Below are 52,584 nucleotides of genomic sequence, written 5' to 3'. Positions count from 1 at the left end.
ACCATGTGCAAACGATGTCAGAATAGAGTTAAATTTCCTATTGATTGACATATTCCGTCAAAGGTAATAGATTTCATCCTGACACTTTTGCCTTTGGAGGCATCTTGCAAGGTCAACGCATCGGCTATGTCCGCGTCAGCAGCTTCGACCAGAACCCGGAACGGCAATTGGAGGGTGTTCAGGTGGCGCGGGTGTTCACCGACAAGGCTTCTGGCAAGGACACCCAGCGTCCCGAGCTGGAAAGGCTGCTGGCCTTCGTCCGCGAGGGCGACACCGTGGTGGTGCATAGCATGGACAGGCTGGCACGCAACCTTGATGACCTGCGCCGCATCGTCCAAGGGCTGACACAACGGGGCGTGCGCATGGAGTTCGTCAAAGAAGGGCTGAAGTTCACCGGCGAGGACTCACCGATGGCCAATCTGATGCTGTCGGTCATGGGAGCCTTCGCTGAGTTCGAGCGCGCCCTGATCCGCGAACGTCAGCGCGAGGGAATCGTGCTGGCCAAGCAGCGCGGTGCCTACCGGGGACGAAAGAAATCGCTGAACAGCGAACAAATTGCCGAGTTGAAACGGCGAGTTGCGGCAGGCGACCAAAAAACCTTGGTGGCCCGTGACTTCGGCATCAGCCGCGAAACCTTGTACCAGTACCTGCGGGAAGACTGACCATGCCACGCCGCTCAATCCTGTCCGCCACCGAGCGCGAAAGCCTGCTGGCACTGCCAGATGCCAAAGACGAACTGATACGGCACTACACGTTCAACGAAACCGACCTGTCGGTGATCCGTCAGCGTCGCGGCGCCGCGAATCGATTGGGCTTCGCTGTGCAGCTTTGCTACTTGCGATTCCCTGGCACCTTTTTGGGCGTCGATGAGCCTCCGTTTCCGCCCCTGTTGCGCATGGTGGCCGCGCAACTCAAGATGCCAGTGGAAAGTTGGAGCGAGTACGGCCAGCGCGAACAGACACGGCGGGAGCACTTGGTCGAGCTGCAAACGGTTTTTGGGTTCAAGCCCTTCACCATGAGCCACTATCGGCAAGCCGTGCATACATTGACCGAGCTGGCCTTGCAGACCGACAAAGGCATCGTGCTGGCGAGCGCACTTGTCGAGAATCTGCGGCGGCAGAGCATTATCCTGCCCGCCATGAATGCCATCGAGCGCGCAAGCGCCGAGGCCATCACCCGTGCCAACCGACGCATTTACGCGGCGCTGACCGATTCTTTGTTATCACCCCACCGTCAGCGCCTGGACGAACTTCTCAAGCGCAAGGACGGCAGTAAAGTGACGTGGCTGGCATGGCTGCGCCAGTCGCCTGCCAAACCGAACTCTCGCCACATGCTCGAACATATTGAGCGCCTGAAATCCTGGCAAGCACTTGATCTGCCCGCAGGCATCGAGCGGCAGGTTCACCAGAACCGCCTGCTCAAAATCGCTCGTGAAGGTGGCCAGATGACGCCTGCTGATCTGGCAAAGTTCGAGGTGCAACGACGCTATGCCACGCTGGTAGCGCTGGCCATCGAAGGCATGGCCACCGTCACCGATGAAATCATCGACCTTCACGATCGCATCATCGGCAAGCTGTTCAACGCGGCCAAGAACAAGCATCAGCAGCAGTTCCAGGCTTCCGGCAAGGCGATCAACGACAAGGTGCGGATGTATGGGCGCATCGGTCAAGCGTTGATTGAGGCCAAGCAAAGCGGCAGCGATCCGTTCGCCGCCATCGAGGCCGTTATGCCCTGGGACACCTTCGCCGCCAGCGTCACCGAAGCGCAAACATTGGCGCGGCCTGCCGACTTTGATTTCCTGCACCACATCGGTGAAAGCTATGCCACGCTACGCCGCTACGCGCCGCAGTTCCTGGGCGTGCTCAAATTGCGGGCTGCGCCCGCCGCCAAGGGTGTGCTCGATGCCATCGACATGCTGCGCGGCATGAACAGCGACAGCGCGCGCAAGGTGCCCGCCGATGCGCCAACCGCATTCATCAAGCCGCGCTGGGCAAAGCTGGTTCTGACCGACGACGGCATCGACCGGCGTTACTACGAGTTATGCGCCCTGTCGGAGCTGAAGAACGCGCTGCGCTCCGGTGATGTCTGGGTGCAGGGTTCTCGCCAGTTCAAGGACTTCGACGAATACCTGGTGCCGGTCGAGAAGTTCGCCACTTTGAAGCTGGCCAGCGAATTGCCGCTGGCAGTGGCCACCGACTGCGACCAATACCTGCATGACCGGTTGGAATTGTTGGAGGCGCAACTCGCCACAGTCAACCGCATGGCTGCGGCCAACGACTTACCGGATGCCATCATCACCACCGCGTCAGGCCTGAAGATCACGCCGCTGGACGCGGCAGTACCAGACGCCGCGCAAGCCATGATCGACCAGACAGCTATGCTGCTGCCGCACCTCAAAATCACCGAGTTGCTGATGGAGGTCGATGAATGGACGGGCTTCACCCGCCACTTCACACACCTGAAGACCAGCGACACGGCCAAGGACAAAACCTTGCTGTTGACGACGATCCTGGCCGACGCGATCAACCTGGGTCTGACCAAAATGGCCGAGTCCTGCCCTGGCACCACCTACGCCAAGCTGTCTTGGCTGCAAGCCTGGCACATCCGCGATGAAACCTATTCGACGGCGCTGGCCGAGCTGGTGAATGCGCAGTTTCGGCAACCCTTCGCCGGCAACTGGGGTGACGGCACCACGTCATCGTCGGACGGCCAGAACTTCAGAACCGGCAGCAAAGCAGAAAGCACTGGTCATATCAACCCGAAGTATGGAAGCAGTCCAGGACGGACTTTCTACACCCATATCTCCGACCAGTACGCGCCCTTCAGTGCCAAGGTGGTCAACGTGGGCATTCGTGATTCAACTTACGTGCTTGATGGCCTGCTGTACCACGAGTCGGACTTGCGCATCGAGGAACACTACACCGACACGGCAGGCTTCACCGATCACGTGTTTGGCTTGATGCATTTGCTGGGATTTCGCTTCGCGCCGCGTATCCGTGACTTGGGCGAAACCAAGCTATTCATCCCCAAGGGCGATGCCGCCTATGACGCGCTCAAGCCGATGATTAGCAGCGACAGGCTGAACATCAAGCAAATACGCGCCCATTGGGATGAAATTCTGCGGCTGGCCACCTCCATCAAGCAAGGCACGGTAACGGCTTCGCTGATGCTGCGCAAACTCGGCAGCTACCCGCGCCAGAACGGCTTGGCCGTGGCGTTGCGCGAGCTGGGGCGCATCGAGCGCACGCTGTTCATTTTGGATTGGCTGCAAAGCGTGGAGCTGCGCCGCCGCGTCCATGCGGGGCTGAATAAGGGCGAGGCGCGCAACGCGCTGGCCAGGGCGGTCTTCTTCTACCGATTGGGTGAAATCCGCGACCGCAGTTTTGAGCAGCAGCGCTACCGGGCCAGCGGCCTCAATCTGGTGACGGCGGCCATCGTGTTGTGGAACACGGTATATCTGGAGCGTGCCACCAGTGCTTTGCGTGGCAACGGCACGGCGCTGGACGACACATTGTTGCAATATCTGTCGCCGCTGGGGTGGGAGCACATCAACCTGACCGGCGATTACCTATGGCGCAGCAGCGCCAAGGTCGGTGCGGGGAAGTTTAGGCCATTGCGACCGCTGCCACCGGCTTAGCGTGCTTTATTTTCCGTTTTCTGAGACGACCCCATAAAGGCGTGTTCAAAAATCTCATCAGAGATTCGAAAGAATGAAGTAGATGTTCAATATCCAGACTAAAAAGGCCGCATACGCGGCCTGTATGAGTTAGCCAATGTTGCGATGGTCAATGAGGTATTTCACTCTGTCATGGTGAGTGTTTCTCTGGAGTGAAGTCGTAACCCCTGTTCCTAGGCAATATCTGCAATCTTCTCAGCATCAGATCCGGTGCGCTCATTTTCTCCCTTGGATTGCCAGAGTTTCAAAATCGCAGTATTCACTTTCCTTTTCTGTTTCCTGTGTGTTTGGGAACACACAGCGTCGTGTTACGACGGTGGAACGCCAACATAATTTGGCGCGGACAACGAAATATCCGCACCCGCTGTTAACGTGAACTGAAGGTTTAACCTGTTCCCGTTTGATTAACACATTTTGATGTCAGCAATGTCCGCTCCTGGCACAGGGCTGATAAACAGCCCTGATAGATTTATACTTCAATTGACTCAGAAATCTCCAATGCATCATCGACTTCAATGCCAAGGTAACGAACCGTGCTTTCCAGTTTTTTATGTCCAAGTAATAGCTGAATTACACGGAGGTTCTTTGTTTTCTGGTAGATCAGATACGGCTTGGTTCTGCGCATTGAATGTGTGCTGTATAACGAATTATCAAGGCCTAGCTTTTCAATCCAACCATGAAAAATACGGTTGTATTGTCTGGTAGAGATATGTTGAGCAGAACCTACTCGGGATTGGAAAATATAGTCCGCACTATGCAAGTGAGCCATTCTTATCCATGCAGCAACTGAATCTCTAGTTCCTTTAGTCAGCTCAAATTGGACAGGACTACCAGTCTTTTGTTGTAACACTGTTGCTCTGCTGGAGACTGAACTGCCATATGCAACATCTGATACCTTCAACTTAACGAGATCACAGCCTCGAAGTTTACTATCCAAGGCTAAATTAAACAAAGCTAAGTCGCGAATTTTCCCTTCTAACTCTAGTCTAATGCGAATCCCCCAGATATGAGATATTTTAAGCGGTCGTTTTTGCCCAATGATACGATTTTTATTCCACGGTAACTTAGACATAATTAAATCTCCTATGATGTAGAGATTTAATTATGGTTGTTATCCCGAAAGGAGCGAATAGCAGAATTTCAATATCGAATTATAGTTAACATGTGATTGCCTGCTTTTACCAAAAAATCGGTCGTGTTGTTCGGTTTACTTAGTCTTAATGGAGTAGCTCATTTAAGTCCCTTGTGTAAATAATCAAGTGATTTACTGAGAAGTCTCAGTAATGTAGTAGATTAAAAGTATATTAAGTGCTTAGCTAACTTCTCAACTTATTATTTTTAAATAAAGTCATAGATATACATTGATTATGCCTTTCAGATGTTACTGAATGGTCTACATAATAGCTGTTATAGTTTATAATTTCGATTAAATAGCATCCGCAAAAAATTTGGAGAAAATATGCATATCTTAAAATTTGAAATTTTAGACCTAAAAAGTGGGGATAAAGTTGTTAAAGTTGAAGGTCAAGACATTCACATAAGTAGATCTTCTGGTGAATACGTAATTTATAAGCTGAAGATGGACAAGGATGGTGGGGTTATAGACTTCGATGTGTTGGCAATAACACAAGGTAGTGGTTCTTTCGATGTAATAACTGATGCTGATTTAAATGATCTTGCTGAGTTATGGGAAGAGTAAAATGAAAAACTCTCCGGAAGCTACTAGCTCAAGCAAGGAAATTGCTGAAAATGATAAGGTTACTGGCTCTGTAATTTATAGGCGTGTTGATCCAGAAAAGAAAACGGCACTAAAAAAACTTATAAAAGAAACAGCAAAAAAGCATGGTTTGGTTGTGAACATTTTTGAAAGGAAGTAGTCATGGAAGAAAAGGATTTAATAGTTAGATTTTCTGGTGACAATTCCAAAGTGAAGGAAGCTTTTCAGGAAATCATTGAGCAAGCAGCTGAACTTGGCTTGATTGGTAATGATCTTCGGATAAACAAAGTTCCTGATAAGGTAGAAAAAAGCAAGTTAAGGAATAAATCAGCTACTGACATTATGGTAAAAGTATCAGCAAGTGAAGAAAAAGCAGAAGCCTTTATGGAAGAGTTGATTTCTATTGTATCGGAAAACCTAGGCCTCGATTCGCCTTCTACAGGAATAAAACTATTGGGCGAGGCTAGTGATGACGAAGACAAGTAGCACTCGGAGCTATGCGCACTCACGGGCAATCGCATTAGCCAAAATCAGAGAAGATTATAACTGTGAATTAAGATGTGGTGCTAGTTTAGATATACATGGGCATCACATTTTAGACTTCAGCCTAGGAGGTGAAGCAACCCCAGAGAACATACTTGTTGTTTGTAAAAAATGTCACGACTTAGTCCATGCAGGTGAAATAGTAGTAGATACATTTGACTATCGCCCTGCAAAGCTGTAACAAGGCTCTGCTACGGAAAATCTACTCGCTGGCGCTCCTGAATTCCCGCAGAGCGCGGCGCTACATGATATCAAGGAATCAAGTTGAGTGCTAAATTCGAAGTTACAGGTCTCTTTTACGAGTCGAATGGTTTCAAGTTACGAAAGTATCTCAATATAAAGCGGGCCAACATTACTCTCGATAAGCCTGATCTCATGGTTGTAATGATGAACCCTGGTTCTTCTTATCCTTTGGATGGTATAGATAATAACTTCTTTCAATCAGAGGCACAGCCAGACACCACACAACAACAGATTATGAGAGTTATGGATGCAGTGGGGTTTGATTATGCAAGAATTCTGAATTTGTCTGATCTCCGCACTCCCGATTCAGGCCAACTGTATCGTTTTTTGAAGTCCGATGAATGTAGTTTAGTAGATCACTCCATTTTTTCACCCAATCGTCAATCTGAGCTAGAGCAGCTTTTTGTCAGAGGCGTACCGGTTATTTTTGGCTGGGGTGTAAACAAAGCTTTAGTTCCTCTAGCCAAGTTGGCAATAGAAGCTTTGTGTATTAGTAACCCTCTCGGAATTTTAAAGCCAAACACTAGTTACTCGTATTATCACCCACTGCCGAAAATCTACGCAAAGCAACTTGAGTGGGTTAAGCATGTAATACAAAGCACTCGGACATAGCAAAGCTACGCCGTTGTTTTAGGTGTTCTGCTAACACCTAACACCTAACACCTAACACCTAACACCTAACAGTAGACTTTAATACTGGCACAGTTAAATGTCTGTAATTGGCACAGAACTGCCACTTAATTAAGCATGATTCTGTGCGCGGAGAAAGTACAAACTAATCCAAAAAAAATTAATTTTAATTCACTACTAACAACCATGTTTCAACACAATCTCCAAATACTCATGCTGCCAATCACCATCAGACAACTCATGTAAACTAACAAATCCATCATGTTCTAGCGCACAAACACCGCTGTGCGAGCTCACATAATCATAGACTGCGCGGCTTTCTAGCCCTTGTATCATATGCGCGAGTAGCTTACGTCGCATCACATCACGACGCCACGCCTTCCACTCCTCGTTTTTTGTTTTTCGCTTTGTGGTATTGAATGGCTGCCCAGCCGCATTCACGACAGAAAGCCCATACTTATTTTTCTTTCCTATTTTTAGATACTCGTCAATGAGTTGATTTATGCTTTCGCGAAGCTCTGTTGTTTCTAATTTCCAATATTCCAGCATTTCTGACACAAAATCATCGGAATAATTCTTTTTCCGCTTCCTCAGCTTTTTCACCATATTCCAGCGAGATGATAGGCTGACCTGACCTGCACTAAAAATCGTGCCATAACGAATAATTTTGATGAAACTTTTACCTACATTAAATACTTTTTGGATATTAGAATCACTTAATACTGATAGCGAATCAGTGCTAATGCCATATTTCTTGAATTCTTGCTCTAAGATAGCTAACTGACAGCCTTTAATATCATAATTATACCCATTGGCTAAACATGCCCATTTCATCTTTCTGGGTAAATATTGAAAGCCTGTACCTATCTCAAAAGAACGGCTACCCACTTTGGCGGTTTTATACGCTTGTCGATATTCAATAATCAATGGTGTTTTGCTAATTATCTTGACGCCCACATCCATCAAATGAGTGATGAAATTAAAATAAAAGCTCTTATTCTTCGCTGTAGGATGGTCATTACAATATGCTTGTAGTTTATCAAGGTTGATAGGTAATGCTTCGAGTTGTTGATACGCACTGATAATACGCTGTCTAAAATTGTCATTTTCAATCGCTAGTTTATGCTTAGGCGGCTTTACGTTGTAAGAGCTTTTTAACATCAGTTTATACAGTGTTTCGGGTTTCTTACGTTTATCAAAAATATTCGTCAAATAGGTATAGCGATCTGTACGTTTAAGATAATCCTTTCGTTTACCGGGAAATAAAGCTTTAAGGACACTTTTAGATAAAGCAAATTCACGACATTTATGGATCCCAAAGCTATGTGGAATAATCTTAATAATTTTAGCTTGTTCTAAGCACTCTAAACCGCGTTCTAAGCCTAAATCACGACTTTGCTTAAAAATCATAGGGAATTTCTCTTTCCCCAGTTCAGCAGGAAATGGCACAGAGTAAGTCCATTTTTTATTTCCTTTAAACCTCGCTTTTTTCTTCGTATTTTTGCTAACTGTCGCACTGCAGATAATATGCTGTAAGAACAAAGCAATTGCACGGTGATATTTAGATTTTTGACGTTGATCGACCGTATTATCAAAGGGAACGCTCAGAACAATCGCTTTATAGGCTTCTACTGTAGCTTCTGTGACAAGAATGTTGTCTTTGGTGATATATGCTGTCATTTCAATTTACCATGTTGTTAATAGTAAATTGAATTACGCAAATGCATTTTTAATGGGGTTACCGCTAACCCCATTTTTTAGTAGGTGATTAGAAGAACCGTGAAAGCGTCAAATACCCGTACCAGCTACTCAAAGCGATCCGTTAAGACGAATAACTCGCGGTCTAGGCGAAAATAGCTAATCCCAATATCCCCAAACTATTGCCATATATATATAACGTTATTGTTCATAGCCATTATGCTTATGATGCTTGCTAAACTTGATGTTATGCTGGTAACCAGCATTGATATATATACATAATATTGTTATATGTTGAGTCGCCACACATACCGCCGCAGCGACCCAACACCATTACCGTGATACAGGCTACTAATAACCGTGTTTGCGAGCCCATTCTTCACGCAAACTCTTCTGCCAAAGAGCTGGAACTCCAAGAATACCGAGCTTCTCAACCAATAAATGAAAGTCGTACCAAATTTCATCTTTATCGAAAAGATCAACTTGATTGTTTTTCAATCTATTATCTAGACGTTTTAAGATCTTTTTAGCCTCCTTTGGGTTGGTTTTATTCACATAATCGCGTAACTCAGGTAATATCATGCCCGACAGTAACAACTCCCAATCTAAATCCCCTTCTTTGGTACACAGTGGCTTTTGATAGAACGCAATACGTTCCAGCAAATTGTGAAGATTGTGAATATCTCGTAATAAAAGCGCCTTACTTCTCGGTTTATAACGCGTTTCTATGCGTAGGAAGCGACGGTAATCCTGTATTTCGCGCCAATTAGTGATTATCAGTTGTAATTCTTCATCACTAAAAGAGTCTAAGTCATCACCAACATCTAGCTTCTCATAGCAAGAGGCGTGATACTCTGATTTATTGCTACCAAGCCGTTGTCCTTGAAACTCGCCTTCACTTGAATAACGTTCGCCACTACATGCCCCCTTAAAACCAATATGATAATCTGAGAGACGCATATCATATATGTCTAAAGCATAATCAATGCGAGTCACCCATGCGCTTTTCAATATTTTATACAGATACTTACCTAGGCGCTTCTTTTTCCCTAAATAAAGAACTAATTTATTAATATCATCGAAAGAAAAGTGTTGAGGACTAAATTCAAATCTAACAGCACCTCTTCCTTCATATTTATCTGTTTTCTTAAAATCCATTTCCGTTGGCATATAATAGATCATAAATGCTTGCTTCGGATTATATTTATTTTTCACCTTAACTTGATAGCGATAAAGTTTCTTAATATATTTACTTTTCGTTTCTCTTCTTCTAATTGAATAAAAACGACTGCCTTTCATCTTATTTAATCTATCGAACAATTCATCGATATCATCAATTTCAAGATCACCTACAATACTAAGTTTATCAATTCTATGCATCATTTCGTGATGACCTAATTCATGAGGAATAGCGATTGATTTATTCAAATTATCAATATTCTTTTTAGAGGTAGACATAGCTACCCCCATTACTCACTTGAACATTATTACTCTGTATATAATCATATAAAGGGGTCATAGCAGGCTTACAGAACAGCATAGTTATTGCCCCCCTTTTTTTACGCAATTTTCATACCACTGAACTATTTCGCTATTTTTCCATCTAGCGCTACGGCCAGATGCAGTCAATGAATATTGCGCAGGAAAATCCCCCGCCTTAATCCAACGGTATAAGGTCGCGCGTGAGACTTGTGTGATTTCTAAAACTTGCTTAATCGTTAAAAAGTGTTCGTGTTGCATGAGACATAACTCCTGTCAGTTTATGGAGTTACTCTTTACAACCATAAAAAATGATCGATTGTGATAGTCACAAAAGGCCAAAAGGCGGATTAAGTGACGGTCACAGTGATTTTCTGGACTAAACCTGCTAAAATTCTTTAAAATATTAGTGACGGTCACACATAAAAATCACCGTGATGTATGACCGTCACAATTATTGGGTGTTTTTACTAAACTCATGAGAACTACATGACTGTCACAAAATGGAGCATCTAATGTCTGGAAAAATAGGTCAGAGAAAGAAGATAGAACAAGAAAATAAAAAGGAAGATAATTGCAAAAGGGCAAAAACAAGCAGAGAGAATAGACTGAAAAAATTAGGCGCACCATTCACCATTAACATGCATGATAAAAATAAAACAAGATTGAGAGAAATCTGTGTTCATTTTGGTCATGATGACATGATGGAAAGAGAAAAAGCCACAGGACGAATTTTCAGCCAAACAATTATGAATGTTATCGATTATTATTATATTACCGCAGTTATTGAGTCTAAAAATGACAATGCAAAATTATTAATAAATACGTTTAAAACCATTTGGAAAGAATGTGTTTTAAACAAAAACATTTTCATTCTTAAAAACGAATTTGAAACACTTCCTGATAGTAAAGAAAAGAAAATAATCGAAGGAGAACTAAAGTCAATTGCCAAATCCATGACTAAAACAAAGTGTTTCATTCCTCCCTATATATTCAATAATAATTTTGATGAAAGAAATATTACAACATGGACACCGTTAGATATTTTATATTTGCTAGATACTCAATCGGTCATTAGTAAAATAAAAAAGTTAAACAAATTGAAAAAATAACTTATTTATATAGGTGATATTTCAACCCAATATAATGATTCACCATACAACCGCCGTACCTTGTTACCTCGTAAACCATAACAGGTGCGGCTCACTTTCTCTTGCTGGTGGCTATCAAAGAAATAGAGATATTCACTATCCATACGCTCCACCAGCGACCAATGCCACTGGTCTCCCAGTAAAATAAGCCGACGTGACGTTGTATGAGCGTCTAAGAACGCCTGACAAGCAGACAGTATTTTTTGTGTGGTAAGTCCATCTTTGTAACGAAATGGCGTGGTGACGTGTAGAGGGGCTTGTGATGGGTATTTTGAGGCTAGTCGCTTAATCAAGTAATCCATTTCAGGAATATCAATACCTTGGGTTAAACACTTGTACAGAGACCAGTATTCGCTGTATTCACGCAAAAGATAATTAAATAACGGGCGGGGCTTAATGCGGTCGCCATAGAACCATGTACTCATATTCACCAGACTGTAAATCCCACAGAGGCAATCTAAATCCCCTTGCTTGGACGGTATCAACATCAACTCAAACCTTCTATTGATTGTACTGTACTTAATGGAATCACCAGCGCTGGTATTATTTTTTACTTAATTAGTGGGTTTCCCACTGAATACTGACTTCATAACATTTCATTTTGTGGTATTGAATAAAATTGCGTTGCCACAGTTCAAACAGTGCTCCGCCCTCTTCTTCATCAATATCCCCCATCATAAAATGATAGATATAACCCTGTGACCAACAAATATCGAGTTCCTTTTCAAGCTCAGGATAATAGCTCCCCATGAATGAAAAATCTGTCACATAATCAAACTGCCATTGCTCATGCAGCCGAAACAAGCGTATTTCAACAGGATGGAAGCCGCCTGTTTCAGCACTATACAATGGGTCTCGAAAATTCATTGTAACCGCCCGAACAGTGGTTAAATCAATCGCAGAGTTAATCACTGAATTATCCAATTCATGTAATAATAATTGGCTAAAAGCTTGTGCGATAGGCAAGCGTAGCCCTGACTGATGAATAGTCATATAAAGTGGCCTTTAAATAAAAAAGTGGAAATAAAATGTTAAGCACAACCCAATCATATTTGGGTATAGTGCCATGCTAATATTTTACCATAACCACTAGCAAAGTAAAGTGCTTTATTGTTTTAAATCAGATAGTTATGGAATTTAGCCATCATTGCTATTTTGATATACGTACCGTGATTTTTATTTATGGCGGGGAATATTGATGTGGAAAGTGAATGAAATAATAGAAACGTCAAAGGGAAAAATGCCAACCTAATAATAGGTTGGCATAGCAATTAACCGTTGAGTAACGTAACTACAAAACTTTTTTTATCATCCGTGAGCTGCACGGAATAAATTACCGTAACGGAACCCGCTTTACCCGTTGCTTCCGCAGCACAGAGATAAACGCCTCGTTGTGTATTTTGACGTTGCGTTCGCACATTCACAAGCTGCTCATACATCGCCCAACCCACATGTTGATTGACCACTTGTAACGCTAATGCTTTTGCACCATCACTGTTACAATTAACAGTGCTCTCATTGCATCCCGTTAAACCAACCATCACCGTTAATATGCTTAATTTCATCCACTGGTTCAGTTTCATTTTCACATTGTCACCTTACAGCAGAAAATTTACGGTTATTCCTGCTAATATATCGAGTGCAATCACCACCAACGCCACGTAATACCACGCTCGACGATTCGGTATTTTCACGATAAAGTAAAAACAGCAAACATCCCAAATGAGAATCAATGCTTCCACTTTATTTAATGTCACCTTTTTAGTAATAAAAAATTCAACGATATTTAAGAATAAAATCGGTAAAAACCAAAATAGCCAAAAGGTTTTTGCTAATCCAAAGCCACCGCTTAACAAACGCTGTTTAAATAAAGCTGGATCATTTAATCCTTTCGCTTCGTTTTCTTCTCGAATTTTTTGCAATTTATTTTTGATAGACATAACTGTTCCTTCAATTAAATGAATTAAGGTTTTTTTCCATGGTGTTGACGCTAGAATGGGTGCAATGCCTTACTGATAGGCACGGGTAAATATTTAGACTATTTCAATTACCGTCCATGATTATTAGAGGGTGGCTTGTTGATGTAACGACTCGGCCATATTGTTTCGGGAGCCGTGCCAATCACATCCGCAATGATCTGTTCAGCTCTTGGGTACGCTCGCTCTAGCGCATTATTTAACGTCCGAGAAGAAAGACCATGCTCACGAGATAATTGCGCTAGTGTGACCCCTTTTTTATGCAAAGCCGCCACAATATCCGCACGGTGCCAATCCGCAGCGCTTCCTTTTCGGGGCTTTTTTTGAGATGCTACAGGGTTAGACATAGTAATAACTCCACTGTTTAATTCCTCGTCTATTAAAAACCAATTAAAGGGAATTATCAATAGATATCTTTATGATTTTAACATCTTTCTAGTGCGGTTATTTTATCCTTTTGATATATATGAGATTTATAGAAATCATGACTGATAAAAAACAACTAACTGAAATGGATAATGCGCCCAAGCTCTGGTTTACCAGTGGAGAGCTAGCTGCTATAGGAAAAGAAAAAGCTGACGATCCAACACGTTATCCTGAATATAAAGATATGGATATCCCGACGACAGCGAAAGGCGTTAGAGTCCGTCTAGAGTCAATTACAGCTCTTCATCCCCACTTTCGCAAGAAGAACCCTAATAAGCGTGGCGACCTCTATCATATTGATGCCTTTAAGGTGATCCTAAATACCGATGAAAAAGAGCTCATCAAGCAAAACACGCTATCTTCTGAAAGTGCAGATCTTAACCTTTTACTTGAAATCTACAAATCACTGTCAGTTGAGAAAAGAAAAGCGTTATTAAAAAATGCACTCACCATGAAACAGGAAGAATTAGATTAGTATCTTTTAATACCCTTTGTTATTCTAATAACTGTATTTTCGTCACTGACTCAGAGGCATTATGCAGTTATCTCACCACAACACGTTAGACAGCAGCTATGACCCATTGACAGCTAAAGCTATTGATTATGTCATTCTCATTAACAGAGCGTCACCGAGACGTTTACAGCGCTATTTTCGGATAGGATTTCACCGTGCTGAGCGTATTATTCATCAACTGGAGTATTTGGGTGTGATTACCCCCTTGAATCAGTATGATTATCGTGAAGTGCTCGGATACCCAACTCACTACCGCTCTTTTGATGCATCCGCCTTTGCAGAACATATTGAGACAGCACAAACCCCATTATTCACTGAATTACCACTGGATACTCAATTCCTAGAATACCGTTGCTTGATTCAGGCTATTGTCTGGCAGCGTATTGTGGTCTGGGTTGAAGAAATCGAGATCGAAGGTGGTACAACCAATATCTTGAAATCTGTCTCACCGTTTGAATACCTGATTGATACCCACAGCGATGACATTTATCAGGATATGCTCCGCAACAACGCCAGTTCTTATCGTTTTCTTGCTACTTTGCGCCCTGAAACCCCGTTGGACGTACTGCGGCAACATGGACGAATTAGTTATCAGCCCTGCTGGAAGCTACCTCGAATAGCACAAGAAGAATGGCAAGGTTTATGGGTGCCAAATGAAGCAGGATGGGAAAGCCTAAGTGAAGAAAATATTCATCAGCCAAGAGGGATTGGCGAATGGCCTGATTTACCCCATAAAAGCATGAAACCGTTGGTGCATGGGCTGCAAGAGGATGGTGGGGATTATTTGCGATATCTAATTTATTGGAAAAGCCAGTTTTAATAATTTTGAGTCTAATGTATTAATAATCGTAATCTGCAAGGCATAAATCACCTTGTATAACCGCATTAATATTTAGAGGAATAATATGAAATATTCATCACTAGTCATTGCCACTGTAATCACCTTCTTATCAACAGCACAGGCAGCAAACTCACCTTTCCAAAATCCTGCAGAATACAAAAGCAAACATGGAATACTAGAAATAACACCAAGCCAAAATGATGCGCCAAAGTTCGATTTCCAGATTAATGCCAATGTTGATATGTATGTCTGCGAAGCTGAAGGAACAGCCTATATTACAGAAAGAGACTTATCGTCAAATACTTGGAATGCTACAGCGCTAGTCAGCACAGATAGTGACTATGGAGACCAATATTGTAAAATGGAATTTTCTATCGATAAAGCGGGAAAGATAGCAATCAAAACAAATTTTGGTTGCTCGGCTCAATGCGGTATAGGGGCTGTCGGGGCAATGGATGGTACATACAAAAAATAGCCGTCTCAAGATAACGCTAAGTAAACAATGTATGAATACATTACGATAAATAAGCGATTTATGATGGGAGCATTTTGCTCCCTATATTCAACACTAGCAATGGTAAATCTATATTTTCTCTAAGCGATTAACTTGACTCTTACTGATAAAAATAGACTTCTTAACCTAAAAATTCTTATTGCTAAATTAATCAGATAAGACTGGTAAAAAAACTTTCTTCAATGGCACCAGTAACTTCGTTTCAATATCAACCTGTTCATAATGTTCAATCAAAGTGCGTACTAAATCATCTAATGTCCAAAGTGATAGCGGGATTTTTGATCGTTCAGCTTCATAGCGAGCATCCTTGGTAAAGCCGCCAGTACTGACGTATAAACCACGGTCATCATGATGGCGTCCACCAATAAAGCTTCTTAAATCTTGGCTGCCTATTTGCCCTTTACGATGCTTAACTTCAACCACAATTCTTGGGTTTTCAAATCCAAAACCGTCAGGTGATGCGATAATATCTTTACCTCTATCTGAGCCACTATTTGGCGAAACTTGGGTTTTATATCCCATCCCACGCAGAATACCGGCAACTAATAATTCCATTTCATCTGCATCAAGCGTAATGATTTTATCTTTAATACGTTCTAACGCTTGAATTTCCATATCCTTTAATGGATCAGATACTATCTCTTCATCGTCTATATTTGAAATATTAGCGTTTTTTTCGTTGTCAGATAATGGTTTATTACCCAATAATTCTTTCACTGCAAAATCAGGAAGTTTAAAAACGGTCAATGTAGAACCTAGGGTATTTTTGGTTTTAGTTGATAAGGTATCCCGATCAATTTCATCAGTATTCCATTTAATCTGACGCGCAATTCCCATCCCCATAGAACAAAGATCAGCACGGTATTGAAACTCAGAAACAACCTGCCCTAATAAATAGGTACGGTTAGCAGGTGAGTAAGTAATTACCCAATCGCTAACTTTAATTTCATTAACAAAACGCCATACTTGAGATGCGCCTGAACGCGCTGTACCGAGTTTCGTTGCTGGGTCTACTTGACGGTATAATTTCAGTATCTCTTTTCTTGATTGCCCAATTTTCAATAATGGAGCTAAGCCAGACCAGCCTAAACCAACCAGTTCTTTTTCTCGAAAATCATCATATAACTTCCCTGAATCACCACGAACCATCCACATCTTTTGACTCATCAATTTATTCCTGCGTTAAAGATAAATCGGTTAAAGTAAAACCCACTAATTTGATTTCAACAATTCATTCGATAGCAACTCCGCTTGTGCCAAGACGGTTTCTGTTGCTAATGCAGACATATCAGGCGGATAGCCATAACGGTTAAGTAACCGTTTAACGATAACGCGTATTTTTGCTCTTGCAGACTCTTTGATAGTCCAATCTAATGTGACGTTATTACGGATCATTTCAGTGAGTACAACCGCTAATTCCCTTAGTTTTGATTTTCCGATTAGTTCTTGAGCACTATCATTTTCAGCCACAGCCGTATAGAAAGCATATTCATAAGGTGATAAATTCAGGTCATTCGCTTCCCTATCAACCTTATTGATATCTTTTGCTAATTTAATTAGTTCATCAATGACTTCAGCTGCCGTCAAAATTTTATTTTGATAGCTTTTAATCGCCCCCGTTAGCATATCCATCAGTTTTTTACCTTGAATAACGCTCATTTTTGTTCGCACATTGATTTCATCTGCTAACAATTTTTTCAAGGTTTCCAACGCGATATTTTTATGTTGGTAATCCTGCATCTCCATTAAAAAGTCATCAGAAAGGATCGATATATCAGGCTTTTTAATCCCCGCAGCATCAAATACATCGACTACCGTATCAGTCACTAAGGCTTGATCAATAGTCTGTTTAACGCGAACTTCCATGCTGTCATCACCGATAATGCCACTTCCTCCATTTGAATCAAACTTGTTCAATCTGGCTTTTACTGCTTGAAAAAAAGCAATTTCAGGGGCTGCCTCCATCGCTTCAGGTTGTGGCGTTGCTAATGCAAAGGCTTGAGATAAAGCCGTGACCGCTGTTAAAAAACGCACTTTCCCCTGACCTTCATCAATCCCTAAAATAAAATCTTCTGCTTCTAAAATAATGGCTAATTTACGAGATGTGGATGCGGTAAAATATTCACGATAATCAAAACCAAAGAGCATTCCGTCAAGGATATCTAATTTTTCTTTCATGACCTCAACGGCTTTTTCTTGGGTAAGTGCAGGATCACCTTTACCACCCGCATCTGAGTAAAACGACAGAGCCGATTTTAAATCAGCCGCAATTCCCAAATAATCGACAACCAAGCCACCTGATTTATCTTTATAGACTCGGTTAACACGGGCGATAGCCTGCATTAGGTTGTGCCCTTTCATCGGTTTATCGATATATAACGTGTGCATACTCGGTGCATCAAACCCCGTTAACCACATATCACGCACAATGACTAATTTCAGCTTATCATCTTCATCTTTCATGCGATTAGCGAGTACTTGCCTGTCTTTCTTCGTCGTATGGTGTTTCGCTATATCAGGGCCATCAGATGCGGAAGACGTCATCACAACCTTAATCACACCATCATTAAGATCATCACTGTGCCACTCAGGTTTGAGTGCCACGATTTCCTCATACAATGCCGCAGCAATCCGACGAGACATAGCAACGATCATGCCTTTACCGTGATCCGCATTCGCCATTAACCGTTCTTCAAAGTGAGTGACTAAATCTTTAGCGATCGCTTTGATTCGCTCTTTACTGCCAATAATACTTTCAACTCGCGCCCACTTAGCCCGTTGTTGCTGAGTCTGTGTTAAGTCTTCATCCGTGAAGCTTTCATCGAACGCTTCAATCAATTCGCGGCCTTCATCGCTAATTTGGACTTTTGCTAAACGGCTTTCATAGTAGATAGGCACTGTCGCCCCATCTTCTACAGCCTGAGCGATATCATAGATATCAACATAGTTACCAAATACCGCAGGAGTATTGACATCTGTTTTTTCAATGGGTGTCCCCGTAAAACCTAAGTAAGTCGCATTTGGTAAAGCATCACGCATATATTTTGCAAAGCCATAAACGGTGCGCTTACCGACAACATTACCCTGCTCATCTTTCACATCCACTTCTTTTGCTGAAAAACCATATTGAGAACGATGCGCCTCGTCAGCAATGACAATGATATTGCTACGATCAGACAGTAGTTCATAAACGCTACTACCATCATCAGGTTGGAATTTTTGAATAGTGGTAAATATCACGCCACCCGAGCCAACTTTCAGTAATTCTTTTAATTCTTCTCTATTTTCAGCTTGTTTCGGGGTTTGACGTAATAGTTGTACCGCAGAAGAAAAAGTGCCAAAAAGTTGGTCGTCTAAGTCGTTACGGTCGGTGATCACCACAACCGTTGGGTTATCGAGGGCTAAAACAATCTTACCTGTATAAAACACCATTGAGAGGGATTTACCCGAACCTTGGGTATGCCATACCACCCCCGCTTTTCTATCTCCTGCTTTTTGTTCTAATACGAGGTGCTGTTGGTTCCTACCTTGTTGCCGTAACGCTACTTCCGCAGAGGGTGAATTCGCATTGACATTTGAAGCACGAATGGTCGAAAGTACCGCCGCATTCACCGCATAGTATTGGTGATAAGCTGCCATTTTTTTAACGGTTTTAATCGAAATAATACCGTTACTGTCTTCCTGTTTACTGGATTCAAACACAATAAAATAGCGGATCATATCCAATAGCGTAACAGGGTTAAGCAAGCCTTGAATTAACACTTCCAGTTGTGGCTGAGTATTTTTAGCCTCAGTCATGCCATTATGGGTTTTCCATGCCATAAAGCGGCTAAAATCGGCAGAAATAGTCCCTGATTTTGCCTCTAATCCATCAGAAATCACGCTAAAGGCATTGTAAGTAAATAATGAGGGGATTTGTTGCTGATAGGTTTTAATTTGATTATATGCCCCTTCAATGGTGGCATTTTCATCAATCGCATTTTTTAGTTCAATGACGACCAGTGGTAAACCATTAATATAGATAATCACATCAGGGCGACGTTCTTTGCGATCTTCCCGAATGGTGACCTGATTAACGACTAGAAATTCATTGTTATCCGGTTGATTAAAATCCACCAGCCATACATACTCCCCTTGGGTATTGCCATCTTTACTGACCTCAATGTTGATCCCTTCTGTCAGTAAACGATGAAAACTCAGGTTATTTGCCATTAAATCAGGCGAGTTAATCTGTGTGACTTGTTTTAAGGCTTCCTCACATTTATCTTGTGTTAAATGGGGGTTTAAGCGTTGTATCGCTTCGAATACTTTTTGCTGAAGAATGACTTGCTGATAAGTACGCAGGGGATTTATACCTGATGGCTCAATGTCTGGGCCATACACATATTCATAGCCTAGGCCTTGCAACTGCTCAATGGTCATGGTTTCAATATCGGATTCTGTCATTTTTGACATTATTTTGTCATCCTTTAGCAAAAGGGTATAAAAAAACAGCGCCAAAGATACGCTGCCTAATTCGATTATTGTTTTATTTCTTCTGGTGTATAATTAACGCGTACTTCTCCACTCATTAATTTAGGGAGTAAGGTATCACGAAGGTTTTCTAGAGTTTGGATTTGCAATGCATTACTAATTAATTTTGGTTCTATTGAAGCTAAGATTTCATTGAATTGCGTAATAACATCATCATGTGGCAAGGTAAGTGTATACATTGATAAATGAGATACATTGACTCGTTGTCTTCCACTTGAGCCTTCCATACAACTTTCTGCGTACTCTTTAAACTCATTATTACGACATAGGATATATGAAAATAATGGATGAAATTTAGGCTTTGGTCTTAAAACAATAAATTCAGTTGAGCCCCAGCCTACTTGTTCTGGGGATAAAAAATGAACATAACCTGCTTTACCATTCTCAAGGCAAGGCGTTATACGGGCTAATAATGTATCTTGTTTTATAAATTTTTGCCCCGATGTAAAATCTCTTTCATAATAACCAGAAGCAGCAAATGTGTTTGTATTCAGCCCAGCCATCTCTAAATACATAGCTTTAGAGCCTTTAGGTAAAACCCTCTTAGGATTAAATTCTATAATTTCGTGCAATTCAACTTCTTTACCACTACCATTTGAATCATCTGCAAACCACTGGCGAAAAAGCGTTTCAGCCATTGATTCTAAGGTTTTATTTTGACGATGGAGTAACTCAATTTTTTTACTAATTGATTGAATAACATGAACAATCTCTAATTGTTCACTCAAGTTAGGCACTGAAATTTTTATTTTTTTTAATCCAGCAATAGTCAATGCCGCCTGTGTAGACCCGATTGTTATTTCATCTAACTTATTTTTTCCTAATGGTGAATTTAAAAGACAATAGATAAAATCAGGTAATACAATGTTTTTATTTATCTTTCTTATCCAAGTTAGATTTCCATCTTTGAAGTAAAATTCATTAGAATTATTAACTAAGTATGGGATACCTAACGTTCCGACGCTTGTTAATAGAATATCGCCAATAACTGGTACTCCATATTTTTCTTTGATCTCTAAATATTTTTGCTCTGAAATATAGAGTGAGTTACTTATTTCACTACGATTATAAAGCTCAATAATCTCTTTTGAACGATAAAATGGTATTCCGTAGTCAACATAATCCGCATAAAAAATTCTCTTAGAAGATGTTATTTCAGCTACATCTTCCAAACTATACTCTACCCACTCACTCATACCATCACCTTTGCCAGATTCTCCGCAATCGCCTGATTAAGCTTTGCCTCTTCTTCTAATTGTGCTTCAAACTCGGCTTTTAGTAGGGTAAAACGCTCTTTAAAATCAAAATCATCCTCTTCATCAGCAAGACCTACATAACGACCTGGTGTGAGCACATAATCCAGTTCAGCCACTTTTTCGATAGCGACAGAGGCACAAAAACCCGCGACATCTTCATATTCGCCATTTTTATTACGCCAATTATGATAGGTATCTGAAATCAGTTTAATATCTTCATCCGATAACACTTTAGTGCGGCGGTTAATTAAATGACCCAGATTTCGTGCATCAATAAACAAAATTTCATCACTACGATCTTGATACACCGAAGAGTTATTACGATCACGGCGCATAAACCATAGCGCAGCAGGAATTTGCGTATTTAGGAACAACTTAGCGGGCAAGTTAACTATGCAATCAATCACATTCGCATCTTTCACTAATGCGGCTCGAATATCGCCTTCACCCGATGTTTTCGAAGTTAGCGCCCCTTTAGCCAGTACCACACCCGCTTGCCCTTTCGGTGACAAGTGATATAAAAAGTGCTGCATCCACGCAAAGTTTGCATTCCCTGCTGGTGGCGCACCGTATTGCCAGCGGGCATCTTTACGTAATTGTTCACCAGACCAATCAGAGACGTTGAACGGCGGGTTCGCAATAATAAAATCCGCACGTAAATCTTTATGGGCATCATTTAAAAACGAGCCTTCATTGTTCCATTTTACTTGCTCAGAGTTAATACCCCGAATAGCCAAGTTCATTTTCGCCAAACGCCATGTGGTTTGGTTAGACTCTTGACCATAAATGGAAATGTTATCAATATTCCCTTGGTGGGATTCAACAAATTTTTCTGATTGAACAAACATACCGCCAGAGCCACAGCACGGGTCAAAAATACGTCCTTCATAAGGCTCTAGCATGTTAACCAGTAAGGAAACAATTGATTTCGGTGTATAGAACTGACCGCCTTGTTTACCTTCTGCTAACGCAAACTCACCTAAGAAATATTCAAAAACATGACCTAGTACATCCGCAGAGCGTGATTTAGCATCACCTAAAGCGATATCACCCACAAGGTCAATTAACTCGCCAAGTACCGTTGCATCAAGGTTTTGACGTGCATAAACTTTTGGCAATACCCCTTTTAATTGTGGGTTATCTTCTTCGATGGCTTCCATAGCGTCATCGACTAATTTACCGATATTGGGCTGTTTTGCATTATTGAGTAAATTTGTCCAACGTGCTTTTTCAGGCACAAAGAACACATTGTAAGCAAGGTATTCATCGCTATCTTCGGGATCTGCCCCTGCAAACTCGCCTTGTCCCGCTTTAAGCTTTTCATAGTGAGACTCAAACGAATCAGAAATATACTTTAAGAATATTAATCCCAGCACAACATGCTTGTATTCTGCTGCATCAATATTCTTACGCAATTTATCAGCGGCTTTCCACAGGATAACTTCTAACGGTTCAGATTTGGTTTCTTTCGGTTTTTTAGCCATTATTCCATTACTTACATCAGTAAAAATAATGGAACTATTGTTACCTATTTATAGCCAAAAATCTAATAGAACAGGCTGATAACTTGTGATAATTATCAAAAGGATGGATTATCAGTAAATGTCATATTTAATACTTCAACACTGCTTTCAAATTATGAGTATTAGATATAATTGGAGCAGTCCTAGATAACTAAGATCATCTAGGATAGTTCCATGAGAAAAAGTAGACTCAGTCAATACAAACAAGAACGGTTACTTGAACTGTTTATTGCAGGCGCCACTGCTCGTATTGCCGCATAGTTGATTGGTGTCCACAGAAATACAGCCGCTTACTATTATTATTAATTCACAGTTTAATATATCATACCAAACTCCCCATATGATCCGCCCACTTCTGCAACCACACTTTGCATTCACTCTCATAACCATATAAATCATACGTTCCTTCGATACCACTACGTGAATGCCCAAGTATCGCCTCCCCCACTTCATTGGGGCAACCTAGTTTAGCTAGCCCAGTACGTACTGTTCGACGTAAATCATGAGGTGACCAATCAGGGATATCTAGCATCTTGCCTTCTTTGCGTAAACGCCACGCACATTCTGTTAGATATTTTTGTTGAATCGGCAACTTGGTTACTTGAGATGGGAAAAGATATTTATCGGAGTTCATGCGCATTGATTTCAAGTAGGTGACTGCTTGCTCGGGTAATTGCACGTATCGTTCAATTCCTGTCTTGGTTTCTTTCAAATGAATAGTTCCTTTTTCAAGATCCACATCATCCCAAGCCATTGCGCACACTTCACCAGTTCGGCAACCCGTCCAAAGCGTCAGACGGAAAACATTTTTCACAACATTGGTATAAGCAGAACTAGGTAACCATGCTAAAAATTTTTTGAGTTCATTATCATCTAGATAACGAGTACCTTTATTACTGGTTAGCTTAAACTTAGCTTGCTGCAAGCTCGATTTTGCCAATAAAGCGGGGTTAGCAAAATTATCATCAAAATACTCTAGACCGATTGCAAACTCATAGGCTGCTGACAATTCACGTAATACATTACCTGCTTGAACCTTAGCACCTCGCCCATTAATTTCACGTACAAGCTCTATCACATCTTTTCGGGTCACCTCATGCGCCATAAGCTCACCTAAAACACGTACAACATCGGCTTCAAGCATGCGACGAACTTCCTTTTGCCCTTTCTTCTTTCTTGAACCAGAAATAATTTTACCGTCTTTGCCTTTACGATCTTCGATATGATCAACTAAATAAAGCTCAACAAGTTCTTTTACTGTTAACTGTGTTTTTTGCGGCTGGAGTTGTTCTTGTTTTTTATATTGCTTTTCTTCTTTTAGCTCAGTGACAGGGCATCGACCTAATTGACGTAACTGTTTCAACTCTTGTAACTTAACTCTCGCTTCACTTAATGAAGTTTGAGGAAAATTACCGATCTTTAGCTGTACAAGTTTGTGTGTAACTGGGCTAGTATAACGGTAGAAAAATGTCTTAATGCCTGTTGCGCCACAAAATACACGTAAACCTGTATTTTCACCTGTATCAGACCTATCTTTACTGTTAGGTTTCATTGCCTCAATGGCTTTCGTTGATAAGGGTTTTGCTGGCTGCTTTTGGCTCATAAGTGTTACCTTGTTTAGCGCTGACTATAAGATAATTAAAGATTTTTAGTGAAAAGTGTAGGTTATCAGTTTTGTTATGCCCATTATACCATATCACCACTAACAACCTACACTTTAACCTACACTTATATATGGGATTCTGTGGTATTTTATAAGATATAATGAGATCTTATGAGACAATGAAAAAACATAGAATCAAGTTAATTCAATAAGTTAATATAGATAACCCCATGACTGACAGCCAAAATTTCGAATCCCACACACCAATGATGCAGCAGTATCTAAAACTAAAAGCACAACATTCAGACATACTGCTGTTTTATCGCATGGGTGACTTCTACGAACTGTTTTTTGATGATGCTAAAAAAGCGTCTCAATTGTTGGATATTTCCCTCACCAAACGGGGACAATCTGCGGGGCAGCCGATCCCTATGGCCGGCGTTCCCCACCATGCTGCCGAGGGCTACTTAGCCAAATTAGTACAAATGGGTGAATCCGTCGCCATTTGTGAACAAATTGGCGACCCTGCTACCAGTAAAGGGCCGGTTGAGCGCCAAGTAGTACGTATTGTCACGCCGGGTACTATCACCGATGAAGCGCTATTAAATGAAAGGCAAGACAACCTATTAGCTGCGGTATGGCAAGACCAACAAGGCTTCGGGTTTGCCACATTAGATATCACTTCTGGTCGTTTTATTATCAGTGAAATTGCCGACGAAGAAGCATTACAAGCTGAGCTTCAACGCACTCGCCCTGCCGAACTTCTATACCCTGAAGACTTCGCCAGTATGGCATTAATTGAACACAATAAAGGCTTACGTCGCCGCCCATTATGGGAATATGAGCTTGATACTGCAAAACAACAGCTCGGTTTACAGTTTGGTACGAAAGATTTAATCGGTTTTGGGGTTGAAGATGCCCATAAAGCGCTCAGAGCCGCGGGCTGCTTATTACAATATGTAAAAGACACACAACGTACTTCACTGCCCCATATTCGCAGTATTGTGATGGAAAAACAAAATGATAATGTCATTTTGGATGCAGCAACTCGTCGCAATTTAGAAATCACACAAAACCTTGCAGGTGGTACAGAAAACACACTTGCCGCCATTTTGGATATGAGTGTAACCCCAATGGGCAGCCGTATGCTAAAACGTTGGCTACATACCCCATTGCGTAATATTCAAGTATTAAATAACCGCCAACAAGCTATTAGTGCATTGCAAGAATGCGGCTTTGAATTACAACCATTTTTGCGTCAAATCGGCGATTTAGAACGGGTATTAGCACGCTTAGCGCTGCGTTCCGCTCGCCCACGCGACTTAACCCGTATGCGTTACGCATTCCAGCAATACCAAGATATTCATCAAATACTGAGCCAATCAAGTTGTTCGTATTTACAAGATCTTCAAAATCGTATTGGCCAATTTGATGAATTACAAGACTTACTTGAAAAAGCCATTATTGATGCGCCACCTGTGTTGGTACGTGATGGCGGTGTTATCGCCCCAGGTTATAATAGTGAACTCGATGAATGGCGCGCCCTTGCTGATGGGGCAACCGACTACCTCGATAGACTCGAAATTCGTGAAAGAGAAAAGCTGGGGATCGATACCCTAAAAGTCGGTTATAACGCGGTTCATGGCTACTATATTCAAGTTAGCCGCGGTCAAAGCCATTTAACGCCTATCCATTACGTCCGTCGCCAAACGTTAAAAAATGCAGAACGCTATATTATTCCTGAACTCAAAGAGTATGAAGATAAGGTATTGACATCAAAAGGAAAAGCATTAGCTATTGAAAAAGCGCTGTATGATGAGCTGTTTGATATGCTATTGCCTCATCTTGCTGCGCTGCAAACTAGTGCTGAAGCACTTGCTGAGTTAGATGTCCTAGCCAACCTTGCGGAGAGAGCACAAACTCTAGGCTATGCTTGCCCACAACTGACTGAAAAACCGGGTATTCAAATCACCGAGGGTCGCCACCCTGTTGTAGAACAAGTGCTTAGCGAGCCGTTTATTTCTAACCCATTATCACTATCACCACAACGTCGCCTATTAATTATTACTGGTCCAAATATGGGCGGTAAAAGTACCTATATGCGCCAAACTGCGTTGATTACCTTATTAGCGTATATCGGCAGTTTTGTTCCTGCCAGCAAGGCAGTAATAGGGCCAATCGACCGTATTTTTACTCGTGTTGGAGCCTCTGACGACCTAGCTTCTGGCCGTTCCACCTTTATGGTTGAAATGACAGAAACCGCCAATATCCTTCACAATGCGACAGAACATAGCTTAGTGCTAATGGATGAAATTGGTCGTGGGACTTCAACCTATGATGGCCTTTCTCTTGCTTGGGCTTGCGCTGAAAATTTAGTTAATAAAATCAAGGCAATGACCTTATTTGCTACGCATTATTTTGAATTAACAACACTACCTGAAAAACTCGAAGGTGCAGTCAATATTCACCTCGATGCTATTGAGCACGGTGATACCATTGCCTTTATGCACAACGTTCAAGACGGCGCCGCCAGCAAAAGCTATGGCCTTGCTGTCGCTTCTCTTGCAGGCGTGCCAAAAGATGTGATTAAACGAGCAAAACAAAAGCTTAAAGAACTCGAAGTGATCTCAAACAATGCCAATGCGAGCCATGTGGATAGCGCCCAGCTTAGCTTTTTAACCACAGAAGATGTCGAGCCATCACCAGTATTAACTGCTCTCGCTGAAATTGATCCCGATAAACTCACTCCGCGCCAAGCCCTAGATTGGATTTATCGGTTAAAGGATATGGATAACTAATATGGATGAGTATGCGCAATTACTCACACCAATCAGGCAGTTTCTGCAATGTGAAACGCCTGATGCGTGGGTAAAAAAAGCGAGTTTGCCTGAAAACTTGCCCATTATCTTAAAAGACCATTTGTTATGTGAATTAAAAGCCGCGCAAAGTGCGATGTTTTTAATTCGCAAGTATGCTGTCGATAAAGACAGTGCTGCAGTGCTACTTGAATGGTTTAAACCTTATGAATCATTTGCTTATGACAGAATTGGTGACATCCATACATTAAGAAACAAAAATCAGGTTTCTAAACAGATATTGGCAAAAAAACAATCACCTTATAGCCAAGATTTAATTGATAAAATGGTCCTGCTAATCAAAGAGGAACTTCATCATTTTTACCAAGTTCTAGAGATTATGCATGAACGTAATATTCCATACGATGGCATCACTGCAGGCCGTTATGCTAAAGGGTTGTTGAGCCATGTCGACCCCCATGATCCAAAAACCTTAGTTGATAAGCTAATTATTGGAGCTTATATCGAAGCACGTTCTTGTGAGCGTTTTGCTAAATTAGCCCCATTTCTTGATGAGCAGCTGGCAAATTTTTATATTTCATTATTACGCTCAGAAGCTCGCCACTATCAAGATTATTTGCACTTAGCGCAATTAATTAGCAAACAAGATATTACTGAGCGAGTTAATTATTTTGGTATTATTGAAGCTGAATTAATTTCGACACCTGATGATGATTTTAAATTTCATAGTGGAGTCCCCATTAACTAAGCTTGTTCTCTATTTTTTACATATAAAAAGTCCCTATAAACCTTAGTTTATAGGGACTTTAACTATCTAATCAACATCCTACATATTAAATAGCGACTCCAGAGTCAGCTCTTCTCCATGTAAAATATCTTTTAATCGCTTTAAACCTTCTACTTGGATCTGGCGAACACGTTCTCTTGTTAACCCTATTTCACGGCCAACTTCTTCCAGAGTTTCAGCTTCATAGCCTAAAAGCCCAAAACGTCGTGCTAAAACCTCCCTTTGTTTTGGGTTCAATTCATATAACCACTTAACAATATTCTCTTTTAAGTCATTATCTTGAATTGTATTTTCTGGACCTGAATCATTATCATCAGACAATACCTCAAGCAAAGATTTCTCTGAGTCCCCTGCAATTGGCGTATCAACAGATGTGATACGTTCATTTAAACGTAACATCCTACTGACATCTTCGACAGGTTTATCTAGCTGCTCAGCGATCTCTTCAGGACTTGGCTCATGGTCCAACTTCTGGGCTAATTCACGTGCAGTACGAAGGTAAATATTGAGTTCTTTAACGATATGAATAGGAAGACGAATGGTTCGAGTTTGGTTCATAATCGCGCGCTCGATCGTTTGACGGATCCACCACGTTGCATACGTCGAGAAGCGAAACCCTTTTTCAGGATCAAACTTTTCAACAGCACGAATCAACCCAAGATTTCCTTCTTCTATCAAATCGAGTAATGCGAGACCTCGATTATTATAACGACGTGATATTTTTACAACGAGACGAAGGTTGCTTTCTATCATGCGCTGTCGTGATGCAATATCTCCACGCAATGCGCGTCTTGCATAGAAAACTTCTTCTTCTGCTGTAAGGAGTGGTGAGAACCCAATCTCACTAAGATAAATTTGAGTGGCATCCAGAACACGTTGATTTGTGTTCTGGAGTAAATCCATTTCGTCATCTAGCTCAGTAACCAGATCCTCTTCTTTAAACTGACTCTCGTCAAAAGTGTCATTTAAATTACTTTCATCGAGGTCATTATATAACTCGTTAACTTTCAGCGAACTTTGGCTCATCAGTGACTCCTACCCTAGATAATGCGGACAGAATGTCAAAGCACTCTGCCCAGTTTATCGTTGCGGCAAATAGCGCAACGGGTTTACTGATTTTCCCTTGTAACGAATTTCAAAGTGTAGTCTAACCGAACTAGTTCCAGTACTACCCATAGTGGCTATTTTTTGACCCGCAGTGACATCCTGCTGATCACGCACAAGTAACGTATCATTGTGAGCATAAGCACTTAGATAGTCATCGTTATGTTTTATAATTATTAGATTTCCGTATCCACGCAAAGCATTACCTGCGTAAACGACTTTTCCTGGCGCAGCAGCAAGCACAGCTTGACCACGAGAACCGGCTATATCTACCCCTTTGTTCCCGCCTTGAGCATCAGAGAAACCTTCAATCATTTTCCCTTCAGCTGGCCAACGCCATTTTATTGACGAATTATTCGTACTGCTGACTGCGGTAGAAGCGGTTGCTGTCGAGGTTGTTGTTGTCGTTGAAACTTGCGTTGCAGGTTTCTTATTATTAGGCAACATCTTACCTGAAGTTTGACCACCACTGTTTGCAGGATACTCATTAGTTGTTCGAAGATCAACCGCTTGCTGATGACTATTTGATGAATTTGCCGCTAATTGAGTGTTCGAGTTCACATTTGTGTTACCAATATTAATAACCTGCCCTACATTTAGGCTGTAAGGTTCTGGAATATTGTTTCTCGATGCTAACTCCCGGAAATCATTACCGGTTAAGTATGCAATATAGAATAATGTGTCACCACGCTGCACCGTATAACTATTACCGCTATAACTGCCTTTTGGAATACTGCCATAGTCACGGTTGTATACAATGCGCCCTTCACCATTAGTTGTTACTGGCGCTGAACTACGGCTTACAGGCTGAGTGTTAGTATTACTTGATAAATTTGGACGAGACGACGGCATTGCCGTGCTCATACCCGTATTTGGTGACGAGGCCGGTGTCGTCCTTTGCACCGTCTGTTGGCTAGACTGGCTATCATTCACACTCGAAATAGGTGCCGCTGTATGATACGGTGTAGAACAACCTGCCAATAGCGCTCCGCTAAATGAAAAGATGACGGCCCATCGAATTCTGCTTATAGGGCTAACAATTTTCATGCTTCTTCTCCCGTGAAGAAAAATCTGACGCGACAATTCAAAACAATGTCAGCAATAGAGTTATCATAAAATATTTCACTTATTAAAGCAGAAATACAAAATAGTGAACAAGTTAAATATATTAAAAATATAACAATTTGAGAGTATGACCTAACGCTTTAAGCTATTCCCCCAAATTCAGCTGGGTAAAATATCATATTTGGAATAGTTTTACTGCTATTTGGGTTAATAGAACCTTTGCAATGATATTTTATTTAAATCGATTATAAAAATAATCAGACTTTGATTAAATACCATTACAAATAGGTTAAAGGAGGTCACCGGCAACCAATGGGACAAAACGGACTTTTTCAATAACATTAGTATGGTAATCATTACCACGTCGAGTAATTAGCTTCAATGCTTGTTCTTTATCACCGACAGGTAAAACCATTCGCCCGCCATCTTTTAATTGCCCTAATAATAGAGCCGGTATTTCTGTTGGTGCCGCAGTAACGATAATAGCATCAAAAGGCCCTTTAGATTGCCAACCTTCCCAGCCATCTCCATGACGCGTTGAAACATTATGTAAATCAAGCTGTTTCAAACGCCGTTTTGCAGCCCATTGCAAGCTCTTCACCCGCTCAACAGAAAAAACATGTTTAACTAAGTGTGCCAATACTGCTGTTTGATACCCTGAGCCTGTCCCTATCTCAAGAACGTGATCATTCGGAGCTAAAGCCAATAGCGCCGTCATTTTAGCAACAATATACGGCTGAGAAATAGTTTGCCCATGCCCAATAGGTAATGGGATATTGTCATAGGCTTTATGGGAGAGCGCTTCATCCACAAACCGTTCCCGAGGAACGAGTGAAATGGCATCTAATAGGCGCTCATCGTGAATTCCCTGTTGGCGTAATTGAGCCAAAAGTTCTTTCATGAGCCCTGTTTTCATTTTACTGACACTCCTGATTTTTCGAGCCACTCTTCTACTAATGAATGTGCTTTATAAGCGGTTAGATCAACTTGTAATGGGGTGATGGAAACATAGCCATTTTGCACAGCTTCAAAATCCGTTCCAGGGCTGGCATCACGAATTTCACCAACAGGCCCTAACCAATACAGTGTATTCCCTTTCGGATCTTCTAAACTATACACCTCAGAGGCGGCGTGACGGCTGCCACAACGAGTGACTTTGATTCCTTTAATCTCTTCGTACGGGATATCAGGGACATTTATATTTAAAATATTGCCGGCTCGCAATGGGTTCTTCTGTAAGAGCGCTAGAATATCGCATGTCACTTTAGCGGCACTTTCGTAATGCGTTTCGCCATCTAGCGATACTGCAATTGAAGGTAAACCTAAGTGGCGGCCTTCCGTTGCCGCTGCAACCGTGCCTGAGTAAATAACATCATCCCCTAAATTAGGGCCACAGTTGATACCAGATACAACAATATCAGGACGGGGGCGTACCACTTTATTCACACCAATATAGACGCAATCTGTTGGCGTGCCTTCTTGTACAGCAAGGTCACCATTACTTAGCGTCTGAATTTTAAGTGGTTTATCTAATGTTAATGCGTTCGAAGCCCCACTTCGATTGCGATCAGGCGCAATCACTTGAACATGATAATATTGGCGTAACGCAGCCGCAAGGGTTTGAATCCCCGGCGCATTTACCCCATCGTCATTACTCAATAAAATCTTTAGCATCGACATTATCCTGCCCATTTTGATTAATAATTTCTCTCACAACACTGGTTGCAAAACAACCCGAGTTTAAGAAAAAATTCAGTTTTACCGTCGAGTCATCCAACCATTCCCACTGTAAATTTTGTGGTTTAACAACTACCGCCCGTCTAGCTGAAGAAACTCGTTCGCGCTGCATTAAAGAGATAAAGGGTTGATAATCCTCTAAACACTGGGTTTCAAATGCCAGTGCTTCATCCTGAGTACCCAATTCCCCATCACCTGGTAATGGCGCAGTAATACTTAATTCATTGGACTCCAAGCGAGGTTGCAATGTAGCAAATTCATCTTGTGTCGCGACAAACCAACTCCCTCTGCCGGTTAATTGCAGCGCATCACCCAACATTACGTGTTGAGCGGTATTATTTGCAATACGTTCGCTTGCCACATGATTAAACATTGCACTACGTGCAGCAGAAAGATAAAAACTACGCTTGTTACGTTCACGTACGTTGATTTCTTGGTTTGCCCAACGCAACGCTTGCGTTAAATTTTGCCCATCGCGCCCAAAACGTTGTTCACCGAAGTAATTAGGCACCCCTGATAATGCAACTTTCTGTAAACGTTGCTCAACGTCTTTTGCATCTGAAATATCACGCAAGGTTATTTCGAACTGGTTTCCTTTTAAGGAACCAATACGTAATTTGCGTTTTTGCCGAGTAACAGCCAGTATTCGACAGCCTTCGAGTTGCCAAGTCGAAAAAACAGGCGTTTCTTTACCTGGCATTTGCAGGCAAAACCACTGCTCCGTTACTGCATGCCTATCTTTTAAACCTGCATAACTGACCGCTCTCGCTGAAATTTTAGCAAATTTTGCTAGTTGTTCAGCCACAAACACCGTATTGCAGCCTGTTTTTTCCACACGAACCATAACATGTTCGCCTTCGCCGTCTAGCTCAAAGCCTAAATCTTCTTTGACGATAAAATCTTCTGGGACACTTTTTAATGTGCCAAAAGACAATGGCTTACCATGCAGGTACTGAACATTCATTACTTTCATTACTATTATCTTTTATTAAAAGAACAACTGCAGCACAGGCAATGCCTTCTTTACGCCCCACAAAACCTAATTGCTCGGTTGTGGTCGCTTTCGCATTAACATCATCCATGTGGCACTCAAGGTCTTCGGCAATATTCACACGCATTTGCGCGATATGTGGCAACATTTTTGGTGCCTGTGCCATGATGGTAATATCAATGTTACCAATGCGATACCCTTTGGCACGCACATGGCAAAACGCGTCTCTCAATAAGACTCGGCTATCCGCCCCTTTATATGCTGGGTCAGTATCAGGGAACAATTTACCAATATCCCCTAATGCAGCAGCGCCGAGAATTGCATCAGTTAACGCATGCAATACCACATCACCGTCAGAGTGCGCGAGCAAACCTTGTTCATAAGGGATACGCACGCCACCAATGATAATAGGGCCTTCGCCACCAAATTTGTGTACGTCAAAACCGTGTCCGATTCTCATTTTTTTTCCTTAATTGTTCATTCTTGAAAGATAAAATTCCGCTAAAGTGAGGTCTTCTGGGCGCGTCACTTTTAAATTATCAGCGCGGCCAGCAACTAACACTGGTTGGTGGCCGCAATACTCTAGCGCAGAAGCTTCATCTGTGATCACAGCGTTTTCTTTCAAGGCCTTACTTAGACAGTCCCGTAATAATGTTAACGGAAAAAATTGTGGTGTGAGCGCATGCCATAACGCTTCACGTTCAACAGTGTGGTCAATTAATTGACTCGCTATTGAGCTGCGTTTCATGGTGTCGCGTACGGGGGCTGCGAGGATCCCACCACAACAATTTTTTTCCGCTGCTAATTGAATAATTTCATTTAAATCTGATTGATGGAGGCAGGGACGCGCCGCATCATGCACTAATACCCAGCAATCTGAAAAATTGGGGTTAGTGATTAAAAAATCCAGACCTGCTAATACTGAATCAGCACGTTCTTTGCCACCAATAACCGTCGTTACTCGTGGGTCATTAGAAATTGCAAGCTGCTGAAAATAATCGTCTTCTGCACTCAAAGCAACCACAATCTCTTGCACTTTATCATTTTCGAGCAATGCGCTTATGGTATGTTCAATGATCGTTTTACCTGCAACCTGCAAATATTGTTTTGGGCACTCGGCATTCATACGGCTACCTACCCCAGCAGCAGGAATCAGTGCAACAATTTGAGGGAGATTGTTTTCTGGGGCATGATTTGGATTTGTCATTGTTGAATTCTTACATCAGAAATTATCAGGCTAATGGGTATACTATTTTGACATCATTTTATTATGTCTATTTCTGGTTATTACTTTCTTTAACCATCCGATAAAATGATTCCCCTGGTTTGATCATCCCAAGCTCAGTTCGAGCTCGTTCTTCAATCGCATCTTGGCCATCATTTAAGTCGTTGATTTCAGCGAATAGCTGTTCATTACGCATTTTTAAACGCGAATTTACAATTTCCTGAGCGGCGACATCATCTTTGACTTGTACGTAGTCGTGTATGCCATTTTTGCCTAACCATAAGGAATACTGTAACCAAGCTAATATCGCAATTAATAGTAGCGTTAATTTACCCATCTTGCCCCCTGAAATGATTTGCTAATCATCCCATAACTCAACGATTGACGCTACTGTGATACTGAAATTGTGATAAAAAGTCAGATTAAGTCGGGTTTGAATACGCAAAATACCGCCTTATTTTACCATCGAATAAAATAAAGGAGGTATTTTAGCTGTATTAATAATCTAGCTGAATGACATGATTGCGCAATAAAAGCGCAATGATTTGGGAAAGAGAATCCGAAATAGGTTGTTGACCATCCAGATGTAGCTCAGGATGTTGTGGTACTTCATAAGGGGAATCAATCCCAGTAAATTGTTTTATTTTCCCTTCTCGTGCTTGTTGATATAACCCCTTAGGGTCTCTCTGTTCACAAACATTTACGGGGGTATCCACATACAACTCAAAAAATTGCTCGGGTTCAAACAAGTCACGAACTTTCTGTCTATCCGATTGGAAAGGTGAGATAAAGGCAGTCGCAACAATTAACCCCGCATCGACCATTAACTTCGCCACCTCTCCCACTCGACGGATATTTTCTTGTCTATCAGCCTCACTAAATCCTAAATCACGGCATAAACCATGGCGAATATTATCGCCATCCAACAAATAGGTTTTCATTCCCATGGACGTAAGTTGGTTCTCTATTGCCCCTGCTAATGTTGATTTCCCAGAACCCGATAACCCGGTGAACCACAACACAGCTCCTTTATGGCCATTATTACTTTCACGTAATTGGCGAGTTACCGCGTGTTGGTGCCAAATAATATGGTTTTCTTTTGTCATCCGTATTATTTCCCACCTAAAACATCACGTGCACCCCAATGTGGGAAATGGCGGCGGACTAATTTGTTTAGCTCTATTTCAAATTCGCTAAAATCACTGTTTTTTTCAAAGACAGGGGTTTGTGTTTCGCGGACTAAACCCGCTCCGACGGTCACATTTGTTAATCTATCAATAAAAATCATTCCGCCAGTGTCTGCATTGCGTTGATAGTTTTCCAGTAACAATGGTTCATCAAAGGAAAATTCGACTAAACCAATACCATTCAATGGCAGCTCTGTCGCCACTTTCTGCGTTAAATTATTGATATCTACTTGATATTGAATATTTTCTACTTTTGCCCGACTGCGTTTTCCCGCAATTTTAATATCAAGTTGTTGGCCTTGAACTAGCGGCTGTTCAGACATCCACACGACATCGACAGAGGCATGCTGTGTGCTTTGTAAGGTTTCATCTTGTGCAACAATTAAGTCGCCACGACTGATATCAATTTCATCCTCAAGCACTAATGTAATTGCTTCCCCCGGCACAGCGAAATCTTGTAACCCTGAAAATGTCACAATTTCTTTGATTGCTGAGATGGCGCCAGAGGGCAACACTTTAATCTTTTGCCCCACTTCCACGACACCTGATGATAATGTCCCGCTGTATCCGCGAAAGTCCAAATTTGGGCGGTTCACATATTGCACAGGGAAACGCAAAGCTTGCTCCGAGGCTTTTTGCTCCACTTGAACATTTTCCAATATCGATAATAGCGTATCGCCTTGATACCATTTAAAATTATCACTTGAATTTACAATGTTATCGCCATCTAGGGCAGAGATAGGTACAAACCATACCTTTAAATCCACAGGCAATTCCATCGCAAACTTTTGGTAATCTTGTTTTATTTTTTCAAAAATGGCTTCACTGTAATCCACCAGATCCATTTTATTGACGGCAACAATAAGATGGCGAATCCCAAGCAATGTACTAATAAAACTATGTCGACGTGTTTGCTCCTGTACCCCTTTTCGAGCATCGATCAACAAAATAGAAAGTGAGCAAGTTGATGCCCCTGTCGCCATATTGCGCGTATATTGTTCGTGACCGGGGGTGTCCGCAATAATAAATTTGCGTTTTTCTGTTGAAAAATAACGATAAGCCACATCGATTGTGATCCCCTGCTCACGTTCAGCAGCAAGGCCATCCACCAGCAAAGCAAGGTCAAGCTTTTCCCCTTGAGTCCCTATCCGCTTACTGTCACTTTGCAAGGTTGACAGCTGATCTTGGTATATTTGGCGGGTATCATGCAGTAAACGGCCGATTAAGGTACTTTTACCATCATCCACATTCCCACAGGTTAAAAAACGCAATAATCCTTTTTGTTGCTGCGCCAATAAGTAAGGCTCTACTCCACCTTGCTGTTCGATTTGATGAGCGATTGATTCATTATAAACGGCTTGTGCCATGATTTTTCTCCTGACTTTGCGTATTCACCTTGCCCACTAAAAATAACCTTGGCGCTTTTTCAACTCCATTGAAGCGGATTGGTCGCTATCAATCAGCCGCCCCTGCCGCTCACTCGTTGTGGAAATCAACATTTCTTCTATAATCTCGGGCAGCGTTTGTGCTTCTGATGGCACAGCTCCAGTCAGTGGCCAGCAACCTAATGTCCTAAAACGCACTTTTTGCTGACTAATGACTTCACCAGTTTGTAAGTCAATGCGGTTATCATCCACCATTAACAAAGTGCCGTCCCGCTGAATAACCGGTCGCTCTTTTGCAAAATACAGGGGAACAATATCGATATTTTCCAAATAGATATATTGCCAGATATCGAGCTCAGTCCAATTTGATAACGGGAAAACACGAATACTTTCCCCTTTATTGATCTGTCCATTATAGTTATGCCACAACTCAGGCCGTTGGTTTTTAGGATCCCAACGATGAGATCGGTCACGGAAAGAGTAGATCCGTTCTTTGGCACGTGATTTCTCTTCATCACGACGAGCACCACCAAATGCAGCATCAAAACCGTACTTATCTAAAGCCTGCTTTAAACCCTCAGTTTTCATAATATCTGTGTGCTTAGTGCTGCCGTGCACAAACGGGTTAATCCCTAATTTTTCCCCTTCAGGGTTACGATAAACAAGTAACTCAAAGCCGTATTTTTCTGCAGTTGCATCGCGAAACTCGTACATTTCACGAAATTTCCAGCCTGTATCAACATGTAAAAGAGGAAATGGTAGTTTTCCCGGATAAAATGCCTTGCGTGCTAAATGCAGCATCACGGAAGAATCTTTACCAATAGAGTACAGCATGACTGGGTTAGCAAATTCGGCGGCAACTTCACGAATGATATGAATACTTTCTGCCTCTAACTGCTGTAAATGAGTCAATTTTTTGTCGTTCACGATAGCCCCTTACTTAAGCCAGTTCCAATACGGCACTGCGCCATCTTATATCTTCAGTTTGAGAACCAAACCATGCGAGTTGTTGGTGTAATGCAGCGACTTCACCAACCACTATCAAAGCAGGAGCTGGTGCCTGCTGTGCTAACACTTCAAGTTCATCGAGTTTTCCGGTTACTACTTTTTGTTCACGCCTTGTACCACAGCCGATAACCGCTACAGGGGTATTTTCAGCACGACCAAATTGAATCAATTGTTCGCTGATTTTCGCAGCTTTCACGGTACCCATATAGATAGCTAAGGTTTGGTTTCCTCGAGCAAGTGCCTGCCAATCAAGTTCCATCCCATTTTCACGGCAATGACCCGTAATAAACGTAATGCTTTGTGAATGTTCACGGTGAGTCAGCGGAACTCCTGCGTAAGCGGCTGCACCAATTGCTGCAGTCACACCCGGAACCACTTGAAATGGGATCCCCGCTTGCGCCGCCACTTGTAGCTCTTCCCCTCCTCGCCCGAAAACAAAAGGATCACCACCTTTAAGGCGCACCACTTTTTTACCTTGTTGAGCAAATTTCACGATTAAAGCATTGGTTTCTTCTTGGGAAACACTGTGATTTCCTGCGCGTTTCCCAACACAAATCTTGTCAGCGTCGCGACGAACCAACTCGAGGATTTCCTCACTCACCAGATGGTCATACAAAACCACTTCTGCACTTTGTAAAACTCGCAACCCTTTTAATGTGAGCAACCCTGCATCACCCGGCCCAGCACCGACTAAGGTTAATTCGCCATGGTTATCAGGCTCATACAATTGACGTTCCAATTGTTGTTCCGCTTCACTGAACTGCCCTTTTTCTACTAAAGAGGCAAAACGACCACTGAAACTTTTTTCCCAAAAACGTTTTCTTTCACGCATATTAGTTAGCGTTTCTTTGACTTTATGACGCCAGCGGCCAGCTATTTCCGCCATTTCCCCCAAAGAAGTTGGCAACATCGTTTCCAATTTTTCTCTGAGTAAACGTGCTAATACAGGCGCAGTCCCCCCTGAAGAGATCGCCACAATCACTGGCGAGCGATCGATAATAGAAGGCACAATAAATGAACATAATGGTTGGTCATCAACCACGTTAACAAATATTTTTCGTTCATTGGCGTCATAGAAAACCGTTTCATTCAGTAATGCATCATCTGTTGCTGCGATAACTAAAAAAGCATCATCTAAATGAATGGATTGGTAATCTTCAGCTAACCAAACAAATTTATTTTGTTGGTGTTCAGCTTGTAACTGTGTACATAACGTCGGTGAGATGACCACTAAGTCAGCTTGTGCTTTTATTAGCAATTCTGCTTTTCGTGCTGCGACCACACCGCCGCCAATTAACACGACCTTTCGCGTGCGGACATCGACAAATAATGGTAAATAATCCATCTTGCTCACCCATCGTTATATAAACTTATTATAAGAAATAGACAGTTGACTATATGGCTTCACGTAATAGGTTTGAAATGACAAAAAGCTCTTTCTTGTAACTTAAAAGCATAAGCCTGAGCTCTTGCACAAAAACACTAAAAACCAGCCAATACCGAACAAAAATACAAGACTTAACGCAAACTTCTAATAATTATGAGAAAAACAAAAAATAATATAAAAATAAGAAATACTTATTTTTAACAAAAGGCATTCCTTTATAATTAAACAAATATTTTATTTATTCAGTTATTATTTACTTATATTTAATACCCTAAATAATTCGAGTTGCCATTTGAAGTATAACCAATCAATACTCTAAATAATTCAAGTTGCAGCTAGGCGGCAAGTAAATGAGTCGCTAGGAGCATACACCAGTATGCGACTAGTGCGAATGCGCGTAGCCAACAACGCTGCAGATTGAAGTATGACGAGTATAAAGCTAGGAGCATACACCAGTATGTGACTAGTGCGAGTGCGCGTAGCCAACAACGCTGCAGATTGAATTATGACCTAATCAATATTCTAAATAATTCAAGTTGCAGCTAGGCGGCAAGTAAATGAGTCGCTAGGAGCATACACCAGTATGTGACTAGTGCGAGTGCACGTAGCCAACAACGCTGCAGATTGAATTATGACGAATATTTAGTTTTCATGAAGCCCGCACTCACGCTTTAAACCAAAAAAACGCGTATCTTCTTCATTCATACCCTCTTCCCATTTGCGAGTTGTATGGGTATCGCCAACCGATAAATACCCTTGTTCCCACAACGGATGGTAGGGTAAATCATATTTTGTTAGATATTCATAAACTTGCTTATTATTCCAATCAATCACTGGTAAAACTTTAAAAATCCCTTTCCCGATACCTAGTACAGACAAATTTGCACGGCTTGCTGATTGTTCTCGCCGTAAACCAGAAAACCAGGTTTGTGCTTGTAATTCATGTAACGCGCGCTCCATCGGCTCAACTTTATTCAATTGGTTATAACGCTCAATACCATCAAGCCCTTGTGTCCAAAGTTGACCATACAGCGCTTCTTGCCAAGCTGGTGACTGTTTGGCTCGATACACCTGCAAATTTAAATTCAGCTTATCTGTTAATACTTCAATAAACTGATAGGTTTCTGGGAACAAATAACCGGTATCCGTTAAAATAACTGGGATATTAGGCACAATTTGCGTCACCATATGCAATGTCAGTGCCGCTTGAATACCAAAGCTGGAAGACAACACAAACTCAGTCGGTAAGTATTCAACCGCCCACTCAACCCGCTGCAATGCATTCATTGCTTCTAACTGGGAATTAAACTCAGCGAGATAAGCGACTTGTTGGGGCTTATCGAGTTCGATGAGTGTTGCTAGTTCAAGTCGGCTCATACTGCCTCCTTAACCTCATAAAAATCAACAGCAGAATTCAATACGGGCTTAACAACATTGGTGCGAATAACAAAATCGCCAAATCCTTCATTAGGTAGACGGTTTTTCGCCCAATCACCGATTAACTCATCCAAAATAGCTAAAATCTCTGTACTAGTGATGTTTTCGCGGTACATACGTGGAATACGAGTACCAATGCGGTTCCCGCCTAAATGTAAGTTATATCTATCCATCGCTTTACCGACCAACCCAACCTCTGCCAGCATGGCTCGCCCACAGCCATTAGGACAACCCGTTACCCGCAAAACGATATGTTCATTGGCAACTTGATGGGCGGCCATGATACTTTCCACTTGACTAATAAATTCAGGTAAAAAACGTTCTGCTTCGGCCATCGCGAGCGGGCAAGTTGGAAATGATACACAAGCCATGGAATTTTCACGTTGTGCCGTAATGTCATCACTCATTAACCCATGAGATCTAGCAATCGCTTCAATTGCCGCTTTTTCACTTTCGGGCACACCCGCAACAATTAAGTTTTGGTTTGCCGTTAAACGAAAGTCCCCTTGGTGAATACGTGCAATTTCAGCCACGCCGGTTTTTAATGGTTTATTTTCTAAATCAATTAATCGACCATTTTCAATAAACAATGTTAGGTGCCAACGGTTATCAATGCCTTTAAGCCAGCCAATCTTGTCACCGCGTTCAGTAAATTCATATGGGCGAATAGGTTCGAAAACTACGCCTGAGCGCCTTTCGACTTCAGCTTTGAAAGTATCAACTCCCACTCGCTCAAGGGTATATTTGGTTTTCGCATTTTTACGTTCAGTACGATTTCCCCAATCCCGTTGGGTAGTCACTATCGCTTCTGCAATGGCTAACGTTTTCTCTAATGGAATAAACCCAAACTCACTGGCTAAGCGAGGAAATGTCGCCGTATCACCATGAGTCATAGCAAGGCCACCGCCCACCAGCACGTTAAAACCGATCAACTCACCATTTTGGGCTATCGCAACAAAGTTCATATCATTTGCATGCAAATCCACATCGTTTAATGGCGGGATCACGACAGAGGTTTTAAATTTTCTTGGCAAATAAGTTTGCCCTAAAATTGGCTCTTCATCCGTTGTCACTATTTTTTCTTTATCTAACCAAATTTCCGCGTAAGCACTAGTGCGCGGTAATAAATGTTCAGATATTTTCTTTGCCCATTCATAAGCTTGTTGGTGCAATTCAGATTGCACGGGGTTAGAGGTACATAACACGTTACGGTTAACGTCATTCGCCGTTGCAAGGGCATCTAAACCAACGTGACTTAACATTTGATGGGCAGGCTTTACATCCCCTTTTAAAATGCCATGGAACTGAAATGTTTGCCGATTCGTAATGCGCACACTGCCATACAGCGTGTGCTCTGTGGCAAACTTATCAATATCAAGCCATTGCTTGGGTGTAATAATGCCGCCCGGCAAACGACAACGTAGCATCATTGCATGGCGAGGCTCGAGTTTTTGTTCCGCTCGCTCGGCACGAATATCACGGTCATCTTGTTGGTACATACCGTGAAAGCGAATCAACAGGAAATTATCACCCTCAAATCCCCCCGTTAACCCATTTTTTAAGTCATCCTTAATGGTTCCACGCAAGTAATTACTGTCTTGCTTCATGCGTTCACTGTCTGCGAGTTTACCTTCGACAATTAAGGGCTTTTGTTGTTGTTCATTGCTCATTAATAAACATCCCTCTGATAACGGCGCATTACGCGCAGCTCACTTAAAAATTCATCAGCTTCTTCACTGTCCATGTTCCCATATTGACTGACGATATCTAATAATGCCTGTTCAACATCTTTGGCCATGCGGTTTGCATCACCACACACATAGATGTGCGCACCTTCTTGTAACCATTGCCAAACTTCTTCACCTTGTTCGCGAAGTTTATCTTGTACGTAAATTTTTTCTTGCTGGTCGCGAGACCACGCTAATGAAATATGGGTTAGTAAACCGTCTTTGACATAACGCTGCCATTCCACTTGGTAGAGAAAGTCATCAACAAAATGTGGATTACCAAAAAATAACCAATTTTTTCCTGTCGCACCGTCATTGTCACGCTGCTGTAAGAAAGCACGAAATGGCGCTATCCCTGTACCTGGGCCAATCATGATCACAGGCGTATTTGGGTCTTGTGGCAGTCGAAAATTATCATTGTGCTCAATGAATATACGAAGTTCATCATCCTCATTTAAGCGATCGGCTAAGAAACCTGACGCACCACCAGTACGCGCCTTACCATCAATCTCATAGCGGACAACGCCAACCGTTGCATGAACTTCATTTTCTACTTCAGATTGGGAAGAAGAAATCGAGTACAAACGAGGGGTTAGCGGACGCAGTAGGTCAACAAATTCTTGGGCAGTAGGCTGAGATGCCGCTTGGCGTACCATATCGACGATTGGCGTATTTTGTGCGTAGTGCAAAATAGCGGCTTTATCGCTAATTAATGACAATAGTGTATCGTCTTTTGATAACTGAGCATATTTTTCGACAATCACTGGAGTATTTTGTGTCAGTTCTAATTGATAAATCAGCGCATCACGTAATGAGTGGCGCTGCGAACCAATAAAGACTTCTTCATCACCTTGCAGCCACAACAGAGCCACCAACTCATCAACTAAAGCAGGGTCATTATCGAACCAAACACCTAGTGCATCACCAGGTTGATAACGTAAACCAGAGTCACCGAGATCAATTTCAATATGGCGAACATCTTTTTGTGAGTCCCGACTGGTGATCTTTTGATTGCTCAGGAGTGACGCAGTTAATGGCGCAGTTTTACTATAAGGTGATGAATGAATTTCATTCACACTTCCTGCTTGAGTCACCAATAATTGGCTATCACTTTGAGCAGGAACGCGAGCTTTTAAAATCTGAGTGAGGCTTTCAACCCACTCATCCGCAATCCCTTGGTATTCAACATCCGCATCAATTCGCTCGGTTAATGACGTCGCCCCTAATGATGCAAGCTGTGAATCGAAATCTTTACCTGCTTGACAGAATTTTTCGTAAGATGAATCCCCCAGCGCAAAAACCGCATAACTGGTTTGTGATAAATTTGGCGCTTTTTTAGAATGAAGATATTTGTATAATGCAACCGCTTCTTCAGCTGGCTCCCCTTCACCCTGCGTTGAGGCTACAACAACTAACACTTTCTCTTGGTTAATTTGTTTGAATTTATAATCCCCTGCATTCACTAAATTCACACTAATTTTTTCACCGACTAAACGCTCTCTAAGCTGCTCTGATAGGCGGCGTGCATTTCCTGTCTGTGATGCAGAGATGATTGTGACCGTATCTTGGGTAACCACAGGCGCACTGACAGATGCATCAACTTGCGTATTCTGATTTACTATTCCCCACAAATAACCAGAAAGCCATGCGAGTTGATGGGATGAAAAATCATCAACGGCCGTCTGTAAACGTGCTAATTGCTCAACAGATATTGGCAGCGCCGCTAATGGCGGCTGTTTTTTTGTCATTATCTTGTAACCCCAGTGTTATTCATCTTTGATTTTAAAAACGACGCCATGTCATTACCCCAGAAAAGACCGACAACCTAACACTTGCTCATTCCCCCCAAATAATTAAGGTAATAAAGCAAAAAATACCGCAGTACCTGAAACATATAGGGTATGCAGTTAGGTTATAACAACCCTAGATAATGGGATAAGAAACGATAGCCATAATTAATAACTAAAAAGCCTAAAGCAATTAACTGATGGATCATATTGATAAAAGCGGTTAACGCTATTTTAGTAATTAAAGATATTTTCACCTAAAAATGCAGTACAATACGCTGTTTATTCACAACAAGGAGCCACATATGAGCACAACAATCTATAAAGATTTCACTTTCGAAGCTGCCCACAAATTACCTCATGTCCCAGAGGGTCATAAGTGTGGCCGCCTCCATGGGCATTCTTTCATGGTGCGTTTAGAAATTACTGGTGAAGTCGACTCCCATAGTGGTTGGATTATTGATTTTTCCGACGTAAAAGCCGCGTTTAAACCTATTTGGGAACGCTTAGACCATCATTATTTAAATGATATCGAAGGGTTAGAAAACCCAACCAGTGAGGTATTAGCGCAGTGGATTTGGCAACAAACTAAGCCTTTACTACCCTTATTAAGTGCGGTTACCGTAAAAGAAACCTGCAATGCAGGTTGCGTCTATCGCGGAGAAGCTTAAAAGTACAAGTGCTACAAATATAATGTAATGTTATTTTACGCAGCCATTTTGATAGCTGGGCAAAATAACATTCATAAATATAGAAATATAATATAGGGACACAAGCACCTCAGGCGGCAAGCCTAATAGATTTTGAAAATAAATGAGGGGCAAAAAGCAATCAGTGGCTGACATTCCCCCCTTGAAATTAAGGATATAAAAACTTTAATTTGACATAGTGCATTAAATTATAACCTGATCTATTATTTACCATTATTTACTCTTAATAAGGCAGGGAAAATGCATTTATTTCAACAAACACCAAAATCCAGAAGGCGTTATGGACTGGCCGCATTTATTGGTCTAATCGCTGGTATCGTCTCTTCGTTTGTCAAATGGGGGGCTGAAGTCCCATTACCACCAAGAAGCCCAACGGATATGTTCAACGCAGCTTGTTCGCCAGAAACGCTGATCCGTGCAGCAGAACAAATTGACTGCTCACGTAACTTCCTCAACCCACCTTATATTTTCTTAAGGGATTGGTTAGGAATTGCCGACCCTAACTCTGCAGTTTACACCTTTGCTGGGCACGTTTTTAACTCTGTGGGTGTTACTCACATCATATTTTCTATCGTATTTGCTGTCGGATATTGTATTGTTGCTGAAGTATTCCCTAAAATTAAGCTATGGCAAGGGTTGTTAGCGGGTGCACTGGCGCAATTATTTGTCCATATGATTTCTTTCCCTCTTATGGGGCTCACCCCTCCACTCTTCGACCTACCATGGTATGAGAATGTTTCAGAAATATTTGGCCATTTAATTTGGTTTTGGTCTATTGAAATTATTCGCCGTGACTTGCGTAACCGTATTACTCATGAGCCAGATCCTGAAGTACCATTAAACCAACCATTTAGGTAATTTAAAGGCCCCCAATGAGTGTTTTCCAACTCTTGGGGGTTACTAAAAACCATCGCTATTTTTTATTATTGAATATCCAAATACTTATGTGTTTGAATTGATAAACGCCAGTTGCGTTGAATACAGGTTTCAATACACAATTTTGTTGCTGCCGCTTTTTGGCTGATTGGCTGTAATGCCACTACTGGAGGCGTTTCGACAGTACGCAATGCTAAAATTTTCTCAAGTGCTTCAATATCTTTCTCGCGAGCAACAGGATGTTTAATTTCATTGGCACGATTTACTGCTTGGCTGATCACCTGCAGTCCTCCTTTCATACCGACTTTTGGTGATACAGTAACCCATGTGTTATCAGTGCATTGAATAGGGTATGTGCCGCTAGTTTCAATTTGGCATTGATATCCATGTTGTTCTAATATCCCAGTCAGTGGCTGTAAATCATAAATACAGGGCTCACCGCCTGTAATAACAATATGCTGTGCGCTGAAGTGTTTTTCTTTCATTAATTGAACCAATGCCTCACCATCTGCCATAGCCCATGCATCTGAATCAATCGTTTTAAGTGCGATATCCCCTAGGGTAGATTCTTTATCTTGTTCTTTTTCCCATGTTTGTTTGGTATCACACCAGCTACATCCAACTGGGCAGCCCTGCAAACGAATAAATACGGCTGGAACACCAGTAAAAACCCCCTCTCCTTGAATGGTTTGGAAGATTTCATTAATTGGGTATTTCATATCACTCCTAAAATAGTTAGCTGAGCACGCATTATATTGCAGATATCTATCTCACGAACAAGGAAGTTTGTGATAATGTAGCCACCTTAAGGTTCAATAAAGTACGTCCGACTTAATAAACAATACCGAAAGCCTATTCGGAACAATATATCGAACGAAGAAAAAGACAGGAAAAGACATGCAAAGTAGTGAACAAAATCAACTCAGAAAGGGACTGAGTGTTCGGCACATTCGCTTTATGGCTTTAGGGTCAGCGATTGGTACCGGCTTATTTTATGGGTCTGCTTCCGCAATTCAAGCGGCAGGGCCTGCTGTGCTACTCGCTTATATGGTCGGTGGTGCCGCTGTATTTATGGTCATGCGAGCCTTAGGCGAGATGGCTGTGCATCACCCAGTACCCGGTTCATTCTCTCACTACGCTAGCCATTACATGGGTCCCTTAGCTGGTTTTTTAACTGGCTGGAACTACGTATTTGAAATGTTGGTCGTTTGCTTGGCTGATATTACCGCTTTTGGGATGTACATGGGGTTTTGGTTCCCTCATGTCGACCAATGGGTGTGGGTATTAAGTATCGTGCTATTTATTAGCGCACTCAATTTATGCCACGTTAAAATTTTTGGTGAAATGGAATTTTGGCTGTCTATCGTAAAAGTCTCTGCAATCATCGCAATGATTGTTGGTGGAGCCTTCTTAATGTTCTACGGCTTCGGCCAAGAAACTGACCATGCGGTGGGTATCCAAAATCTATGGGAACACGGTGGCTTTATGCCAAACGGCATTGAAGGCGTTATCGCGTCCTTAGCTATCGTAATGTTCGCCTTTGGGGGTATCGAAGTGATCGGTATTACCGCCAGTGAAGCGCAAAACCCAGAGAAAACTATTCCTAAAGCAATCAATGCGGTACCCATTCGTATTTTATTATTCTATGGGTTAACACTTTTTATTCTGATGTGTATCTACCCGTGGAATCAAATTGGTCAAAATGGCAGTCCATTCGTCCAAATTTTTGATAGCTTAGGCATTCAATCAGCGGCAAATATCTTAAATATCGTGGTGATCACTGCGGCAATTTCAGCTATCAATAGTGATATTTTCGGTGCTGGTCGCATGATGTATGGTATGGCACAAGACAAACAAGCACCAAAAGTCTTTACCAAGTTGACTAAAAGTGGGGTGCCTTGGGTCACTGTACTGGTGATGTCTGTTGTCATGTTACTGGGCGTTTATTTAAACTACCTACTTCCAGAAAAAATCTTTGTGATTATTGCGTCAATCGCAACCTTTGCGACCGTTTGGGTCTGGTTAATGATACTACTTTCTCATGTCGCAATGCGTCGCCAAATGAGCCCTGAAGAGGTTAAAAAACTCAAATTCCCAGTACCGTTCTGGCCAATTGGCCCTGCAATTACTATCGCATTTATGGTCTTTGTTATTGCACTACTTGGCTTCTTTAAAGATACACAAGTTGCCCTTCTCGTCGGGTTTGCATGGGTCGCTATATTGAGCGTCACCTTCTTTGTCATGCGTAAATTTCAAAAACCTTAATCGACTAAAGCATTCGTAAAGTAAATTTAGGCCCTATATTTATATGATATAGGGCCCTTTGTTACCTATTTTGGTATCAAATGAGCGCTTGCTTAATATCGGCAATCAAATCATTAGCGCTTTCTAACCCAACTGACAAACGAATAAGCCCATCACTAATCCCATACTGTTTTCGTTCCTCAGCAGTGTAAGTAGAATGGGTCATACTTGCAGGGTGCTGGGCCAATGACTCACAATCACCTAAGCTAACCGCACAAGAAAATAGCTGTAAACGGTTCAGAAACTGCTTACCCGCCTCAAGTCCCCCTCCAAGTTCAAAAGCAATCATCCCTCCAGGCAGCTTCATTTGCCTTTGAGCTAATGTGTATTGAGGAAAACTCGGTAAACCCGGATACATCACTTGAGAAACTTCAGATAGTGAGGCCAAATATTCCGCAACTTTCTGTGCATTCTCAACCACTCTTTCCATTCTGATTGGCAGTGTTTTCATTCCTCGCAATATCAGGTTTGCATCATGAGGGGATAAACATGCTCCAGTCATATCCTTCAGCCCAACCAATCTGATTTGCTTCGCTAATTCCTCAGTTGTTATAACAGCGCCAGCCATCACATCACCATGCCCATTCATATATTTCGTTAATGAATGAACAACGATATCCGCTCCAAGCTCAAGTGGTTTTTGAATGTAAGGAGTACAATAGGTATTATCTACTGTCACCAATATTTCTTGGTTATTTGCAAGGTTATATTGATGAACGATATTACTCACAGCATTAATATCAACTAAGCGCATATTTGGGTTTGCAGGTGATTCGAAAAATATCATCTTTGTTTTTTCAGTGAGTTCCTGTGCCACATTATTTGGGTCACTCATATCAATGTGACGAACTTTGACACCAAATCGAGCTAACCCATGATGAAAGAATGCATATGTACAGCCATAAACCGTCATATCAACTAACAGCTCATCTCCTGGGCTTAGTAAGGTCCAAAGAGTCGATGTTATTGCCCCCATCCCTGAAGAAAATACAATTGCGGCATCCCCCTCTTCTAAATCAGCAAGCCGCTTTTCCAACAAACTTAATGTTGGGTTATTTATTCGTGTATAAATATACCCATCCGATTCACCGCTAAAACAAGCGGCACCTTCTTCAACACTATCAAATACGTAAGTTGACGTTTGATAAATAGGAGAAGCTAGTGATCCTAAATTTTCGGCTGCATCATAGTAATTATGTATCACACGCGTATCAAAAGAATACAGTCTATCTAATATCATACCACCTCCGAAATATTATCCCTCTTGGGGGGAAGACAATCGAGAACCCATTATTTGCAAGGTTCGTAAAACGGTACTAATTCCACGTAATGTATTTGGATCTTTTAATAAAGCATACACCGAACGAAAATTTGGATTTTTACTATTATATATTTCCTCCATTTTAGCCATATTATATGCAGTGCCGAATTCCCAGACTGGCGCTAGAGTATCCTCAAATGAGTTTGCCAGTTTTTCTACCGTGCTATTATCAGTAATGTCAATAAGGTCAGAAATTAGAGAAAGTAAATCAACAATATTATCTAAACGATTCAATTGTAATAGCGGTGCTAATTTGTCTGCGAAATGATCACCCGACTCAGAATTAAGAAGTTCAATTAGTTTACTTTGATTTTCATTATTAGACATTTTGATTTCCTCCTTAAACTAAGCCACGAATAGCAGCCCAATAAATACCTCTATTAAAGCCATTTCTTAGTAATCCCCCTAATTTAGTCGGAGGCGTAGGAATAACATCGTGTTTATAATCGTATTGTAAAGGCATCCCTGCAGTTAATCCCATTTGAGCAACAGCTTGAACTCGCCCATCATAGATAGCTGCCGGATAACCATAAATTAATTCTCCGCAGATATTATCAGCTATAATTGCAGCCTGATTATGACAGCTTCCACCTGCTTTACTGATCGGTAAATCAACGGTATCACCTATAACATAAACGCCATCAACACCATAAACTTGCATAGTTTCATGGTCGGTAGGTAACCAACCTTCACCATTATTATGCTCACTTAATCCGGTATTAATAACTGCCTCAACCGCGGTAATTGGCGGAGTACTGATCAATAAGTCGAAATTTTGCTCATCACCTTCTTTCGAATAAGCTATTTTTTTATCTGGATCAACTTTATCTAAAGTAAACCCTCTCTGAGCTTTAATATTTTTAGCAGTAAATACTTCAGGAATAACTTCACAAACAGGTTGTTGCATGAATAAACAGTTACGCAATAATTGTGAAACTGTTGGATAGGTATAAACGATTTCAATACTATCCCTAACTCGACGTTTACGTAAAAATTCATCAATCATTAATGTTGTTTCCATCGGCGCGATGCCACACTGATGGGGTACATTTGGCGTTTCAGGGAATGATACCGTAATAAAAATTCGACCTTTTTCAATCTTAGCAAGTTGATCTGCTAGCTTTCTCGATGCTTCATATGCATAAAAGTGGTTACCGATATCTTTTAAACCTTCAATTCGCTCAGGTTTAGGTATGCAACCTGTTGCAATCACAAGAAAATCATAGTTATATTTTTTTCCATGCTTAGAGTTTAGCGCTTTATTTTTAAAATCAAAATGCTCTATTTTATCAATGGCTAACTCTATTTCAGGTCTTAGCAATTCTCTTTCAGGGCGACTCAGTTCATCCTTAAAAAATAAATTAAAAGCAACATACATAAATGCAGGTTTATAATAATGGATTGGATTATCAGTAATTAATGTTATTTTTATTTTCTTCGAAAAAATTTCTCTACTCAATTTTCTAGCAAGTGTATTTGCTAGCATCGTCCCACCCGTTCCACCGCCAACAATAACTATATTTTTCATAACATTAACCACCATTTATATATAATTAAATTCTATACGACATACCACCTACCTGTTATAAATATAGTTCATAGTGAATTAATGCTAATACAATAATTAGAATATAATTTTAAAAACAACAATTAAAACTAATCACTTACATATATAAAACCTCTTGAGTAAGTTAATTTTTAAAATTATAATCTAGGAAATTATATTATATAAAAACCATTTCACTTAATAAGAATAATGTCCAACAATATCCCAACGAAATAAAACATCTTCAGCAACTTGGCCATATCCAATATTGTGCATAACTAAATAACTTTGTGTACTTGGTGACTTTATCGAAGTTACAACACCGATATGTGGCCGACCATTATCTAAACGCCAAGAGACAATATCGCCGGGAATATAATCACTGGCATTCTTTGATATAGGCTTTTTTTTCCCTTTTCGCGAGAAAAAAGCCTCTAAATTAGGTACACGACGATGATCAATATTTGTATCTGGCTTACGTAATCCCCATATACGTTGGCTGGGATATTGACTAAAGTTTGCTTTCATGTCTTCATGTACTAATTTTTGTAAATCAATACCAATTTTTCGGTAGCTTCGTATAACTACATCAGAACAGACACCATATTGTTCGGGCACATCACCATTTGGATAAGAAATTTGTCGATAAGATGAGTCATAAATAACTAAACGAGGCAACTGTTCAGCATGTTTTGCCAACAATAAGCTAGACCCATTAGCTATTTGTGCAAAAAAGAAAAGAATGTATAAAAACGATGATTTCAATCTGATATTCCCCATAAAAGTAGTTCATCGAATCTACAATTAAATACGAGGGAAAATAAGGGAGATAATCTTAATTACTTAGAAAGCGTAAATTTGGTCATAATAGGGTTATGATCAGAAGCATCTGTCGGTAGTACAGTGCTATCTTTAACGTTCAATCCACGATAAAACACGTAATCCAAAGGACGACCAAAAGCCTTAGTACGGTAATCATCACTAAATACAATTTCTTTCAAGCCTACACTGCGAATAAATCGTTTCAACGCATTCACACGCTGTCTACTCCATGCATTAAAATCACCTGCTAGGATGACTGGCCCTACATGTTTAGCAATATGAACACCTAATTTACTTAGTTGCCGAGTATAAACATCTACTCCAAAACTGAAATTAATTGCATGAACATTCGCTACCATCAAATGTTTTCCATTTGGTAGGGGATATACCGTAATCAACGCAGATTTAGCTAACCGTAAAAGTGGTTCTTTTTCTCTTAAAGGACAGCAATATATTGGGTGTGAAGCTGCAAGCGTCATCACACCAGCGGGATGAGGAGAAAAAGGTAATGCAGGTACTTGGTCAGCAATTAATTTGTGTGATGCAGCAAAAGATATTAGCTCAGGTGACATTTGAGCTTCTTGCAACAAAATAAGTTTTCTATCTTTCACTAACTCATTAAGTGTATATTTCCAATTTGGACGCTGCTGCTTATAAATGTTCCATGTAACCACATCAAGAGTTTCACCCGCAGCAAATAGCGGTAAACCTATTGGAAGTGATTCTCCTAACATATGTACAGGCATGGGCTGAATACGTTTAGCGGGCTCACCTGCAATATACCGAACAGAATAGGTTCTTTTCGCCAAATTTGAAGTCCCTATATCACAGAAAAATAATGAAAATCTTACACTTTTTGATTAGTTACTGTGGGTAGTATATCAAATTTGAGGTGTTATAGCTTATCAAATTTAATGTAACTGCCATCTTAACCCTAGGGTCTTTAAGTTTTTCATTAGCGCTATCTATTAAGGAGTAATGCTCCATACCTTCTTTTACTTTTCCCTTTGAAATGATAAGTATGTTAGGCACCCCACCT

51 protein-coding genes and 1 pseudogene are annotated in these 52,584 nt (G+C 41.4%); 17 read left to right on the top strand and 35 right to left on the bottom strand.

Annotation, left to right across the window (positions count from 1 at the left end; translation table 11 throughout):
- The first annotated feature begins 104 nt into the window (after positions 1–104).
- Positions 105–662 carry a recombinase family protein gene (locus PSF31_RS18095; protein ID WP_001162012.1) on the top strand — a complete coding sequence of 186 codons (558 nt, stop codon included), beginning with the start codon at positions 105–107 and terminating at the stop codon, positions 660–662.
- Positions 663–664: 2 nt separating this feature from the next.
- Entirely contained in the window at positions 665–3,637 is a 2,973-nt protein-coding gene (locus tag PSF31_RS18090; protein ID WP_001138073.1) for a Tn3 family transposase, read from the top strand.
- A gap of 508 nt (positions 3,638–4,145) precedes the next feature.
- On the opposite strand, the gene PSF31_RS18085 is transcribed toward PSF31_RS18090, so the two are convergent.
- Positions 4,146–4,748, bottom strand: a complete 603-nt coding sequence (locus PSF31_RS18085) for a tyrosine-type recombinase/integrase (RefSeq protein ID WP_096865212.1) — start codon at positions 4,746–4,748, stop codon at positions 4,146–4,148.
- A gap of 387 nt (positions 4,749–5,135) precedes the next feature.
- Between PSF31_RS18085 and PSF31_RS18080 the strand changes: the two genes are divergently transcribed.
- From PSF31_RS18080 to PSF31_RS18060, 5 genes are all read left to right on the top strand, one after another.
- Positions 5,136–5,375, top strand: a complete 240-nt coding sequence (locus PSF31_RS18080; protein WP_096865211.1) for a hypothetical protein — start codon at positions 5,136–5,138, stop codon at positions 5,373–5,375.
- Position 5,376: 1 nt separating this feature from the next.
- Positions 5,377–5,553 (top strand): hypothetical protein, encoded by a 177-nt coding sequence (locus PSF31_RS18075; RefSeq protein ID WP_164561199.1) that lies wholly within the window; start codon positions 5,377–5,379, stop codon positions 5,551–5,553.
- A gap of 2 nt (positions 5,554–5,555) precedes the next feature.
- On the top strand, positions 5,556–5,879 hold the full coding sequence (locus PSF31_RS18070) for a hypothetical protein (RefSeq protein WP_096865210.1): 324 nt from the start codon (positions 5,556–5,558) through the stop codon (positions 5,877–5,879).
- On the top strand, positions 5,863–6,117 hold the full coding sequence (locus PSF31_RS18065) for an HNH endonuclease (protein ID WP_096865209.1): 255 nt from the start codon (positions 5,863–5,865) through the stop codon (positions 6,115–6,117). The genes PSF31_RS18070 and PSF31_RS18065 overlap by 17 nt, the downstream gene beginning before the upstream one ends.
- Positions 6,118–6,200: 83 nt before the next feature.
- Complete coding sequence (locus PSF31_RS18060) at positions 6,201–6,791, top strand: DUF1643 domain-containing protein (RefSeq protein WP_096865208.1); 591 nt, start codon at positions 6,201–6,203, stop codon at positions 6,789–6,791.
- A gap of 195 nt (positions 6,792–6,986) precedes the next feature.
- Here the strand turns inward: PSF31_RS18060 and PSF31_RS18055 are convergent, their stop codons facing one another.
- From PSF31_RS18055 to PSF31_RS18045, 3 genes are all read right to left on the bottom strand, one after another.
- A complete protein-coding gene (locus PSF31_RS18055; RefSeq protein ID WP_225902518.1) occupies positions 6,987–8,489 on the bottom strand; it encodes a hypothetical protein in 1,503 nt (500 codons plus the stop codon).
- Between the two features lie 369 nt (positions 8,490–8,858).
- On the bottom strand, positions 8,859–9,965 hold the full coding sequence (locus PSF31_RS18050) for a hypothetical protein (protein WP_096865207.1): 1,107 nt from the start codon (positions 9,963–9,965) through the stop codon (positions 8,859–8,861).
- Between the two features lie 84 nt (positions 9,966–10,049).
- Positions 10,050–10,247 carry a helix-turn-helix transcriptional regulator gene (locus tag PSF31_RS18045; RefSeq protein WP_096865206.1) on the bottom strand — a complete coding sequence of 66 codons (198 nt, stop codon included), beginning with the start codon at positions 10,245–10,247 and terminating at the stop codon, positions 10,050–10,052.
- A 254-nt stretch (positions 10,248–10,501) separates the two neighbouring features.
- On the opposite strand from PSF31_RS18045, the gene PSF31_RS18040 reads away from it, so the two are divergent.
- Positions 10,502–11,098 (top strand): hypothetical protein, encoded by a 597-nt coding sequence (locus PSF31_RS18040; protein WP_096865205.1) that lies wholly within the window; start codon positions 10,502–10,504, stop codon positions 11,096–11,098.
- A 5-nt stretch (positions 11,099–11,103) separates the two neighbouring features.
- Here the strand turns inward: PSF31_RS18040 and PSF31_RS18035 are convergent, their stop codons facing one another.
- From PSF31_RS18035 to PSF31_RS18015, 5 genes are all read right to left on the bottom strand, one after another.
- Positions 11,104–11,625 carry a hypothetical protein gene (locus tag PSF31_RS18035; protein WP_096865204.1) on the bottom strand — a complete coding sequence of 174 codons (522 nt, stop codon included), beginning with the start codon at positions 11,623–11,625 and terminating at the stop codon, positions 11,104–11,106.
- Positions 11,626–11,695: 70 nt separating this feature from the next.
- Positions 11,696–12,130, bottom strand: coding sequence for a DUF2787 family protein (locus tag PSF31_RS18030; protein WP_164561200.1), 435 nt, complete (start codon positions 12,128–12,130; stop codon positions 11,696–11,698).
- 278 nt (positions 12,131–12,408) lie between these two features.
- On the bottom strand, positions 12,409–12,726 hold the full coding sequence (locus PSF31_RS18025) for a hypothetical protein (RefSeq protein WP_096865235.1): 318 nt from the start codon (positions 12,724–12,726) through the stop codon (positions 12,409–12,411).
- A 9-nt stretch (positions 12,727–12,735) separates the two neighbouring features.
- Positions 12,736–13,077 carry a hypothetical protein gene (locus PSF31_RS18020; protein ID WP_102780616.1) on the bottom strand — a complete coding sequence of 114 codons (342 nt, stop codon included), beginning with the start codon at positions 13,075–13,077 and terminating at the stop codon, positions 12,736–12,738.
- Positions 13,078–13,184: 107 nt separating this feature from the next.
- Positions 13,185–13,460 (bottom strand): helix-turn-helix domain-containing protein, encoded by a 276-nt coding sequence (locus PSF31_RS18015; RefSeq protein WP_001967176.1) that lies wholly within the window; start codon positions 13,458–13,460, stop codon positions 13,185–13,187.
- Positions 13,461–13,597: 137 nt separating this feature from the next.
- Between PSF31_RS18015 and PSF31_RS18010 the strand changes: the two genes are divergently transcribed.
- From PSF31_RS18010 to PSF31_RS18000, 3 genes are all read left to right on the top strand, one after another.
- Complete coding sequence (locus tag PSF31_RS18010) at positions 13,598–14,014, top strand: hypothetical protein (RefSeq protein ID WP_001967075.1); 417 nt, start codon at positions 13,598–13,600, stop codon at positions 14,012–14,014.
- Positions 14,015–14,075: 61 nt separating this feature from the next.
- Positions 14,076–14,873 carry a DNA translocase FtsK gene (locus PSF31_RS18005; protein WP_096865153.1) on the top strand — a complete coding sequence of 266 codons (798 nt, stop codon included), beginning with the start codon at positions 14,076–14,078 and terminating at the stop codon, positions 14,871–14,873.
- A gap of 85 nt (positions 14,874–14,958) precedes the next feature.
- The gene (locus tag PSF31_RS18000) at positions 14,959–15,369 is read left to right on the top strand and encodes a hypothetical protein (RefSeq protein WP_096865152.1); all 411 of its coding nucleotides are present in this window, start codon (positions 14,959–14,961) and stop codon (positions 15,367–15,369) included.
- Between the two features lie 186 nt (positions 15,370–15,555).
- On the opposite strand, the gene PSF31_RS17995 is transcribed toward PSF31_RS18000, so the two are convergent.
- The 4 genes from PSF31_RS17995 to PSF31_RS17980 form a co-directional block, all read right to left on the bottom strand.
- The gene (locus PSF31_RS17995; RefSeq protein WP_096865151.1) at positions 15,556–16,575 is read right to left on the bottom strand and encodes a restriction endonuclease; all 1,020 of its coding nucleotides are present in this window, start codon (positions 16,573–16,575) and stop codon (positions 15,556–15,558) included.
- A gap of 45 nt (positions 16,576–16,620) precedes the next feature.
- On the bottom strand, positions 16,621–19,863 hold the full coding sequence (locus tag PSF31_RS17990) for a type I restriction endonuclease subunit R (protein ID WP_096865150.1): 3,243 nt from the start codon (positions 19,861–19,863) through the stop codon (positions 16,621–16,623).
- Positions 19,864–19,928: 65 nt separating this feature from the next.
- Entirely contained in the window at positions 19,929–21,137 is a 1,209-nt protein-coding gene (locus PSF31_RS17985; RefSeq protein ID WP_164561201.1) for a restriction endonuclease subunit S, read from the bottom strand.
- The gene (locus PSF31_RS17980) at positions 21,134–22,681 is read right to left on the bottom strand and encodes a type I restriction-modification system subunit M (RefSeq protein WP_096865147.1); all 1,548 of its coding nucleotides are present in this window, start codon (positions 22,679–22,681) and stop codon (positions 21,134–21,136) included. Before PSF31_RS17980 ends, PSF31_RS17985 begins: the two co-directional genes overlap by 4 nt.
- A 213-nt stretch (positions 22,682–22,894) precedes the next feature.
- Here PSF31_RS17980 and PSF31_RS17975 point away from each other — a divergent pair.
- A pseudogene (locus tag PSF31_RS17975) lies at positions 22,895–22,978 on the top strand (IS1595 family transposase); the annotation flags it as partial.
- Positions 22,979–23,042: 64 nt separating this feature from the next.
- Here PSF31_RS17975 and PSF31_RS17970 read toward each other — a convergent pair.
- Positions 23,043–24,323, bottom strand: a complete 1,281-nt coding sequence (locus PSF31_RS17970; RefSeq protein ID WP_096865146.1) for a tyrosine-type recombinase/integrase — start codon at positions 24,321–24,323, stop codon at positions 23,043–23,045.
- Positions 24,324–24,553: 230 nt separating this feature from the next.
- On the opposite strand from PSF31_RS17970, the gene mutS reads away from it, so the two are divergent.
- Positions 24,554–27,121 carry a DNA mismatch repair protein MutS gene (mutS, locus tag PSF31_RS17965; RefSeq protein WP_096865145.1) on the top strand — a complete coding sequence of 856 codons (2,568 nt, stop codon included), beginning with the start codon at positions 24,554–24,556 and terminating at the stop codon, positions 27,119–27,121.
- A gap of 1 nt (position 27,122) precedes the next feature.
- Positions 27,123–27,887 (top strand): tRNA isopentenyl-2-thiomethyl-A-37 hydroxylase MiaE, encoded by a 765-nt coding sequence (gene miaE / locus PSF31_RS17960; protein ID WP_096865144.1) that lies wholly within the window; start codon positions 27,123–27,125, stop codon positions 27,885–27,887.
- Positions 27,888–27,965: 78 nt separating this feature from the next.
- Here miaE and rpoS read toward each other — a convergent pair whose 3' ends face one another.
- The 15 genes from rpoS to cysJ all read right to left on the bottom strand — a co-directional run bounded on the left by rpoS (position 27,966) and on the right by cysJ (position 43,927).
- The gene (gene rpoS, locus PSF31_RS17955) at positions 27,966–28,952 is read right to left on the bottom strand and encodes an RNA polymerase sigma factor RpoS (protein WP_004260723.1); all 987 of its coding nucleotides are present in this window, start codon (positions 28,950–28,952) and stop codon (positions 27,966–27,968) included.
- Positions 28,953–29,006: 54 nt separating this feature from the next.
- Positions 29,007–30,077: a murein hydrolase activator NlpD gene (gene nlpD / locus PSF31_RS17950; protein ID WP_094960916.1), complete on the bottom strand. Its 1,071-nt coding sequence runs from the start codon at positions 30,075–30,077 to the stop codon at positions 29,007–29,009.
- A gap of 307 nt (positions 30,078–30,384) precedes the next feature.
- Positions 30,385–31,011 (bottom strand): protein-L-isoaspartate(D-aspartate) O-methyltransferase, encoded by a 627-nt coding sequence (locus PSF31_RS17945; RefSeq protein WP_004260727.1) that lies wholly within the window; start codon positions 31,009–31,011, stop codon positions 30,385–30,387.
- Entirely contained in the window at positions 31,008–31,769 is a 762-nt protein-coding gene (surE, locus tag PSF31_RS17940; protein WP_004260729.1) for a 5'/3'-nucleotidase SurE, read from the bottom strand. The genes PSF31_RS17945 and surE overlap by 4 nt, the downstream gene beginning before the upstream one ends.
- On the bottom strand, positions 31,747–32,805 hold the full coding sequence (truD, locus tag PSF31_RS17935; protein ID WP_096865143.1) for a tRNA pseudouridine(13) synthase TruD: 1,059 nt from the start codon (positions 32,803–32,805) through the stop codon (positions 31,747–31,749). The genes surE and truD overlap by 23 nt, the downstream gene beginning before the upstream one ends.
- Positions 32,771–33,283 carry a 2-C-methyl-D-erythritol 2,4-cyclodiphosphate synthase gene (gene ispF, locus PSF31_RS17930; RefSeq protein WP_004260732.1) on the bottom strand — a complete coding sequence of 171 codons (513 nt, stop codon included), beginning with the start codon at positions 33,281–33,283 and terminating at the stop codon, positions 32,771–32,773. The genes truD and ispF overlap by 35 nt, the downstream gene beginning before the upstream one ends.
- A gap of 9 nt (positions 33,284–33,292) precedes the next feature.
- Positions 33,293–34,030, bottom strand: coding sequence for a 2-C-methyl-D-erythritol 4-phosphate cytidylyltransferase (gene ispD, locus PSF31_RS17925; protein WP_004260733.1), 738 nt, complete (start codon positions 34,028–34,030; stop codon positions 33,293–33,295).
- Between the two features lie 67 nt (positions 34,031–34,097).
- The gene (ftsB, locus tag PSF31_RS17920; RefSeq protein ID WP_004260736.1) at positions 34,098–34,385 is read right to left on the bottom strand and encodes a cell division protein FtsB; all 288 of its coding nucleotides are present in this window, start codon (positions 34,383–34,385) and stop codon (positions 34,098–34,100) included.
- A 160-nt stretch (positions 34,386–34,545) separates the two neighbouring features.
- Entirely contained in the window at positions 34,546–35,154 is a 609-nt protein-coding gene (cysC, locus tag PSF31_RS17915; RefSeq protein ID WP_096865142.1) for an adenylyl-sulfate kinase, read from the bottom strand.
- Between the two features lie 5 nt (positions 35,155–35,159).
- On the bottom strand, positions 35,160–36,602 hold the full coding sequence (gene cysN / locus PSF31_RS17910) for a sulfate adenylyltransferase subunit CysN (RefSeq protein WP_096865141.1): 1,443 nt from the start codon (positions 36,600–36,602) through the stop codon (positions 35,160–35,162).
- A gap of 36 nt (positions 36,603–36,638) precedes the next feature.
- Positions 36,639–37,547, bottom strand: a complete 909-nt coding sequence (gene cysD, locus PSF31_RS17905) for a sulfate adenylyltransferase subunit CysD (RefSeq protein WP_096865140.1) — start codon at positions 37,545–37,547, stop codon at positions 36,639–36,641.
- 13 nt (positions 37,548–37,560) lie between these two features.
- A complete protein-coding gene (cysG, locus tag PSF31_RS17900) occupies positions 37,561–38,973 on the bottom strand; it encodes a siroheme synthase CysG (RefSeq protein ID WP_004260746.1) in 1,413 nt (470 codons plus the stop codon).
- Between the two features lie 684 nt (positions 38,974–39,657).
- The gene (gene cysH, locus PSF31_RS17895; RefSeq protein ID WP_004260748.1) at positions 39,658–40,392 is read right to left on the bottom strand and encodes a phosphoadenosine phosphosulfate reductase; all 735 of its coding nucleotides are present in this window, start codon (positions 40,390–40,392) and stop codon (positions 39,658–39,660) included.
- Complete coding sequence (cysI, locus tag PSF31_RS17890) at positions 40,389–42,122, bottom strand: assimilatory sulfite reductase (NADPH) hemoprotein subunit (protein ID WP_004260751.1); 1,734 nt, start codon at positions 42,120–42,122, stop codon at positions 40,389–40,391. The genes cysH and cysI overlap by 4 nt, the downstream gene beginning before the upstream one ends.
- On the bottom strand, positions 42,122–43,927 hold the full coding sequence (cysJ, locus tag PSF31_RS17885; protein WP_096865139.1) for an NADPH-dependent assimilatory sulfite reductase flavoprotein subunit: 1,806 nt from the start codon (positions 43,925–43,927) through the stop codon (positions 42,122–42,124). Before cysJ ends, cysI begins: the two co-directional genes overlap by 1 nt.
- A gap of 344 nt (positions 43,928–44,271) precedes the next feature.
- Between cysJ and queD the strand changes: the two genes are divergently transcribed.
- Positions 44,272–44,637 (top strand): 6-carboxytetrahydropterin synthase QueD, encoded by a 366-nt coding sequence (queD, locus tag PSF31_RS17880; RefSeq protein WP_004913900.1) that lies wholly within the window; start codon positions 44,272–44,274, stop codon positions 44,635–44,637.
- 279 nt (positions 44,638–44,916) lie between these two features.
- Positions 44,917–45,534: a YagU family protein gene (locus tag PSF31_RS17875; protein ID WP_004260761.1), complete on the top strand. Its 618-nt coding sequence runs from the start codon at positions 44,917–44,919 to the stop codon at positions 45,532–45,534.
- A gap of 65 nt (positions 45,535–45,599) precedes the next feature.
- Here the strand turns inward: PSF31_RS17875 and queE are convergent, their stop codons facing one another.
- Entirely contained in the window at positions 45,600–46,271 is a 672-nt protein-coding gene (queE, locus tag PSF31_RS17870; RefSeq protein ID WP_004260765.1) for a 7-carboxy-7-deazaguanine synthase QueE, read from the bottom strand.
- Positions 46,272–46,449: 178 nt separating this feature from the next.
- Between queE and PSF31_RS17865 the strand changes: the two genes are divergently transcribed.
- On the top strand, positions 46,450–47,817 hold the full coding sequence (locus PSF31_RS17865; protein WP_094960907.1) for an amino acid permease: 1,368 nt from the start codon (positions 46,450–46,452) through the stop codon (positions 47,815–47,817).
- Positions 47,818–47,893: 76 nt separating this feature from the next.
- Here the strand turns inward: PSF31_RS17865 and megL are convergent, their stop codons facing one another.
- The 5 genes from megL to PSF31_RS17840 all read right to left on the bottom strand — a co-directional run bounded on the left by megL (position 47,894) and on the right by PSF31_RS17840 (position 52,354).
- Entirely contained in the window at positions 47,894–49,096 is a 1,203-nt protein-coding gene (megL, locus tag PSF31_RS17860) for a methionine gamma-lyase (protein ID WP_096865138.1), read from the bottom strand.
- A gap of 15 nt (positions 49,097–49,111) precedes the next feature.
- Positions 49,112–49,504 carry a hypothetical protein gene (locus PSF31_RS17855; RefSeq protein ID WP_094960905.1) on the bottom strand — a complete coding sequence of 131 codons (393 nt, stop codon included), beginning with the start codon at positions 49,502–49,504 and terminating at the stop codon, positions 49,112–49,114.
- Between the two features lie 13 nt (positions 49,505–49,517).
- Complete coding sequence (locus PSF31_RS17850; protein WP_096865156.1) at positions 49,518–50,705, bottom strand: NAD(P)/FAD-dependent oxidoreductase; 1,188 nt, start codon at positions 50,703–50,705, stop codon at positions 49,518–49,520.
- A 216-nt stretch (positions 50,706–50,921) separates the two neighbouring features.
- Positions 50,922–51,503 (bottom strand): DUF1287 domain-containing protein, encoded by a 582-nt coding sequence (locus tag PSF31_RS17845; protein ID WP_172766844.1) that lies wholly within the window; start codon positions 51,501–51,503, stop codon positions 50,922–50,924.
- 59 nt (positions 51,504–51,562) lie between these two features.
- Positions 51,563–52,354 (bottom strand): endonuclease/exonuclease/phosphatase family protein, encoded by a 792-nt coding sequence (locus tag PSF31_RS17840; RefSeq protein WP_036958303.1) that lies wholly within the window; start codon positions 52,352–52,354, stop codon positions 51,563–51,565.
- Positions 52,355–52,584 lie beyond the last annotated feature (230 nt).

Origin of the sequence: Providencia sp. PROV156 (assembly GCF_028480905.1) — a bacterium.
Lineage (GTDB): Bacteria > Pseudomonadota > Gammaproteobacteria > Enterobacterales > Enterobacteriaceae > Providencia > Providencia hangzhouensis.
Note: the sequence above shows the minus strand (reverse complement) of the source record. Positions and strands in the feature narration are given on the sequence as shown.

Bases quoted from the DNA above. Each gene is read 5' to 3' on its own strand.
- PSF31_RS18090 (WP_001138073.1), top strand. From the start codon at position 665: ATGCCACGCCGCTCAATCCTGTCCGCCACCGAGCGCGAAAGCCTGCTG.
- PSF31_RS18085 (WP_096865212.1), bottom strand. From the start codon at position 4,748: ATGTCTAAGTTACCGTGGAATAAAAATCGTATCATTGGGCAAAAACGA.
- PSF31_RS18080 (WP_096865211.1), top strand. From the start codon at position 5,136: ATGCATATCTTAAAATTTGAAATTTTAGACCTAAAAAGTGGGGATAAA.
- PSF31_RS18075 (WP_164561199.1), top strand. From the start codon at position 5,377: ATGAAAAACTCTCCGGAAGCTACTAGCTCAAGCAAGGAAATTGCTGAA.
- PSF31_RS18070 (WP_096865210.1), top strand. From the start codon at position 5,556: ATGGAAGAAAAGGATTTAATAGTTAGATTTTCTGGTGACAATTCCAAA.
- PSF31_RS18065 (WP_096865209.1), top strand. From the start codon at position 5,863: ATGACGAAGACAAGTAGCACTCGGAGCTATGCGCACTCACGGGCAATC.
- PSF31_RS18055 (WP_225902518.1), bottom strand. From the start codon at position 8,489: ATGACAGCATATATCACCAAAGACAACATTCTTGTCACAGAAGCTACA.
- PSF31_RS18050 (WP_096865207.1), bottom strand. From the start codon at position 9,965: ATGTCTACCTCTAAAAAGAATATTGATAATTTGAATAAATCAATCGCT.
- PSF31_RS18045 (WP_096865206.1), bottom strand. From the start codon at position 10,247: ATGCAACACGAACACTTTTTAACGATTAAGCAAGTTTTAGAAATCACA.
- PSF31_RS18040 (WP_096865205.1), top strand. From the start codon at position 10,502: ATGTCTGGAAAAATAGGTCAGAGAAAGAAGATAGAACAAGAAAATAAA.
- PSF31_RS18035 (WP_096865204.1), bottom strand. From the start codon at position 11,625: ATGTTGATACCGTCCAAGCAAGGGGATTTAGATTGCCTCTGTGGGATT.
- PSF31_RS18030 (WP_164561200.1), bottom strand. From the start codon at position 12,130: ATGACTATTCATCAGTCAGGGCTACGCTTGCCTATCGCACAAGCTTTT.
- PSF31_RS18020 (WP_102780616.1), bottom strand. From the start codon at position 13,077: ATGTCTATCAAAAATAAATTGCAAAAAATTCGAGAAGAAAACGAAGCG.
- PSF31_RS18015 (WP_001967176.1), bottom strand. From the start codon at position 13,460: ATGTCTAACCCTGTAGCATCTCAAAAAAAGCCCCGAAAAGGAAGCGCT.
- PSF31_RS18010 (WP_001967075.1), top strand. From the start codon at position 13,598: ATGACTGATAAAAAACAACTAACTGAAATGGATAATGCGCCCAAGCTC.
- PSF31_RS18005 (WP_096865153.1), top strand. From the start codon at position 14,076: ATGCAGTTATCTCACCACAACACGTTAGACAGCAGCTATGACCCATTG.
- PSF31_RS18000 (WP_096865152.1), top strand. From the start codon at position 14,959: ATGAAATATTCATCACTAGTCATTGCCACTGTAATCACCTTCTTATCA.
- PSF31_RS17995 (WP_096865151.1), bottom strand. From the start codon at position 16,575: ATGAGTCAAAAGATGTGGATGGTTCGTGGTGATTCAGGGAAGTTATAT.
- PSF31_RS17990 (WP_096865150.1), bottom strand. From the start codon at position 19,863: ATGTCAAAAATGACAGAATCCGATATTGAAACCATGACCATTGAGCAG.
- PSF31_RS17985 (WP_164561201.1), bottom strand. From the start codon at position 21,137: ATGAGTGAGTGGGTAGAGTATAGTTTGGAAGATGTAGCTGAAATAACA.
- PSF31_RS17980 (WP_096865147.1), bottom strand. From the start codon at position 22,681: ATGGCTAAAAAACCGAAAGAAACCAAATCTGAACCGTTAGAAGTTATC.
- PSF31_RS17970 (WP_096865146.1), bottom strand. From the start codon at position 24,323: ATGAGCCAAAAGCAGCCAGCAAAACCCTTATCAACGAAAGCCATTGAG.
- mutS (WP_096865145.1), top strand. From the start codon at position 24,554: ATGACTGACAGCCAAAATTTCGAATCCCACACACCAATGATGCAGCAG.
- miaE (WP_096865144.1), top strand. From the start codon at position 27,123: ATGGATGAGTATGCGCAATTACTCACACCAATCAGGCAGTTTCTGCAA.
- rpoS (WP_004260723.1), bottom strand. From the start codon at position 28,952: ATGAGCCAAAGTTCGCTGAAAGTTAACGAGTTATATAATGACCTCGAT.
- nlpD (WP_094960916.1), bottom strand. From the start codon at position 30,077: ATGAAAATTGTTAGCCCTATAAGCAGAATTCGATGGGCCGTCATCTTT.
- PSF31_RS17945 (WP_004260727.1), bottom strand. From the start codon at position 31,011: ATGAAAACAGGGCTCATGAAAGAACTTTTGGCTCAATTACGCCAACAG.
- surE (WP_004260729.1), bottom strand. From the start codon at position 31,769: ATGCTAAAGATTTTATTGAGTAATGACGATGGGGTAAATGCGCCGGGG.
- truD (WP_096865143.1), bottom strand. From the start codon at position 32,805: ATGAAAGTAATGAATGTTCAGTACCTGCATGGTAAGCCATTGTCTTTT.
- ispF (WP_004260732.1), bottom strand. From the start codon at position 33,283: ATGAGAATCGGACACGGTTTTGACGTACACAAATTTGGTGGCGAAGGC.
- ispD (WP_004260733.1), bottom strand. From the start codon at position 34,030: ATGACAAATCCAAATCATGCCCCAGAAAACAATCTCCCTCAAATTGTT.
- ftsB (WP_004260736.1), bottom strand. From the start codon at position 34,385: ATGGGTAAATTAACGCTACTATTAATTGCGATATTAGCTTGGTTACAG.
- cysC (WP_096865142.1), bottom strand. From the start codon at position 35,154: ATGACAAAAGAAAACCATATTATTTGGCACCAACACGCGGTAACTCGC.
- cysN (WP_096865141.1), bottom strand. From the start codon at position 36,602: ATGGCACAAGCCGTTTATAATGAATCAATCGCTCATCAAATCGAACAG.
- cysG (WP_004260746.1), bottom strand. From the start codon at position 38,973: ATGGATTATTTACCATTATTTGTCGATGTCCGCACGCGAAAGGTCGTG.
- cysH (WP_004260748.1), bottom strand. From the start codon at position 40,392: ATGAGCCGACTTGAACTAGCAACACTCATCGAACTCGATAAGCCCCAA.
- cysI (WP_004260751.1), bottom strand. From the start codon at position 42,122: ATGAGCAATGAACAACAACAAAAGCCCTTAATTGTCGAAGGTAAACTC.
- cysJ (WP_096865139.1), bottom strand. From the start codon at position 43,927: ATGACAAAAAAACAGCCGCCATTAGCGGCGCTGCCAATATCTGTTGAG.
- queD (WP_004913900.1), top strand. From the start codon at position 44,272: ATGAGCACAACAATCTATAAAGATTTCACTTTCGAAGCTGCCCACAAA.
- PSF31_RS17875 (WP_004260761.1), top strand. From the start codon at position 44,917: ATGCATTTATTTCAACAAACACCAAAATCCAGAAGGCGTTATGGACTG.
- queE (WP_004260765.1), bottom strand. From the start codon at position 46,271: ATGAAATACCCAATTAATGAAATCTTCCAAACCATTCAAGGAGAGGGG.
- PSF31_RS17865 (WP_094960907.1), top strand. From the start codon at position 46,450: ATGCAAAGTAGTGAACAAAATCAACTCAGAAAGGGACTGAGTGTTCGG.
- megL (WP_096865138.1), bottom strand. From the start codon at position 49,096: ATGATATTAGATAGACTGTATTCTTTTGATACGCGTGTGATACATAAT.
- PSF31_RS17855 (WP_094960905.1), bottom strand. From the start codon at position 49,504: ATGTCTAATAATGAAAATCAAAGTAAACTAATTGAACTTCTTAATTCT.
- PSF31_RS17850 (WP_096865156.1), bottom strand. From the start codon at position 50,705: ATGAAAAATATAGTTATTGTTGGCGGTGGAACGGGTGGGACGATGCTA.
- PSF31_RS17845 (WP_172766844.1), bottom strand. From the start codon at position 51,503: ATGGGGAATATCAGATTGAAATCATCGTTTTTATACATTCTTTTCTTT.